Annotated in this window: 55 protein-coding genes, 2 tRNA genes and 1 riboswitch (1 of these 58 running past the window's edge); of the genes, 46 read left to right on the forward strand and 11 right to left on the reverse strand. The window is 63.0% G+C overall.

The genetic code is table 11. The features are described from left to right. Together RA19_RS08795 and RA19_RS08800 are read left to right on the forward strand one after the other, a co-directional pair. Positions 1-1,656, forward strand: a 1,656-nt coding sequence (locus RA19_RS08795) for a Na/Pi cotransporter family protein (RefSeq protein ID WP_039161718.1), incomplete at its 5' end; no start/stop codon positions are given. Positions 1,657-1,697: 41 nt separating this feature from the next. After that, positions 1,698-2,537 (forward strand): DMT family transporter, encoded by an 840-nt coding sequence (locus tag RA19_RS08800; protein WP_039161720.1) that lies wholly within the window; start codon positions 1,698-1,700, stop codon positions 2,535-2,537. A 38-nt stretch (positions 2,538-2,575) separates the two neighbouring features. On the opposite strand, the gene RA19_RS08805 is transcribed toward RA19_RS08800, so the two are convergent. The 3 genes from RA19_RS08805 to RA19_RS08815 all read right to left on the reverse strand — a co-directional run bounded on the left by RA19_RS08805 (position 2,576) and on the right by RA19_RS08815 (position 8,648). Then, positions 2,576-5,527, reverse strand: coding sequence for an ATP-binding protein (locus RA19_RS08805; protein WP_039161723.1), 2,952 nt, complete (start codon positions 5,525-5,527; stop codon positions 2,576-2,578). 210 nt (positions 5,528-5,737) lie between these two features. Next, positions 5,738-8,086, reverse strand: coding sequence for a methyl-accepting chemotaxis protein (locus RA19_RS08810; RefSeq protein WP_082020493.1), 2,349 nt, complete (start codon positions 8,084-8,086; stop codon positions 5,738-5,740). A gap of 487 nt (positions 8,087-8,573) precedes the next feature. Further along, a tRNA-Thr gene (locus RA19_RS08815) sits at positions 8,574-8,648 on the reverse strand. 85 nt (positions 8,649-8,733) lie between these two features. On the opposite strand from RA19_RS08815, the gene RA19_RS26960 reads away from it, so the two are divergent. From RA19_RS26960 to hisD, 5 genes are all read left to right on the forward strand, one after another. Continuing rightward, positions 8,734-8,889, forward strand: a complete 156-nt coding sequence (locus tag RA19_RS26960) for a hypothetical protein (protein WP_193748249.1) — start codon at positions 8,734-8,736, stop codon at positions 8,887-8,889. 6 nt (positions 8,890-8,895) lie between these two features. After that, positions 8,896-10,164, forward strand: a complete 1,269-nt coding sequence (murA, locus tag RA19_RS08820) for a UDP-N-acetylglucosamine 1-carboxyvinyltransferase (protein ID WP_039161726.1) — start codon at positions 8,896-8,898, stop codon at positions 10,162-10,164. Beyond that, on the forward strand, positions 10,164-10,640 hold the full coding sequence (locus tag RA19_RS08825) for a DUF2948 family protein (RefSeq protein ID WP_039161728.1): 477 nt from the start codon (positions 10,164-10,166) through the stop codon (positions 10,638-10,640). Before murA ends, RA19_RS08825 begins: the two co-directional genes overlap by 1 nt. Before the next feature lie 3 nt (positions 10,641-10,643). Further along, positions 10,644-11,159, forward strand: a complete 516-nt coding sequence (locus tag RA19_RS08830; RefSeq protein ID WP_039161730.1) for a GNAT family N-acetyltransferase — start codon at positions 10,644-10,646, stop codon at positions 11,157-11,159. Between the two features lie 163 nt (positions 11,160-11,322). Further along, complete coding sequence (gene hisD, locus RA19_RS08835; protein WP_039161731.1) at positions 11,323-12,624, forward strand: histidinol dehydrogenase; 1,302 nt, start codon at positions 11,323-11,325, stop codon at positions 12,622-12,624. Positions 12,625-12,705: 81 nt separating this feature from the next. On the opposite strand, the gene RA19_RS08840 is transcribed toward hisD, so the two are convergent. Next, entirely contained in the window at positions 12,706-13,464 is a 759-nt protein-coding gene (locus RA19_RS08840) for an SDR family oxidoreductase (RefSeq protein ID WP_039161733.1), read from the reverse strand. 161 nt (positions 13,465-13,625) lie between these two features. Between RA19_RS08840 and RA19_RS08845 the strand changes: the two genes are divergently transcribed. Genes RA19_RS08845 through RA19_RS08860 form a run of 4 tightly spaced genes read left to right on the forward strand, consistent with a single transcriptional unit; the run spans position 13,626 to position 15,546 of the window. Beyond that, a complete protein-coding gene (locus tag RA19_RS08845; RefSeq protein ID WP_039161736.1) occupies positions 13,626-14,105 on the forward strand; it encodes a UPF0262 family protein in 480 nt (159 codons plus the stop codon). A 3-nt stretch (positions 14,106-14,108) separates the two neighbouring features. Continuing rightward, positions 14,109-14,567, forward strand: coding sequence for an arsenate-mycothiol transferase ArsC (locus RA19_RS08850; protein WP_039161738.1), 459 nt, complete (start codon positions 14,109-14,111; stop codon positions 14,565-14,567). After that, complete coding sequence (locus RA19_RS08855) at positions 14,564-14,959, forward strand: ketosteroid isomerase-related protein (protein ID WP_039161741.1); 396 nt, start codon at positions 14,564-14,566, stop codon at positions 14,957-14,959. Before RA19_RS08850 ends, RA19_RS08855 begins: the two co-directional genes overlap by 4 nt. Then, positions 14,959-15,546, forward strand: a complete 588-nt coding sequence (locus tag RA19_RS08860) for a GNAT family N-acetyltransferase (protein WP_039161743.1) — start codon at positions 14,959-14,961, stop codon at positions 15,544-15,546. Before RA19_RS08855 ends, RA19_RS08860 begins: the two co-directional genes overlap by 1 nt. Positions 15,547-15,586: 40 nt before the next feature. Here the strand turns inward: RA19_RS08860 and RA19_RS08865 are convergent, their stop codons facing one another. After that, positions 15,587-16,507 (reverse strand): hypothetical protein, encoded by a 921-nt coding sequence (locus tag RA19_RS08865; protein ID WP_039161745.1) that lies wholly within the window; start codon positions 16,505-16,507, stop codon positions 15,587-15,589. Positions 16,508-16,746: 239 nt separating this feature from the next. Between RA19_RS08865 and RA19_RS08870 the strand changes: the two genes are divergently transcribed. The 16 genes from RA19_RS08870 (at position 16,747) to RA19_RS08940 (ending at position 30,436) form a co-directional block, all read left to right on the forward strand. Beyond that, positions 16,747-17,625, forward strand: coding sequence for a carbon-nitrogen hydrolase family protein (locus RA19_RS08870; protein WP_039161747.1), 879 nt, complete (start codon positions 16,747-16,749; stop codon positions 17,623-17,625). A gap of 83 nt (positions 17,626-17,708) precedes the next feature. Further along, on the forward strand, positions 17,709-17,927 hold the full coding sequence (gene infA / locus RA19_RS08875; RefSeq protein WP_005620785.1) for a translation initiation factor IF-1: 219 nt from the start codon (positions 17,709-17,711) through the stop codon (positions 17,925-17,927). Positions 17,928-18,105: 178 nt separating this feature from the next. Continuing rightward, entirely contained in the window at positions 18,106-18,687 is a 582-nt protein-coding gene (locus RA19_RS08880; RefSeq protein WP_039161749.1) for a Maf family protein, read from the forward strand. Next, positions 18,684-19,706 carry a ribonuclease E/G gene (locus RA19_RS08885; RefSeq protein ID WP_039161753.1) on the forward strand — a complete coding sequence of 341 codons (1,023 nt, stop codon included), beginning with the start codon at positions 18,684-18,686 and terminating at the stop codon, positions 19,704-19,706. The genes RA19_RS08880 and RA19_RS08885 overlap by 4 nt, the downstream gene beginning before the upstream one ends. After that, positions 19,703-19,906, forward strand: coding sequence for a DNA gyrase inhibitor YacG (locus tag RA19_RS08890; protein WP_039161756.1), 204 nt, complete (start codon positions 19,703-19,705; stop codon positions 19,904-19,906). Before RA19_RS08885 ends, RA19_RS08890 begins: the two co-directional genes overlap by 4 nt. An 81-nt stretch (positions 19,907-19,987) precedes the next feature. Continuing rightward, a tRNA-Phe gene (locus tag RA19_RS08895) sits at positions 19,988-20,062 on the forward strand. A gap of 96 nt (positions 20,063-20,158) precedes the next feature. Beyond that, positions 20,159-20,239 (forward strand): DUF6538 domain-containing protein, encoded by an 81-nt coding sequence (locus tag RA19_RS27715; protein WP_342586063.1) that lies wholly within the window; start codon positions 20,159-20,161, stop codon positions 20,237-20,239. 412 nt (positions 20,240-20,651) lie between these two features. Then, positions 20,652-21,050: a hypothetical protein gene (locus RA19_RS25725; RefSeq protein WP_052261713.1), complete on the forward strand. Its 399-nt coding sequence runs from the start codon at positions 20,652-20,654 to the stop codon at positions 21,048-21,050. A 359-nt stretch (positions 21,051-21,409) separates the two neighbouring features. Next, positions 21,410-22,729 carry a serine/threonine protein kinase gene (locus tag RA19_RS08905; RefSeq protein WP_039161758.1) on the forward strand — a complete coding sequence of 440 codons (1,320 nt, stop codon included), beginning with the start codon at positions 21,410-21,412 and terminating at the stop codon, positions 22,727-22,729. An 11-nt stretch (positions 22,730-22,740) separates the two neighbouring features. Further along, entirely contained in the window at positions 22,741-24,009 is a 1,269-nt protein-coding gene (locus tag RA19_RS27365; RefSeq protein ID WP_052261714.1) for an FHA domain-containing protein, read from the forward strand. Continuing rightward, positions 23,993-24,922 (forward strand): PP2C family protein-serine/threonine phosphatase, encoded by a 930-nt coding sequence (locus tag RA19_RS08915; protein WP_052261715.1) that lies wholly within the window; start codon positions 23,993-23,995, stop codon positions 24,920-24,922. Before RA19_RS27365 ends, RA19_RS08915 begins: the two co-directional genes overlap by 17 nt. A 26-nt stretch (positions 24,923-24,948) precedes the next feature. Next, positions 24,949-26,130: a hypothetical protein gene (locus RA19_RS08920; protein ID WP_241479043.1), complete on the forward strand. Its 1,182-nt coding sequence runs from the start codon at positions 24,949-24,951 to the stop codon at positions 26,128-26,130. A gap of 58 nt (positions 26,131-26,188) precedes the next feature. Then, entirely contained in the window at positions 26,189-28,249 is a 2,061-nt protein-coding gene (locus RA19_RS08925) for a dynamin family protein (RefSeq protein ID WP_052261716.1), read from the forward strand. Beyond that, positions 28,246-29,187, forward strand: a complete 942-nt coding sequence (locus tag RA19_RS08930; RefSeq protein ID WP_039161763.1) for a dynamin family protein — start codon at positions 28,246-28,248, stop codon at positions 29,185-29,187. The genes RA19_RS08925 and RA19_RS08930 overlap by 4 nt, the downstream gene beginning before the upstream one ends. 83 nt (positions 29,188-29,270) lie before the next feature. Continuing rightward, positions 29,271-29,639, forward strand: coding sequence for a hypothetical protein (locus RA19_RS08935; protein WP_039161765.1), 369 nt, complete (start codon positions 29,271-29,273; stop codon positions 29,637-29,639). Then, the gene (locus tag RA19_RS08940) at positions 29,639-30,436 is read left to right on the forward strand and encodes a hypothetical protein (RefSeq protein ID WP_152615719.1); all 798 of its coding nucleotides are present in this window, start codon (positions 29,639-29,641) and stop codon (positions 30,434-30,436) included. The genes RA19_RS08935 and RA19_RS08940 overlap by 1 nt, the downstream gene beginning before the upstream one ends. A gap of 38 nt (positions 30,437-30,474) precedes the next feature. Here RA19_RS08940 and RA19_RS08945 read toward each other — a convergent pair whose 3' ends face one another. Continuing rightward, on the reverse strand, positions 30,475-31,389 hold the full coding sequence (locus RA19_RS08945; protein WP_039162040.1) for a LysR family transcriptional regulator: 915 nt from the start codon (positions 31,387-31,389) through the stop codon (positions 30,475-30,477). A gap of 135 nt (positions 31,390-31,524) precedes the next feature. Here RA19_RS08945 and RA19_RS08950 point away from each other — a divergent pair, with 135 nt between their 5' ends. After that, entirely contained in the window at positions 31,525-32,448 is a 924-nt protein-coding gene (locus RA19_RS08950; protein WP_039161769.1) for an SDR family NAD(P)-dependent oxidoreductase, read from the forward strand. A gap of 25 nt (positions 32,449-32,473) precedes the next feature. Continuing rightward, on the forward strand, positions 32,474-32,851 hold the full coding sequence (locus RA19_RS08955; RefSeq protein ID WP_039161771.1) for a DUF4345 family protein: 378 nt from the start codon (positions 32,474-32,476) through the stop codon (positions 32,849-32,851). Positions 32,852-32,922: 71 nt separating this feature from the next. Here RA19_RS08955 and RA19_RS25735 read toward each other — a convergent pair whose 3' ends face one another. After that, the gene (locus tag RA19_RS25735) at positions 32,923-34,299 is read right to left on the reverse strand and encodes an ATP-binding protein (protein WP_052261717.1); all 1,377 of its coding nucleotides are present in this window, start codon (positions 34,297-34,299) and stop codon (positions 32,923-32,925) included. Continuing rightward, positions 34,296-35,024, reverse strand: coding sequence for a response regulator (locus RA19_RS08965; protein WP_039161773.1), 729 nt, complete (start codon positions 35,022-35,024; stop codon positions 34,296-34,298). The genes RA19_RS25735 and RA19_RS08965 overlap by 4 nt, the downstream gene beginning before the upstream one ends. Positions 35,025-35,198: 174 nt before the next feature. Between RA19_RS08965 and RA19_RS08970 the strand changes: the two genes are divergently transcribed. The 4 genes from RA19_RS08970 (at position 35,199) to RA19_RS08985 (ending at position 41,824) form a co-directional block, all read left to right on the forward strand. Further along, positions 35,199-36,605, forward strand: a complete 1,407-nt coding sequence (locus RA19_RS08970; RefSeq protein WP_082020495.1) for a TolC family protein — start codon at positions 35,199-35,201, stop codon at positions 36,603-36,605. 4 nt (positions 36,606-36,609) lie between these two features. Beyond that, entirely contained in the window at positions 36,610-37,761 is a 1,152-nt protein-coding gene (locus RA19_RS08975; RefSeq protein WP_052261718.1) for an efflux RND transporter periplasmic adaptor subunit, read from the forward strand. Further along, complete coding sequence (locus RA19_RS08980; RefSeq protein ID WP_039161779.1) at positions 37,758-40,910, forward strand: efflux RND transporter permease subunit; 3,153 nt, start codon at positions 37,758-37,760, stop codon at positions 40,908-40,910. Before RA19_RS08975 ends, RA19_RS08980 begins: the two co-directional genes overlap by 4 nt. Before the next feature lie 95 nt (positions 40,911-41,005). Next, positions 41,006-41,824: a MipA/OmpV family protein gene (locus RA19_RS08985; protein WP_052261719.1), complete on the forward strand. Its 819-nt coding sequence runs from the start codon at positions 41,006-41,008 to the stop codon at positions 41,822-41,824. Between the two features lie 203 nt (positions 41,825-42,027). Here RA19_RS08985 and RA19_RS08990 read toward each other — a convergent pair whose 3' ends face one another. Then, positions 42,028-42,681: a hypothetical protein gene (locus RA19_RS08990; RefSeq protein WP_206540269.1), complete on the reverse strand. Its 654-nt coding sequence runs from the start codon at positions 42,679-42,681 to the stop codon at positions 42,028-42,030. A gap of 13 nt (positions 42,682-42,694) precedes the next feature. Beyond that, positions 42,695-43,564 carry a hypothetical protein gene (locus tag RA19_RS08995; protein ID WP_039162048.1) on the reverse strand — a complete coding sequence of 290 codons (870 nt, stop codon included), beginning with the start codon at positions 43,562-43,564 and terminating at the stop codon, positions 42,695-42,697. A 128-nt stretch (positions 43,565-43,692) separates the two neighbouring features. On the opposite strand from RA19_RS08995, the gene miaB reads away from it, so the two are divergent. The 12 genes from miaB (at position 43,693) to RA19_RS09055 (ending at position 55,422) form a co-directional block, all read left to right on the forward strand. Beyond that, on the forward strand, positions 43,693-45,015 hold the full coding sequence (gene miaB, locus RA19_RS09000; protein WP_039161785.1) for a tRNA (N6-isopentenyl adenosine(37)-C2)-methylthiotransferase MiaB: 1,323 nt from the start codon (positions 43,693-43,695) through the stop codon (positions 45,013-45,015). Positions 45,016-45,286: 271 nt separating this feature from the next. Continuing rightward, complete coding sequence (locus RA19_RS09005) at positions 45,287-45,871, forward strand: OmpA family protein (protein WP_039162051.1); 585 nt, start codon at positions 45,287-45,289, stop codon at positions 45,869-45,871. Positions 45,872-45,884: 13 nt separating this feature from the next. Beyond that, the gene (locus tag RA19_RS09010) at positions 45,885-46,190 is read left to right on the forward strand and encodes a hypothetical protein (RefSeq protein WP_039161788.1); all 306 of its coding nucleotides are present in this window, start codon (positions 45,885-45,887) and stop codon (positions 46,188-46,190) included. 142 nt (positions 46,191-46,332) lie between these two features. Continuing rightward, positions 46,333-47,343: a PhoH family protein gene (locus RA19_RS09015; protein ID WP_039161790.1), complete on the forward strand. Its 1,011-nt coding sequence runs from the start codon at positions 46,333-46,335 to the stop codon at positions 47,341-47,343. A gap of 82 nt (positions 47,344-47,425) precedes the next feature. Beyond that, positions 47,426-47,938, forward strand: a complete 513-nt coding sequence (ybeY, locus tag RA19_RS09020; RefSeq protein WP_039161793.1) for an rRNA maturation RNase YbeY — start codon at positions 47,426-47,428, stop codon at positions 47,936-47,938. Between the two features lie 22 nt (positions 47,939-47,960). After that, positions 47,961-48,860, forward strand: coding sequence for a hemolysin family protein (locus RA19_RS09025; RefSeq protein WP_039161795.1), 900 nt, complete (start codon positions 47,961-47,963; stop codon positions 48,858-48,860). Further along, positions 48,857-50,356 (forward strand): apolipoprotein N-acyltransferase, encoded by a 1,500-nt coding sequence (gene lnt / locus RA19_RS09030; protein ID WP_039161798.1) that lies wholly within the window; start codon positions 48,857-48,859, stop codon positions 50,354-50,356. The genes RA19_RS09025 and lnt overlap by 4 nt, the downstream gene beginning before the upstream one ends. Before the next feature lie 61 nt (positions 50,357-50,417). Continuing rightward, a riboswitch (SAM-SAH riboswitch) is annotated at positions 50,418-50,468 on the forward strand. An 8-nt stretch (positions 50,469-50,476) separates the two neighbouring features. Then, positions 50,477-51,658, forward strand: a complete 1,182-nt coding sequence (gene metK / locus RA19_RS09035; RefSeq protein ID WP_039161799.1) for a methionine adenosyltransferase — start codon at positions 50,477-50,479, stop codon at positions 51,656-51,658. Between the two features lie 199 nt (positions 51,659-51,857). Beyond that, a complete protein-coding gene (locus tag RA19_RS09040; RefSeq protein WP_052261720.1) occupies positions 51,858-52,514 on the forward strand; it encodes a COG3904 family protein in 657 nt (218 codons plus the stop codon). A gap of 78 nt (positions 52,515-52,592) precedes the next feature. Then, on the forward strand, positions 52,593-53,369 hold the full coding sequence (gene trmB, locus RA19_RS09045; RefSeq protein WP_039161802.1) for a tRNA (guanine(46)-N(7))-methyltransferase TrmB: 777 nt from the start codon (positions 52,593-52,595) through the stop codon (positions 53,367-53,369). An 86-nt stretch (positions 53,370-53,455) separates the two neighbouring features. Beyond that, positions 53,456-54,802 (forward strand): 3-phosphoshikimate 1-carboxyvinyltransferase, encoded by a 1,347-nt coding sequence (aroA, locus tag RA19_RS09050; protein WP_039161804.1) that lies wholly within the window; start codon positions 53,456-53,458, stop codon positions 54,800-54,802. Continuing rightward, entirely contained in the window at positions 54,799-55,422 is a 624-nt protein-coding gene (locus RA19_RS09055; protein WP_039161807.1) for a (d)CMP kinase, read from the forward strand. Before aroA ends, RA19_RS09055 begins: the two co-directional genes overlap by 4 nt. Positions 55,423-55,511: 89 nt before the next feature. On the opposite strand, the gene RA19_RS09060 is transcribed toward RA19_RS09055, so the two are convergent. Further along, a complete protein-coding gene (locus RA19_RS09060; protein ID WP_039161809.1) occupies positions 55,512-55,991 on the reverse strand; it encodes a YHS domain-containing (seleno)protein in 480 nt (159 codons plus the stop codon). Between the two features lie 237 nt (positions 55,992-56,228). On the opposite strand from RA19_RS09060, the gene RA19_RS09065 reads away from it, so the two are divergent. Next, positions 56,229-56,606, forward strand: the 5' portion of a protein-coding gene (locus RA19_RS09065; RefSeq protein ID WP_039161810.1) for a hypothetical protein. 165 nt of this gene lie beyond the right edge of the window; 378 of the gene's 543 nt are visible here — the first part of the coding sequence; it begins with the start codon at positions 56,229-56,231; its stop codon lies off the right edge, out of view.

Here is a 56,606-nt window from a genome sequence, read left to right on the forward strand (position 1 = left end):
ATCAGCCTTGCGGGCGCCACAATGCTGCTGCTGTTTGCGGTGCGGATGGTGCGCACCGGCATCGAGCGCAGCTATGGGGCCTCGTTCCAGCGGCTGATGACCGGCCAGCGCAGCTATGCCTCCTCCGCCGCCACCGGCGTCGCCATGGCCATCGTGCTGCAGTCTTCGGCGGCGGTGGCGCTGCTCACATCCGGCTTTGCCGCCTCCGGCATGCTGGCGTTCCCGGCAGGCCTCGCGATTGTCTTGGGCGGCGACCTGGGCTCGGCGCTGATCATCCAGATCCTGTCGTTCAAGCTCGACTGGCTGGTGCCGGTGCTCTTGGCGATCGGCGGCTACCTGTTTGTGAAGACCGAGGCCAAGAAAGCGCGCCAGCTCGGCCGCATCCTGATGGGGGTGGCTTTCATCCTGATTTCGCTCAGGTTTCTGCGCGAGGCGATGGATCCGATCCGCGACAGCGCCTTTCTGCCCGCCATCGCCGGCTATCTGGCGCGCGACTATATCACTGCATTTCTGGTCGGCGGCGCGCTGGCCTTTGTGATGCATTCCAGCGTTGCGGCGATCCTGATGTGCGTGACCCTGGTGCAAATCGGCGCGATCCCTTTTGCGGCCGGCATGTCCTTGGTCTTGGGGGCGAATTTCGGCTCTGCCTTCATTCCGGTGTGGCTCAGCCGCGGCATGGATCTGCAGGCGCGGCGCATTCCCTACGCCAACCTCGCCCTGCGCGGTGCCTGGGCGGTGGTGGCGCTGTTCGGCGCCAATCTGGCGCTGCGCCAAGGGCTGCTGGGAGACCCCCAGGGCGGCCAGATGCTGGTCAACGCGCATCTGGCGTTCAATGCGTCCCTGCTGGTGCTGGCGCTGCCGTTCTGCGGCCGGCTGCAAGGGCTCTTTGAGCGGCTGTTCCCGGAGCCTGCGACGGCAGAAACCACTCAGCCGGGGAGGCCGGTCAGCGCACTGGAGCAGGGCAGCTATGGTTCTGCTACCCAGGCGGTGTCCAATCTCAAGCGCGAGTTGCTGCGGATGAGCGATCTGGTGCATGCCATGTACCGCCCGGTTCTGGAGCTCTACCAGTCCAGCACCAAGGAGCAGATCAAGGCAGTGCAGGTGATGGATGAGGAGGTCAATGCCTGCCTCTCCGGCATCCGCAAATATGTGGCCGCCATCCCCGAAGAGGAGTTCAGCAAGGCGCAGGTGAAGACTGCGCGCGGCTTAATGGAATATGCCATCAGGCTGGAAACTGCCGGAGATGTGGTGGCCCGCCGCCTGACGGTGCTGGCCGGTGATCTGAACAAGAAGAACCTGCGCTTCTCCAAGGATGGCTGGATGGAGATCACCCGGATGCATGAGGCCACCCTGGCCAACCTGCAGCTGGCCTCGAACGTGCTGATCTCGGATGACCTGGAGAGCGCCCGGCTGCTGAGCCTGGAAAAGACCGAACTGAAACGGATGGAGCATGACAGCCGCAAACGCCACCTGAAGCGGTTGCAGAACGGTGCCCAGGATAGCTTTGAAACCTCGGATATCCATCTGGAGACGCTGCGGGCGCTCCGTGAATTCAACAGCCATATCGCTGCGGTGGCCTATCCGGTTCTGTACCAGAACGGCCAGCTGCTGGAGACCCGGCTGATCAACGAAATGCGGCCGGAGCAAGCCGAGTAAGGCTGAGTCCCGGGCCGTTGCAGTAAAGATCTGTCCCTGAAATGACCCTCTTTGTTATTGCCATCATCCTGTCGGCAGCGCTGCTGCACGCCGTCTGGAACGCAATTGTGAAAACCGCCGCCGACCGCACCACTACGCTGGGACTGGTGGCCTTTGGCCATGTGATCCCCAGTGCGGTGATGGTGGCGCTGCTGCCGCTGCCCAATGCCGAGAGCTTTATCTACATCCTGCTCTCGACCGTGGTGCATTTCGGCTATTACTACATGCTTGGGCGGGCCTATCAGCATGGCGACTTCAGCGTCGTATACCCGATTGCCCGCGGCATTGTTCCGGCGCTTGTGGGCATTTGGGCGATGATCTTTGCAGGCGAGGTGCTGCCGCTGCAGGCCTGGGTTGGGATCGCAGTGATTGCGCTTGGCATCCAGCTCAGCAGCTGGAAGGCGCTGCGCTCCGGTGTGGGGCGGACGGCCTTGGGCTTTGCTGTCGGGACAGGGATCTTCATCTCGATCTATTCCCTGATCGACGGGGTAGGAGTGCGCTTGTCTGGCAATACGCTCAGCTATTGGGCCTGGGGCGCGTTCCTGCATATCTTCATCGCCATCTTCATTGCCATCCGCAAGCGCGAAACCCTGGCCGCCCTGCCCAAGCGGACCTGGGCCCTGGGCCTGGCGGGCGGGCTGGTGTCGATGACGGCCTATGGGCTGGTGCTTTATGCCAAGAACTTTGCGCCGCTGGGGGCGGTCTCGGCGCTGCGCGAGACGTCGGTGATCTTTGCGGCGCTGATCGGATTTGTCTTCCTCAAGGAAGGTTATTGGGTGCGCCGTCTCGGCTCGGCAGTCATGATGGCCGGCGGCGTAGCTTTGATCGGCATGGCGGTCTGACTCTGCAGCATCCGCCAGCGTCTTTCAGGCTTCGGCCCTCAGGCGCTGGCTCTCTGCTCAGGGCGCACAGTATCGGTCTGAATTGCCGTCAGCGTGCTTAGAAGAACCGACTTTTTCACCGGCTTTGCCAGGAAGTGATCCATGCCCGCATCCAGGCAGGCTTGCCGGTCGCTGGAAAAGGCATTTGCGGTCAGCGCGAGAATGACAGGTTGGTCAATCGGCAAACTGCGGATTTCCCGGGTTGCGGCAATACCGTCCAGCTCTGGCATAGACATGTCCATAAGGATGATATCCGGTCGCAGCTCCCGGCACATGTCGACTGCGGCCCGGCCGTTTGGCGCTTCGGCCAGCTCAACCGGCTGGCCGCGCAGGTATTTGCGGATCAGCAAACGGTTGGTCTGATTGTCCTCGGCCAGCAGGATCTTGCACGGTTTCAGCTCTTGTGCGGCTTCCAGCGGCAGAACGGCCAGCTTGTCCAGAGCCGGGCTTGCGGGGGCCATCTGCACTTCCAGCCGGAAGCACGACCCCTGACCCGGCTCTGACCTGACAGAAATGCCGCCGCCCATCCGCTTGGCCAGCATGCTGGAAATCGTAAGCCCCAGCCCGGTGCCGCCAAACGCCTTGGTGGTGGCTGTGTCGGCCTGGGTGAAGCGGTCGAAGATGTAGCGGCTTTGGGCCTCGGAGATCCCGATGCCGCTGTCCTCAACCTCAATCACCAGGCGGCAGGGATCTGCAGCCGTGCTGGAAACCCGCACCGATATTTCCCCTTGGGCCGTGAATTTCACGGCATTGCCGATCAGATTGACGAGGATCTGCCGCAACCGCCCGTCGTCGCCGTGCAGCCGTTCCGGCAAACCCTCGGCAAAGCGGACCTGCAGAGGCAGCCCCTTCTCAAGAGCTTTGGGCCGGAACAGCCCTGCGGCGGCGCTGATGCACTCGCGCAGATCGAAGTCTTCTTCGGAGATAGAAAATTTCCCGGCCTCCAGCCGCGATAGATCCAGGATGTCGTTGATGATCTTCAGAAGCGCCTGCGCGGAATTGCGGATCGTGTCCACATTCTGCTGATCATCCGGAGACAGCTCCGCTTCTGCCAGCAGATCGGCCATGCCGATGATGCCGTTCATCGGTGTGCGGATTTCATGGCTCATGTTGGCCAGGAACTCCGATTTGGCCCGGTCCGCCATCTCCGCCGCCTGCTTGGCCTCGGCCAGCTCGCGTTCGCGCTGCTTGCTGCGGGTGATGTCGCGCTCGATGCCGATGATCAGGTCGACTTTGCCATCCTTGCCGGCAACCGGCACAATATTGGTGTCGAACCAGACCTCATCCCCTGACTTGGTGTAATTGAGCACCTCGTTGTGGTAGCGGGTGCCGCTTTCCTTGTGGCGGTTCATCTCCCTGATCACGCCAAGATCGGTGTTGGGCCCGTCCAAAAGGTCCGAAGGGGTGCGTCCGATTGCTTCGCTTCCGGCATAGCCGGTGGCACGGGTAAAGGCGTCATTGACCCAAAGAATCCGCAGCTCCGCATCAGTCAGGATGATACTGTCGGAGGCATGTTTGGCCACCAGCGACAGGCGGTGAAGCTCCTCCTGCTGCTTTTGCAGTTCGGCATGGGCCTCCTCGAGCGCTTGCTTGCCTCGGTTCAATTCGCTGTTGCGTTCCGACAGTGCCTGGTTTGCACGTATCAGTTCCTCGCGAAGATGGATGTCTTCAGAGACATTCCAATTGACCCCGATCATCCAGTCGCGGCCGAGTGCGTCTTTGAACGGGCTGGCCAAAGCGCGGATGTGCTTGACCGTGCCGCCGTCCAGCACGATCCGGAACTCCGAGGCGAAATTCGACTTGTCCCTCTCCGCTGCGCTTAGGGCTTCTGCGACCCGGTCCCGGTCCTCGGGGTGCAGCATGGCGATCCAGCTGCTGCCCGCCAGCGGGCCGTTTTCCGCCGGCACGCCGTACAGTTCATGCATCCGGCTGTCCCAGCTCACCCGCTGGTTTGCCGAATCGCATTCCCAAATGCCGACCCGTGAAGTCTTGACCGCGATTTCCAGCCGCCGCGACACCGCTTCCAGCTCTGCCTCGCGGCGCCGCAGCTTGCCGATCACGAGCTGCCGGGCCGCCGAGAGTCTGCCGGCCAGGAAGGTTGGAAAGACAATCAGCATCCCGGCGGCCAGCAGCGCCAGGCGCAGCTGCCATTGATTTTCGGGGTACGGCTGCCAGCCGCCCGCAGGCCGCGCAGCCAGCTGCCAGGAGCCAGCCGGCAGGTGGATGTCCAGCAGCACCGGGTCTCCGGCCAGAATGCCTGGGCTGCCGAAGAACTGGCGGCCTGCAGCGCCGGTGCCGTCGTGTCCGGTCAGGGCAAGATCAAGTCCGCTCATACTGCCGTCCAGACCGGTGGCGGCATAAAGGGTTCCGGTTTCCACGACGGCTGACAGGATGCCCCAGAACTGCCGGTTAGGCCCTGATCCAGTGAAGACGGGCAAGCGGTAGATGAATCCGGTGCCGCCTTGAACCAGGTTCACCGGTCCGGCCAGCACCATTTCACCGCTGTCACGCACCCGGAAGGCGGCATCGCGCTGTGCGGCGTTCTCGTTGTAGTCCAGCCCGATCGCGGGTTCGTTGCCTTGCATCGGGTAGATCAGCGAAACCACCAGGCCAGGGGCGGCGGCAATATGGCGGATGGCCGTCTGCCCCTCCAAAACCTGACCCGCAAGCAAGCTGAACCGGTCCTGCGGCATGCCTGGTTCGGTGCTGAGCATCGCCGCCAGGCCGCGCAGCCTTTGGTAATCCCCGTTCAGCTGGCCCTCCAGGCGGGATTTGATCAGGCCCGCGGTTTGCTGAACGGCCGCGCGCTCGGACTGATGGTGGATGGTGGCATTTTGCCTTTCGGCAAAGAAGCCGGCGGTGCAAACAACCGCCAGGGTGAGCAGAGCAGGAAGATAGCCCAGGTTGCCAAGCGCCCGCAGCCAGGATCCGGGAAGTTTGAACACGGCCATGCAGCCACCTTTGAATTCAAGCGAAACACCGCCGTCAGGCCGGAGCGGCCCGCGTGCGAGGCCCGCTCGTCGGCCTCGCAGTCCCTATAAAGTCCGAATGGCGGGATTTCTCAACTCATTCCCGTGCGCCAGCCGGCCCGGCGGCCAGGCGCCAGCCCTGTTTCAAGTGCCAGCACCTTGCCCCGGGCTGAGAACCTGCAAGGCCCGGGATCAGAAGTCCTGCCACTTAGCCAAAGCGGCAGAGCCATCCGCGACCGGCATAGCAGCAGGCTCTTGCGGCAGATCCTCCCATCCCGTGCCATGTGCAGACGGCAGTTCCGGTTCGGCCGCCTGCGGCGGCGGGGCCATCTCCTCGCCGACGTTGAACTGCGCCACCAGCCCTGCCAGTTTGGATGCATCGCCGTTCAGCAGCTGGCCTGCGGCAGTCATCTGTTCCACCATCGCGGCGTTCTGCTGGGTCACCTGATCAAGCTGCATCACCCCGGTGTTAATTTCACCAATGCCGGTGGACTGCTCGGCAGCACCTTCCGCGATGCCCGAAACCAGCCCCGAGATATGCGTGACCTGAGAGACGATGCTGTTCAGCGCGTCGCCGGCCTTGCCGACCAGATCCACGCCCTTGGCGACCTGTTCGCCTGAATTGGAGATCAGCGCTTTGATCTCCATCGCCGCATCCGAAGAACGTTGCGCCAGCGCCCGCACTTCCGAGGCGACCACTGCAAAACCGCGCCCGGCGTCACCCGCACGTGCAGCTTCGACGCCGGCGTTCAGTGCCAGCAGGTTGGTCTGGAAGGCGATGTCGTCGATCACCCCGATGATCTGCGAGATATGAGTGGCAGATTCTTCGATGCCGTTCATTGCGGCCACCGCGTTTTCCACGACTTCGCCGCTGGTCTTTGCCTCGTCGCGGGCTTCGTTCATGGCGGTTTCCACCCGGCGGGCGCCGTCGGCGGCCGCTTTGACGCTGGCAGTCATCTGATCCAGGGCCGCCGCGGTTTCCTCCAGCGTGGCTGCCTGACTTTCGGTGCGCTGCGACAGATCATCCGAAGCCTGGCTGATCTCATGGGTGCCGTTGCGGATACTGGTGGTAGCCTCCACCACTTCGCGCACAGTGGCGTTCAGCGTGTCCACGGTTTGGTTGAAGTCCATGCGCAGGCCCCTGTAGGCATCGGGGAACGGCGTGTCGATGGTGCTGGAGAAATCCCCTTTCGCCAGATGAGTCAGGCCGTTACGCAGCTCATTGACCACAAGGTCCTGCTCGCGCTGAGCTTCTGCCCGCTCCTGTTCGGCAATTTGGGCATTCTGCAGATCGGTTTTGAATCCCTCGAGGATGCCGGCAATATTGCCGAACTCGTCCCCGGTGCCGTTGCCTGCAACGGGATGATCGTAATCCTTGGCGGCAATGTGTTCGACGCTGTCGGACAAGGCCGAAACCTTGCGGGCAATGCTGCGGGCCGCAATCCAGGACAGCAGCGCCACTGCAAGCGCCACACCGACCGCTTGCAGCATGGACGCATTGGTCAGGCTGCGCTGTGCGGCAAGGGCTTCGGCACTGTCTACCTCCAGCACGATGCCCCAGGTCCGGTCTTCCAGGCCGATACCCGCAGCCATTGCTTCAACCGGCTGGCCGGATAGGCCCAGAGTGCCTGAAAAGCTGCTTTCGCCGCCGCTGATGGCCGCGGAGATCTGCTGCAGGTCCGGCAGTTGCGACAGGATCTGATGGCCGCCTTCGCGGTCCGATGCGGTCAGGGCAACACCGTCGCCGCGCACCAGATAGGCCTGGCCGGTCTCCCCCAGCAGGGCGGAGCGGGACAGGATGCCTGCAATATCGCCTACCGGCACCCGCAGAACCAGCGCCCCCATGATGGCACCGCGTTTGTAGATCGGCGAAGCGGCGAACATGGCTGCCGCGCCGCCGTCCGCCTCGTAGGCGGCCATTGGCGACAGGAAGACATTCCCCTGTTCCAGCTCCAGCGCCGCTTGGAAAGCCTGGCCCAGCCCGCTGTCCTTAAAAGGCCCGGTCAGGTAGTTCAGCGCAAAATCTTCGTTCTTGTGCACCGAGTAGACCATGTTGCCCTGCACATCCAAAAGGTAAGCGTCCAGGAACCCCTGTTCTTCCAGGAAAGTGACAAAGCCCGCATGGTTCATCTTATGGCGGATCGACCAAGCGGACTTGTCCTTGGCATCCAGCAACTTGTAGCGCTCGCCCGCAGGATTCGGATTGCCCTCGCCGTATGTGGCGCGCAGATGCGATGCGGGATCGTCGCCCAGCGAATAGAACCCGTTGGAGAAGTCGCGCAGCGCCGTTTCGACCGCCTTGCTTGCAACCAGGGTCCGGGTTTGCGAGCGCAGGGTGGCAACCCAGTTTTCCAGCGCGTCTTTACGCTCTTCCAGAAGCGTCGCATAGGCCGCTTCCCGGTTGGCTTTCAATGCCTGGCCGGCCTCCCAGGCAAAGAAAAAGCCTGAAGCGAGAGTCAGAAGAATCGTTGGCGCGGCGATGGACAGCGGCAGCTTGCGGCCGAGTCGCATATTGCCCCAGAATTTAAACAGTCGAGTCATTGCAGCGTAGTTCCCATCAACATTTCAGTCTGCCCGGCAGCCTGCGAACGGCCGTCGGCGGTGCCAGCTGGGTGGCGCTTGATGGGAGACGACAGTCAGGCGGATTCATTTCAGCCGCGTTAAAATTGATGCCGGACCCGTGGATTCGCGTCATTTGGCGGGCCAGAAAGCCGCATTTTGGCTGTTTCACTTTTTTCTGTGGCGTTACGGCAGGGGGGCGAATCGTCCGGACCCGGTGTGATTCTCCTGCGCCAGGCTGCGGCGGAAGGGGCCAACCGGCCCAGCAGGAGACCCAGGACCATTGCATTCCCGCCGTGCGGGCAGACGCTTTGCCCCTGCGGCTAGGCAGGTGGCTGGCCAGCGACAGTCAAACGCCCCTATTTACCTGAGATTTTGATGTCCCAGGGGCGTGTTTAAGCACGGAAAAGACTTCGGCACTGGCAGCCGTCCCTTTGCAGGCGCTTGAAATCACTCATGTTTTGGAAACTGGTGCTGCTGGAGAGAATTGAACTCTCGACCTCTCCCTTACCAAGGGAGTGCTCTACCTCTGAGCTACAGCAGCGCCGGTGAGGGGGCTTTTAGGCATAAACGCGGAGGGGCGCAAGAGCATTCTGGACGGTTTTTTCGCACTAAGTTACAGAAGTTCTATGGCAGAGAAGAAAACACCGAAAAACGAAGGCTCAGCGGCCTCCCGCGAAGACCGGTTGAAGGCGGCGCTCAAGGCAAATATGGCCCGGCGCAAGGCCCAAGCCAAGGCGCGGGCGGACAAGCAGGACCAGGATACAGGCAAAAGCGGAGAATAACGGCAGATGGATTCGATTCTGGTAACTGGCAACGGCCCGCTGAATGGGCAGATTCCAATCGCAGGGGCCAAAAACGCCTGCCTCACGCTAATGCCGGCCACGCTCCTCAGCGAAGAACCGCTGACGCTGACCAATGCGCCGCGGCTGAGCGACATCAAGACCATGACGCTGCTCTTGCAATCGCTGGGCGCCGAGGTGTCCAGCCTGCAGGATGGCCAGGTACTGGCGATGTCGAGTCACGACCTCACCAGCCATGTTGCCGATTATGACATCGTGCGTAAGATGCGCGCATCCAATCTTGTGCTAGGCCCGATGCTGGCGCGGCTGGGCCAGGCGGTGGTCTCGCTGCCCGGGGGGTGTGCCATTGGCGCGCGGCCGATGGATCTGCATATTCACGGGCTCGAAGCGCTGGGCGCTGAGATCGAGCTGAAAGACGGTTACCTGCATGCCAAGGCGCCGAACGGCCTCAAGGGCGCGGTGATCGAACTCAGCTTTGCCTCCGTGGGCGCCACCGAGAACATTATGATGGCGGCGACGCTGGCCAAGGGCACCACGGTGATTAAGAACGCCGCCCGCGAGCCAGAGATCGTCGACCTGGCGGACTGCCTGCGCAAGATGGGTGCCCAGATCGAGGGCGACGGCTCCCCCGATATCACCATTCAGGGCGTAGACCGGCTGCACGGTGCAACCCACCAGGTGGTGACCGACCGGATCGAACTGGGCACCTACATGCTGGCCCCGGCGATCTGCGGCGGTGAGGTGGAATGCCTCGGCGGCCGCATGTCTCTGGTTGGCTCCTTCTGCGAGAAATTGGATGCGGCGGGCATCCAAGTGACCGAAACCGAAAAGGGCCTGAAAGTGGCCCGCAAGAACGGCCGGGTATCGGCGGTGGACGTGATAACCGAGCCTTTCCCCGGCTTCCCCACCGACCTGCAGGCGCAGATGATGGCGCTGATGTGCACCGCCGAGGGCACCTCAGTGCTGGAAGAGAAAATCTTTGAGAACCGCTTCATGCATGCGCCGGAGCTGACGCGCATGGGCGCCCAGATCGAGGTGCACGGCGGCACCGCCACGGTGACCGGCGTTGAAAAACTCAAAGGCGCTCCGGTGATGGCCACCGATCTGCGCGCCTCGGTCTCGCTGATTCTGGCAGGGCTCGCGGCGGAAGGCGAAACCATGGTGAGCCGGGTCTATCACCTGGACCGCGGCTATGAGCATGTGGTGCGCAAGCTGTCCGGTGTCGGCGCCAAAATCGAACGGATCAGGGAACAGTGATGGCAGATGCAAGCTTTGATGACGGCCGCGAGGTTCCGCTGAATCTGGGCGCACTGGAGGCAAATGACCTCGAGGTGCTGTCTTCTCTTCTGCAAGATGCGGTGTTCCCGGTGACTGAAATGAGCTGGCGCGCCTCCGAGCGCCGCTTTGCCCTGCTGCTGAACCGGTTCCGCTGGGAGGACCGCGACGCTGCCGAGCGCCGCGGCCGCGCTTATGAGCGGGTGCAGTCGCTTCTGGTGGTGAACAATGTGCTGGGCGTCGCCTCGCAGGGGGTGGACCGCAAGGACACTGATCTGATTCTGTCGCTGCTTTCGGTCAGCTTCGAGCCGGGCGAAGACGGCGCCGGCCATGTGCTGCTCACCCTGGCCGGCGATGGCGCCCTGCGGCTGTCGGTCGAGGCGCTGGAGGTTTCGGTGCGTGACGTGACCCGTCCCTACCGCGCGCCCTCGGGCCAGGCCCCGGACCACGGAGCCTGACCGGTGCAGAACAAGCGCGGCATTTCTCAGGCCTTTGCCCCTGTTGCCGTGCCGCAGCTGCAGATCCGTCCAGCCACTGTCTTTGACGTCTTTGACATGAGCCGCGTCCTTATCTCGTCAATCCGTGATCTCTGCAAAGCCGATCATGATGGGGATGCGGCCCGGATCGCCGAATGGACTGCAGATAAGAGCCCGGAGCGGATCCGCACCTGGATCGAAGGCCCTGGGCGCTACTGGCTGGCAGAGCTCGGCGGGGCCGTGGCAGGTGTCGGCGGGCTGAATTCCAAGGGGGCAATCTCCTTGCTGTACGTTGCGCCTGAAGTGGCCGGGCAAGGCGCCGGGACTGCTTTGCTGGCGCATCTCGAATCGGAGCTTCTGAAAAGCGGCTGCAGTGAAGGGCGCCTGAACGCGACCGGCACCGCTTTGGAATTCTACCAGGCCAATGGCTGGCAGCGGGACGGGGCACCCGTGAACTTTTGTGGCACTCCCTGCTTGCCGATGCACAAACACCTCGATTGAAAATCCTGCCTGCCGCTTCTTTCTGGCCGAAATAATCCGGGGTGCATTGGCCGCCAGGCCAAGAGGGGCAGCGTCCCTGCCTTGCGTCCAATTGCACCGCTTGCTGCCATAATTCTTGAGGCTCTGCGCCCATAGGGCTATGCGGAGGCCAAAGGAGATCCCGATGCCGCAGTTTCTGAACACCGCCGATTCTGATTTTGAGCAGGCCTTCACCACGCTCTTGGGCGCCAAGCGCGAGGACAGCCCGGATGTGGATGCCATTGTTGCCGGGATCATCGACGACGTGCGCAGCCGCGGCGATGCAGCGCTGGTGGAGCTGACCGCGAAGTTCGACCGGCTGGAACTGGACGCCACCCAGCTCCGGTTCACCGATGCCGAGGTGGATGCGGCCATCGCCACAGTCTCCGCCGAAGAACGCGCAGCGCTGGAGTTGGCGGCGGAACGCATCCGCGCTTATCACACGCGCCAAATGCCGGAAGATGCGCAATGGACCGACGAGAGCGGCGCCACGCTGGGCTGGCGCTGGTCGGCGGTTTCCGCCGCGGGCCTGTATGTGCCGGGCGGGCTGGCGTCTTATCCCTCTTCGGTGCTGATGAATGCCATTCCGGCAAAGGTGGCAGGTGTCGAACGGCTGGCGATCACCGTGCCAACCCCGGACGGGCAGATCAACCCGCTGGTGCTGCTGGCGGCAAGGCTGTCCGGCGTTGATGAAATCTACCGCGTCGGCGGCGCCCAGGCAGTGGCGGCGCTGGCCTATGGCACCGAAAGCATCGCGCCGGTGGACAAGATCACCGGCCCGGGCAATGCCTTTGTGGCTGCCGCCAAGCGCCGGGTGTTCGGCAAGGTCGGCATCGACATGATTGCAGGCCCTTCGGAAATCCTGGTGATTGCCGGCAAGGACAACAACCCGGACTGGATCGCGCTCGACCTGATGAGCCAGGCCGAGCATGACGAAAGCGCTCAGTCGATCCTGATCACCGATGATGAAGGATTCGGCCGCGCGGTTGCTGAAGCCGTGGACAAGCGGCTGGAAACGCTGGAACGCCGCGCCATTGCCGGTGCCTCCTGGCGCGACTTCGGTGCGGTGATTACCGTGCGCGATCTGGATGAGGCAGCCGCACTGTCCAACCGGGTGGCGCCTGAGCACTTGGAGCTCTGTGTTGCGGACCCGGTTGCTTTGAGCGAAAAGACCGTCCACGCCGGTGCCATCTTCCTGGGCCAGTATACTCCAGAGGCCATTGGCGATTACGTCGGCGGCCCCAACCACGTGCTGCCGACGGCGCGTTCGGCGCGGTTCTCCTCCGGTCTTTCGGTGATGGATTTCCTCAAGCGCACGACGCTGAGCCAGATGACCCCGGCGGCGCTTCAGGCAATTGGCCCGGCGGCGGAGGTGCTGGCAAACAGCGAGAGCCTGGAGGCGCATGGGCTGTCGGTCACGGCCCGGCTGGATGCGCTGAACGGCTGAGGCAGCAAGGGGCGCTGCCCCTCTGCGCGTGCCGCGCATTCACCCCGGGGTATTTGGGACCAGAAAGAAGCAGGGGGCCGTTCAGTAGTGGGCGGTATAGCCGCCATCCACGGCCAAGACTTGCCCGGTGATGTAGGACGCGGCTGGTGAGGCCAGGAATAGGATGGCGGGGGCCAGCTCTTCCGGTTCGCCCCAGCGGCCCAGACAGGTTGCGTTTTGCAGCTTTTCCAAAATGGCCGGGTCTGCCGCCGCGGCCAGGTTGGGGGCGGTCTTGAAGAAGCCGGGCGCGATGGCGTTCACAGTTATGCCCTTGGGACCAAGCTCTGCGGCCAGCGCCTTGGTCATGCCGTTGATGCCAGCCTTGGCGGTTGTATAGGCTGCGTCGCCGGCCTGGGCGATAAGGCCGGCAATGGACGAGATGTTGATTATGCGGCCGCAGCCCTTTGCCTCCATCTGTGCGGCGGCCAGCTGTGACAGGCGGAAGGGGGAGACCAAGTCAACCTCCCACAGTGATTGCAGGTCCGCGCGGGTGAATTCCTGCAGGCTGCGGCGGTCGCGCTGGCCAACGTTGTTGACCAGGATGTTGAGCCCGCCGGCCGCGGCGATGCCTGCAAAGGCAGCGGCAGCGGCCTCTTCGTCAGCCACATCCAGCACCAGCGGATGGGCGGTGCCGGGCATCCGGGCGAGGGCCTGCTCCACCCGGTCCTGGCTGCGCCCGTTGACCCAGACCTCGGCCCCGGCCCCGGCCAGCAGATGGGCGGCGGCGAAGCCGAGCCCGTCGGTTGAACCGGTCACCAGCGCCCGCTGACCTGCGAGGGAAAACTTTTCTAACCCTGTCATCCGTGTGTCTCCTGCTGCGGGCAGGCTGGGCCTGCAGCGGCGGCCTGTCAACCACTGCCGCAAATGGCCTTTGCTTTGACGCCCCTTGCTGCATTGCCCCGGGCGCGGCGGTGCGATACTCATGGCCGGACGCCTTTCGCGCAGATCAGAGACAAAGACCCATGAGCCGCATCAGCCAGATCGAATTGGACGACCGCAACCTGCCGCCGCCGACGCCGGAAATCGAGCAGGAGCGCAAGGTGGCGATTTATGATCTGATCGAAGAGAACAGTTTTACGCTGCCGTCCCGTGATGGGCGCGAGCTGCCTGCTGGCCCGTACCATCTGGGGCTGGCGATCCGCGACAAACGGCTGGTCTTTGATATCAGCACCGAAGGCGGCGAGAAGGCGGCAGAATTCCACCTGTCGCTGTCGCCCTTCCGGCAGGTGGTCAAGGACTACTACCAGATTTGCGAGAGCTATTTTACTGCGGTGAAGACCATGCCGCCCAGCCAGATTGAGACCATAGATATGGCCCGCCGCGGCATCCACAACGAGGGCAGCCGGGTGCTGCAGGAGCGGCTGGAAGGCAAGGCTGAGGTCGACACCGACACAGCCCGCCGTCTGTTCACCCTGATCTGCGTATTGCATTTCGGAGGCTGACGCGTGGAGGAGCTGCCGCAGTCCATCCTGTTCTGTTGCGACCACAATTCGGTCCGTTCGCCCATGGCCGAGGGCATCATGAAAAAATTCTATGGCACCGGCACCTATGTGCAGTCCGCCGGTGTCAAGAACGACATGGAGATCGACGGCTTTTCGATCTCGGTCTGCCAGGAGATCGGGGTGGAGCTGTCACGCCACCGTTCGCGCTCGTTCGACGAGATGGAGCGCTGGGGCGATGACCTGTCGTCCTTTGACTTGGTGGTGGCCCTGTCGCCCGCCAGCCAGCGGCGGGCGCTGGAACTCACCCGGTTTTTCCACCTGGATGTCGAATATTGGCCGATTATGGACCCAACCGGGCTCGGCGAGACGCGCGATGCCAAGCTAGACAGCTACAGGCAAAGCCGTGACCAAATCATCCAGCACCTGATCAAGCGCTGGGGCGAACCGACGGAGAGATCATGACCGAGACCATTCAGCGTTATTTCGCAGCCTTCAATGCAGGCGACACCGATGCCATGCTGGACTGCCTGGACGAGCAGATTGCCCACCACGTGAACGAGGGGCAGATCCGCGTGGGCAAAGAGAATTTTGCCGATTTCTGCGCCCATATGAGCCGCTGCTACAAAGAAGAGCTGACCGATATGGTGATTTTCTCGGCAGAGAACGGCACCCGTGCCGCGGCCGAGTTCATCGTGAACGGCACCTACCTGCAGACCGATGAAGGCCTGCCGGACGCCAATGGCCAGACCTACCGCCTGCCGGGCGGGTCGTTCTTTGAGCTGAAGGACGGCAAGATTTCCCGCGTGACCACCTATTACAACCTGGCGGACTGGATCGCCCAGGTCTCCAAGTAATGGCAATCCGGGTTGAGGCCATGACTGGCGCGGCGCTGGAAGCCGCGCTGGACGATGTGGCGCGCCTGCGCATCGCGGTGTTCCGGTCCTGGCCGTATCTTTATGACGGCGACCTGGAGTATGAGCGGGAATACCTGCAAAGCTACCGTGACAGCGAACGGGCAGTCGTCGTTGGTGCGTTTGACGGCGAGACGCTGGTTGGCGCCTCCACCGGTGCGCCTCTGGCGGATCACGCCGATGACTTCGCGGCTGCGTTCGACGGGACGGGCATTGATCTGACGCAGGTATTCTACTGCGCCGAATCCGTGCTGCTGCCGGAATACCGCGGCCATGGCGTCGGGCACGGCTTCTTCGATGCCCGCGAAGCCCACGCCCGCCAGCACGGGTTTGCAAAAACCGCCTTTTGCGGTGTGCAGCGCCCGGCGGACCATCCGCTGCGGCCGGACACCTACGCGCCGCTGGATCCCTTCTGGCGCAAGCGCGGCTATGAACCGCTGGAAGGCGCCATTGCCCATTTCTCCTGGAAAGATGTGGATCAGGTGGAAGAGACGCAGAAGCCGCTGCAGTTCTGGATCCGCGATCTGTAAGGCAAACAGGCGCTCAAGCAAGCGCCTGTTTCTATGAGCGTCACACGCCTTCGGGGCGGGCGGTCTGCAGCTCTTCCAGCGCGATTTTCTGCTGGGTGGCGTAGAGCTTCACGGAATCCCGGGCATCGTCAAAGGTGCGCTTGGCCGCTGTCACTGCCCGGCCGGCAGCAACATATTCCTTCTTGTTGTAGTCTTCCTGTTTGAACTGCTTGTAGTTCTCGGCCAGCTCCTTGAACAGCTTGGGCAGGGCGGCTTTCACGTTCTTTGCGTGCGCGTCGATCTTGAATGATTTGGTCAGGTCGCGGATGCCCTTGTCGGCCTGCGCTTCGATCTTGGATTGGTCCGAGCCTTCCTTGTTGTAAGCGGTCTTCCAGGCTTTCTGGATTGCCTCCAGCTTGTCCAGCGCGGCGTTCACATCCTTGGAGATGTCGAGGCAGGCGGCCTCGATCTTCCTGGCGCGCACCTCGGCTGCCTTGATCTCCTTGAGGATCAGCTTGCGGGTGGCCTCATGCTCTTTCTTGAGCTTGGCCAGGTGTTTGTCCGTTTCTTCGTTTTCTTTTTCGACCTTCAGCTGCTGTGCCATCTGCTTTTGTTTGATCTTGTCCGCATTGCGGGCCAGTTCGGCGGCGGCATTCTCGCGTTTCTCGATCAGTTTGCCATAGGCGAGGCACAGCTCCTTGCTGTGCGACTGCAGCTTGCCGCATTTGCCGCGTGCCTTCAGCATCGCATTGGCGAGCATGCTGAAGGCCTGGACGATCTCTGGCATCTTGTCCAAATCCGCCTTGGCCGGATCACCGGACGGCGGTACTCCCAGTTTCTCCAGCAGATCCATGTACTTGCCCACGCCGCTGCCCTTGCAAGCGCCGGCCCGGTATTCCCGCCAGAATTTGGTGCGGAAGCCTTTCTTGGGGAGGTCGGCAATAACGCCCTTCAGGTTCTTGTCGTCAAGTTTGGTCGCCAAGGGAGTGGTCCTCTTTGAGAAAATGAACTGAGTGGATGCTTTGGAGAATGGCCAAGGAGCCGGGTTTCACCAAGATGAAACGCGGTGCACAGGAAATTCCGTTGCAAAAATGCGATCCGATGTAGGGGCGGTTAAGCCGGGGGTGAAACTGCCGGCTGATAAAGATCTGCAGCCGTCTTGCGCAGGGGCGCGTTGCAGGGCAAAGCTGCTGCTGCCTGCAGAATTGGAGGAACGCGAACATGAAAATCGCCACCGCTGCATATCCGCTCGACTGGCTTGAAAGCTGGGCGCAGTATGAAGACAAGCTTGCTGCCTGGGTCGGGGAGGCTGCGGGCAACGGGGCAGATCTGCTGGTGTTCCCGGAATACGGCGCGATGGAGCTGTCGACCCTGGATGGCGCCGCGGTTGCCGGCGATCTGGAGCAATCGATCCATTCGGTGTCGGAGAAAATGGAAGATGCTGCCGCCTTGCATCTGAAGCTGGCAGCCGAGTACGGCGTGCATATCCTGGGTGCTTCGGCGCCGGTCAACAGCGGGCTGGCGCGGCCGGTCAACCGGGCGGAGTTCTATACGCCCAGCGGCATCCGGGATCATCAGGACAAACAGATCATGACCCGCTTCGAACGCGAGGAGTGGGATATCGCGGGCGGCGGCCCGCTTAAGATATTTGACACAGCCCTGGGCAGAATCGGGGTGCTGATCTGTTATGACAGCGAGTTCCCGCTTTTGGGCCGGGCATTGGCCGAAGCGGATGTGATTCTTGTCCCTTCCTGCACCGAGGCGCTGGCGGGCTATTGGCGCGTACGCATCGGCGCTATGTCGCGGGCGCTGGAAAACCAGTGCGTCACCGCGATGGCCTCGATCGTGGGGGGCAATGAATGGTCGGAGGCAGTGGACATGAACACCGGCATGGGCGGTATTTTCGGCCCGCCTGACAAGGGGTTCCCAGGAACCGGGGTGCTCGCTGAAGGGCAGTTGAACCAGCGGGGCTGGACCTATGCCGAGGCGGAACTGGACAGAATTGCCCATGTGCGGACTGATGGCGGGGTGCTGAACCGGCTGCATTGGGAGGAGCAAATGCCGCGGGTGAAATCCGTCACAAAAGCCGTGTTATCCTGATTGAGCCCTTGAAATATTGGGAAAATGCCCCCATTTAAGCGCACGTCCCGCAGTTTGCGGGGAAACGTAATGATGGAGACAACATGGCCAAGGAAGATACGCTCGAATTTCCCGGTGTCGTGAAGGAACTCCTGCCTAATGCGACGTTTCGGGTCGAGCTGGAAAACGGCCATGAAATCATCGCACATACGGCAGGCAAGATGCGCAAGAACCGCATCCGTGTTCTGGCTGGCGACCGGGTCCAGGTGGAAATGACCCCCTATGACCTGACCAAGGGCCGGATCAACTACCGCTTTAAGTAAGCCGTTGATCTGACTGAATAAACAAAGCCCGGCAGCGTGCCGGGCTTTTGTTTTTGAAGCGGCCTTGCGGCCGCTGCCTCCGGCGGGGATATTTGGGGCAAGAGGAAAAGCCTTGGGGTGCTTCCGCGCGGGCGGCAGGCACTTTGAGCAAGGCGTAAAAAGGGAAGAGGGCCAAGGCATGGCATTCATTCTGGGATCGGGCAGTCCGCGGCGGCTGCAGCTTCTGGCGCAGCTTGGGGTGCATCCCGACGAGGTGCGCCCGCCGGAAATCGATGAAACACCGCTGAAAGGCGAGCTGCCGCGGGCCTATTGCGCCCGGGTGACGCGGGAAAAAACGCAGGCTGTCCCCGCGGGGACAGAAGATGTTGTTCTCTGCGCTGACACCACTGTTGCTTTGGGGCGCCGCATTCTGGGCAAGCCGCGCGATGCCGCCGAAGCTGCTGAGTTCCTGCTGGCGCTGTCCGGCCGCCGCCACCGGGTGATTACGGCTGTAGCCGTGCGCCGCGGGGACCGGGTTTGGGAGAAGGACGTGGTCAGCCAGGTGAAGATGAAGAACCTCTCGGACCAGGAATTGAATGCCTATCTCGCGTCAGGGGACTGGGAAGGCAAGGCAGGCGCCTATGCCATCCAGGGGCCGGCGGGCGCGTTCATTCCCTGGATCAGCGGCTCGTTTACCGGGATTGTCGGGCTGCCGCTTTCTGAGACCGCCAATCTTTTGCGCGCAGCCGGGCTGCCGCTCTATCAGGAGGCCGCCGCATGAAGGGCCGCACCATTATCCTTGACCATATCCAGAACCGTGAAGCTTCTGCCTTGATGGTGGACGGCAAGCTGGAAGATTTTCTGGTCGAGAGCGACGCGCCCGCGCTGGGCACCATCTACCGCGCCCGCGCCGACCGGCCGGTGAAGGGGCAGGGGGGGATGTTCCTGACCACGCCCGACGGCCCGGCCTTTCTGCGCCAGGTCAAGGGCCTGGCGCCCGGGCAGATGATCCTGGTGCAGGTCTCCGGTTATGCCGAACCGGGCAAGGCCATTCCGGTGACCCAGAAGCTCCTGTTCAAGAGCCGCTATGCCATTGTGACGCCTGAGGCGCCGGGGTTGAATATCTCGCGCAGCATCCGCGACGAGGACGAGCGCGACCGGTTGCTGGAGATCGCCCATGAGGAAATGGGAGAATCTGGCTACGGTCTGATCCTGCGCTCAGCCTGTGCTGGAGCCGACAGCGAGGAGATCGCCGAGGATGTGGCGGCGATGGCATCTCTGGCTGCGCAGGTGATGCAGGATGAGGGGGGGGAAGCCGAGGTGCTGGCGGAGGGCGATGGCCCGCATTTGCTCGCCTGGCGTGACTGGGTGGAACCAGCGGATGTGGAGCGCGAGCCCGGCGGGTTCGAACGGCTGGGGGTGCTGGATGCGCTCGACACGGCGCAAGGCATCCGCGAACCGCTGCCGGGAGGCGGGTTCCTGTTCATTGAGCCGACCCGTGCGCTGGTGGCGGTGGATGTGAATACAGGAGCCGACACATCACTGGCAGCGGGTGTCAAGGCCAATATGGCCGCTGCCAAAATCTTGCCGCGTGCCTTGCGTGTCCGCGGCCTGGGCGGGCAGATCGTGCTGGATCTGGCGCCGATGCCGAAAAAAGACCGCCGCGGGTTTGAAACCGCTTTGCGCGCCGCGTTGCGGACTGATTCTGAAGAAACCGTTCTGGCGGGCTGGACCAACCTCGGCCATTACGAATTGCAGCGCAAACGGGGCCGTATCCCTCTGCGGGAGGTTTTGAAATGAGCTGTCCGATCTGCGGTGGAGAATCGCAACAGAGCTATCGGCCGTTCTGTTCCAAACGCTGCGCCGATATTGATCTTGGGAAATGGCTGAACGGCGCCTATTCGGTGCCCAGCCAGGACCCGGAAGACTTTGAAAACGCTTTGGAAGAAGCCGAGCGTGCTTTGGCAGCGGAAGAAAATCAGCGTCAAACCCGCCATTAGTGATTTTCTTTGAAAAACCCTCTGGACACTGCCGCGCCCACAGCATAGAAGGCCCCCACCCAAGGCAAACAGCCTTCCCGTGCCCGGGTAGCTCAGGGGTAGAGCAGTGGATTGAAAATCCTCGTGTCGGTGGTTCGATTCCGCCCCCGGGCACCACTTCCCAGACCTAAGCCATTGTGCCGCATCAGCTTTTGCAACGTGCAAGGCGAGGCGTAGTACATTTTGGAGTACATTCGTTCCCGGCATGTCTTCGTGAAAGAAGGCATCTACTACTTCATCCGGCGTGTCCCTGCGGATCTTTGGAAACATTATTCTTCCACTAAGATCTCCTAATCGTTGAGGGCCAGATCGCATCCCGTGGCCTTGGCAAGAGCGGCCAGTGCCGCCTTTAAACTGGACGAATATTGGTACCACCTGCGAACCAAGACGCGGACCTTCCCGGCAAGCATCTTCTGCGCCATGGCCTCTCCCGTCCCATGCCGACACCGGACCGTGGGCAGGATGTCACCACTGATGCTCTGATGCTCTCTGAGGCTGTGTTGACATACCTGCGCCTAAAGGTCTTGGCAGGCCGGAGACCTTCCACCGGGCTGCACATCGGTCCTGCGGCTACGTTATTGACGTCTGCGGAGATAAGCCACTGCCGGACTACACCAAGGCAGACGCCAATGCCTTCCGTGATGCGCTGATCAAGAAGGGGCTTGCCGGGAGCAGCATTACCCGGATCTTTGGCACCGTCCGCGCCGTGTTCAACTTTGCTGTGGCGGAGGAAGGAGTTTCCATCTCCTCCCCATTTGCCAATGTCTATTATGATCGGAATGCAGGCGTAGCCGTCCGCAGCCCCATCCCGGTAGAGGTTGTCCGTGCCGTGCAACTGCAGTGCTACCAGATGGACGATGAAATGCGCTGGCTGGTGGCGCTGGTTGCCGATACGGGCATGCGGCTGGCAGGGTCGGAGATGCTTCATCTGTTCGTCAGTCAGCCAGGCCAGATTGCTCATGATACCCCTCTGAAACTCCGGGGCCTGAAACACGCAACCGAGAGAGCAGCAACAAATTCAATGGGTCCAGAACCGAGCAAAAGCGGCCAGTGCCGCCGTTGGGCGGGACGAACTCTGGTGCCGTATCAGGGCGCAGGATGCTGACCTTCACAGGTCACCGCGCCAAGATATTCCATTTCGCCCTTCACACTTTTCTTCGGCCTGCAGAGGGCGGGCTGTCGGGAGCGAAACTCAAGAAATTTCAGGCTGCCCTTGGCCTCGAAGGGAGGCAAAGATGATCTTCCTGGGAAAGAATTCAGTTTAACTAACTTCGACATAAGAAGCAGAGAGCGAATAAACCCAATATTTACTAGCCTATCCGGCAAATTGAGGCGCAATTCGGGCGCAGCTGCCTTAATTGCCGCAATTCAGCCGTGAACAGTTCACATTTCGCTTCCAGCCTTGGAGCTGCACCGCCGCATTAGCGCCGGTTGCGGACTATGCTGCCATGGGGAAATCACGCTGTGCCTCAAGACAACCTTTCTGCAGGCCAGGAGCCGGGCTGTGAGCTGCCCAGCGGCTTCAAGCTGCTGCAGGGGCAGTACCAGATCGAGCGGCCGCTGATTAGCGGCGGCTTCGGGATCACCTATCTGGCCCGCGACAGCCTGGAGCGCCGGGTGGTGATCAAGGAATGCTTTCCGGCCGGCCTGTGCCGCCGCGATGGCACCGATGTGAAACCCGAAGCGATGGGGCAGGCCAAAGCCTACCGCACCATCCTGCGGGCGTTTCTTCGCGAGGCCCAATGGCTGGCCAAGTCGCAGCACCCGGGCATTGCCCAGGTGCATCAGGTCTTCAAGGAAAACCAGACCGCCTATATCGCGATGGAATGCATCGACGGGCTGGATCTGCTGACCGTGCGCGAAGAGCAGCCGGAGCGGCTGACCGGGGCGGTGCTGAAGCAGATCCTGGATCAGGCGCTGGACGTGCTGGGGTGTATTCACAAGCTGGGCATCCTGCACCGCGACATCTCACCGGACAACTTCCTGCTGGACAAGCAGGGCAAGCTGACACTGATCGACTTCGGAGCCGCTTGCGGAAGCCGGGGCAAGGACAGCAGCGGGGCTTCGGCGGTGATGGCGGTGAAGGACGGCTACTCGGCGCATGAGCTGTACCAGCCGGAACTGCCGCACCGGCCGGTCTGCGATCTCTATGCACTGGGGGCCACCTTTTACTACCTGATTACCGGTGAGGCGCCGCCGCACAGCCAGCTGCGGCTGCAGGCGGTGATGGCGGGCGATCCGGACCCCTGCAAGCCGCTCTTGGGTAGGGCCTGGGACGTGGATCCGGCGCTGCTGGCGACGGTGGACGTGGCTTTGTCGGTTCTGCCAGCCGAGCGGTTTCAATCCGCACAGGATTGGGCTGAGGCGCTGGCGGAGTGTGCAGAAACAGAAGATGCGGCCAGTCCGGAGCCGGTGCAGGCCTGCAGCCAGGCAGCCGAACCCGACGGCGGATTGGTTGCGGCGATTGCCGATCTGGTTGCCCGAACTAACGGCAGCCTGACACCGGGGCAGCCGCGGGCAGCCCGAACCGTGCAGGCGCCGCCTGCGTCCTGTCTGGAGCCACAGGCGCAGCCGCTGGTCAATATATTTGGCGAGCCGGTCACAGACCTCGAAGCTTGGCTGCAAGAAGAGGATGCCATTGCCCGGCGCCGGAAAAATGCTCCAGCGGCCGAGCATCCGCCTGCAGCAGCAGACGGCAGCACAGAGCAGCAGCAGAGCTTTGCAGGGCGGCTGCGCAAGATCCTGGGGCGGCGGCCGGGCAGCCTGGCTCCGGTTAGGAATTGAGGGGAACGGATATGAAATTCATCAAGGACATCATCGGCGAAAGGCGTGAACGTGTGCAGCATGGCGGGTTTGCACCGGATCCAGCTGCTGCTCAGCCCGTGCAGCCGCCAGAAGAAGATGCGATGGCGGCCTTCTTTGCCGATAGCGGCGAGGTTGCTGAAGCGCCTGCGCCGCTGCGTTTGGATGCTGGATTCCGCATGACTGGAACCGGGGAAGACCTGCCCGCGGCAGCGGCTGCAGAGGCTGACGGCGACGCTGCGCAGGCGGCGCCGGAGGAGCAGCCGCCGGCGGCATTGGATGAACAGGCAATCGCCGCCTTTTTCGCCCGTGAGCAGGCGCGCTCTGAAGATGCTGCTGAAGCATTCTTTGCCGATGACGCGGAGGCTTCTGGCACGTTGCAGGAGGATGGTCCCGAGGCCAATGAGCCGGAGACAACGCTAGAGCTAAGAGACGGCGCGGATTTCTCGCGCTTGATGCAGCCGGAAGCACAGGAGCAAGGTGGCGCGGAGCGCAGGCCGTACCGTGTCTTTACCCGGCGGCTGAAGCCTGGAGCGGACCATAGCGCGGACCCTGCCGCGGCGGTCTTTGCAGACCCCGCACCGGAAGAGCTGCCAGAGCCGGAGGCGGGCCTGGAAGCAGCACCGGAAGAGAATGCTGTGACCGAACCGGAACGTGCCGCCGCTCTGGCACCTATGCAAAGAGCTGCTGACTTGCCGCAGGCTGCAGCCGAACCGCGCCCGGCCGTAGCGTCTGAGCCGATTGACGTGCCCGCGCCCTCGATGGGCCGGGGTGCAAGCAGGGCGGGGCGGGTCAAGACGCGGCTCTTGGGGTTCAGCCCTGATCAGGGCGCGGATCGCGATCCCTTTGCCCGCAGCGCCAAAGGAAGCGCGCCGGGGTACACTGAATTTCCGGTTGGCTGGCTGGCCGTCGTAAAAGGGCCGGGGCGCGGTGCGGCGTTCACCCTGTTCAGCGGCGTCACCGTGATCGGCCGCGGCGAGGATCAGACGGTGCGGCTGGACTTTGGCGACAACAGCATCTCGCGCGATAACCATGCGGCGATTGCCTATGATCCTGAGCAGAAGTCGTTCTTTATCGGACATGGCGGCAAGGCAAACCTGGTGCGCCGTAATGGCCGCCCGGTGCTGAGCACCGAGGCGCTTTCGGCCGGGGATGAAATCCGGGTCGGTGAAACCACGCTGCGCTTTGTGCCGCTGTGCGGGGAAGACTTTGGCTGGGATCAGCCGCAGCAAGACGGTGCCGGGCATGCTGCGTTCCGCTGAGGTTGCCTATGATGCTGCGACGGCAATCAGCCAGGGCCGCCGCGAACGGCAGGAAGATGCGGTTGCGGCCGATTTCCTTGCCGGAGCCGGGATTGGCTTTGCGGTGCTGGCCGACGGCATGGGCGGACATGCTGCCGGCGACATCGCCAGCAAGATTGCAGTCACCGAGGTCTTCAGCGACCTGAAGCTGCGGGCAGGCGAACCAGCAGCGATGGAAGCGCGGATTGGCAAAGTGCTGCAGGCGGCCGCGGACGGGGCCAATGCCTGCCTGGGCGAATATGCGGGCGGCAGGCCCGAAAGCCGCGGTATGGGCACAACCCTGCTGGCGCCGGTTTTGTTTCAGGACCGGCTGTATTGGATTTCGGTCGGCGACTCACCGCTTTACCTGTTCCGTAATGAGTCACTGCTGAGGCTGAATGCCGATCACTCCATGGCTGCTGAGTTTGCGGATTTGGTGGCACAGGGCCGGATGGCGGCGGCAGAGGCCGCTGGGCATCCGGACCGCCATTGCGTCACGTCGGTGCTGAACGGCGCTGAAATCCGCAGGGTCGACTGCCGCAGTGCGCCGGTGCGGCTGCACCCCGGCGATATCTTGCTGGCCGCCAGCGATGGCCTGCAGTTTCTGGCCGAAGCAGAGATTGCCGGTGTGTTGGCCGCCGAGCGGCACAGCACCAGCGCCCGCATCGGCGCGGTGCTGATGCAGCAGCTGGAGCAGCTGAATGCGCCGGAACAGGACAATGCCGCCATTTGCGTGATCAAGCCGTTCGACCCGCGGCCGGATACGCAGCCGGCCGCTGCGGAATCTGCCCCGGCGGCCCGTCCGGCCGGGCGCCGCAAGATAACGCTGGTTGCGTCTGTCTCACGGCGCGGCGGTGCCTCTTCAACCTGTAATGTGAGAGATGTGCCGGCGTGAATTTGGCTGAAACAGAGATAGACCCGGTGGCGCATCAACTGGAGCAGGCGCTGAGTGCAGGGCGGCTTCCGGTGGAGTACTCCGATTGGGGCAGCCGTTTGCTTCAACGCTTGCATCAACCGGTCCGCGTTGCCGTGACCGGCGGCAGCGGCGCCGGGAAATCGGCTTTGATCGACATGCTGCTGGGCAAGGTTGTGATCGGCAGAAAAGCCGGCGGCCATATGGTCGAGGTTTGCTATGGCCGCAGCGAACAGGTTGTGTTTGAAACGGCCTCTGGCGAGTGCCTGCAGCAGCCGGGCCTGCTCGCAGATGGTGATGTGCCGCAAGGCACGGTGCTGGTGCGCCAGTACCTGCCGGACCCGCAGTTGCGCTGGCACAGCTACACCGAACTGCCGCTGGCCGGGCCTGTAAACCGCCAGCGGGATCTGCTGCAGAAGGCATCGGCTGCAGTGGATGTTATCCTGTGGTGCAGCCAGGAGTTCACAACCGCCGAGCAAGCTCTTTGGGCGGCCGTGCCAGACAGCTCCAAGGATCACAGCTTTCTGGTTCTGACCATGGCTGACCGGCAGATCATGCGGGGTGTTCTGGCGGACAGGATCGCCGCGCTGGAACCGGTGGCCGCGGTCGAATTCCTGGGTGCCTACCCGGTGGCCGCGATCCAGGGGCTGCAAGCCAGGGTCTCAGGCGGAGCTCAAGACGCAAGTCTTTGGCGCTCCAGCGGCGGCAAGCAGTTGTTTGATGACATTCTGCATCAGGTGGAGCTGGGCCGGACCTCGGATCTGGACCAGGCTGAAATGCTGGTGCGGAAGTTCGGCGGTGGCACGGAACGCCCGGCGCCCTCTCCGCGTCAGACCACGGCACCCGGGCAGACGGCAGAGCAGAAAATTGGCGGGGGCAATGGATTCAGCGAAGCGCTTGAACTGCTGCAGGATCGCGCAGAGCAGATGCTGACAGACGCCGAGGCGGGCGGAGGGCCCCGTGCGGATGCGGTGCTGAGCGCTTGTCTGGAGATTATCGGAGAGCTGTCCAGGGAACTGGACAAAGCGCCAGACAGCCCGGCGGCACAGATGGCCAGGGAGGCGGTGCAGGACGGCAGCGAACTTCTGATGCTGTGCCAATTGGAGCAGGGCGAGGATGCGGCCATCGATGCGGTGACGCTGCTGGTGCAGCTGAAAAAGGAGCTTGCCGGGGATATGGGCCCCTCATGACTGCTTTCCGCATACCCGCCGCAAACCTAAGCCACAGCAGACCAAAGCAAGGTTCACAATGAACGTTCAGCCCCAGATCGAGAGTGCCACGGATATCCGGGCTTCGGCGCGCCCGACCAATTTGAATGCCGGCCTGGAGCCGCTGGCGGAGTTCGCCGCCAAGGCGCAGGAACTGGCGGCGGCGCTCGGCGCATTGTCGGGCATTTCCGGCGGGCGGGTGTCGCAAAGCCTGGCCCGGCTCAAGGCGGAACTGGAGGCCTTTGAGCCCAGCGTGACCCTGCTGGGGCAGGTGAAGTCCGGCAAAACCTCTTTGGTCAATGCGATGGCGGGCTGGGCTGATCTGCTGCCATCGGATGTGAACCCCTGGACCTCGGTGGTGACCTCGCTGCATCTGCAGCCTGGCGAGCGGCGGCAGGAGGGCAAGGCCTGCTTCCAGTTCATGACCGAAGAGGAATGGGACCGCTTGCTGACCAAAGGCGGCCGGATCGGCGAGATGGCAGGCCGGGCCGGGGCTGGCAGCGAGCTGCAGAAGATCCGTGCCCAGATCGAGGAGATGCGCGCGCGCTCACGGCAGCGGCTGGGCCGCAAGTTTGAGCTGCTGATGGGGCAGAAGCATGAATACGGATATTTCGACAAGAACCTGATTGAACGCTACATCTGCCTGGGCGACGACTTTGACGAGCCGGAGGAGAGCGGTCTTGATGAGCAGGGCCGGTTTGCCGATATCACCCGGGCGGCGGATCTGTATCTGAACTGCCGGACGGTGCCGCACCGGCTGTGCCTGCGCGACACGCCGGGGGTCAACGACACCTTCATGATGCGCGAGCAGATTACCATTCAGGCGATCCGCGACAGCCGTATCTGCGTGGTGGTGCTGTCAGCGGGGCAGGCGCTGACTTCGGTCGACATGGGGCTGATCCGGATGATCTCGAACCTGCAGTCGCGCGAGGTGGTGATTTTCGTCAACCGGATCGACGAGCTGGCTGAGCCCGCGACCCAGGCCGCCGAGATCGAAGCCAGCATCCGCCAGACGCTGGAAACCCACCACGGTCCCAAAGATGCAACCATCATCTTTGGCAGCGCCTACTGGGCCAACAAGGTGCTGACCGGCGAGCTGGAAGATATGGAGAAGGCCAGCTCCGCAGCACTGCTGGATTGGGCTCAGGCCACGGTCAATGCTTCGAATGCAAAGCACTCTGCCCAGAATATGGTGTGGGAGCTGTCCGGGCTGCCCGCATTGAACCGGGCGATTTCCGAGCGGATCGTTTCCGACCTGGGCGAGCCGCAGCTGGCCCGCATTGCCAGCGCGGCCGTCACCGCAGCCACCGGCCAGGAGGCGGCAAATGCCATCCGGGTCCAGGGCGCTGGCGGTGCGGCTCATGGCAGCCTCCATGATACCCGGGCAGCGTTTGAAGAGATCGCACAGTCCCATTTGCGGGCGCTGGAATCGGAAATCGATGCGGTCTTGGAAGCTTACCGGGCGCGCGCCGACCGGGCGCATGCGACCTTCACAGACCGGGCGACCCATGCGCTGATAGAACATCTCGAGAAATGGGGAGAAGAGGCGCATTGGGAGTATGACCCTGCCGGGCTGCGGATGCTGCTGCGCACCGCCTATTCGGTGATGTCCAAGCGGCTGCAGGCGGCGGCGCACATGCGCTATGAGGCAGCGGTGCAGGATATTGCGGGCGTGCTGTATGACGGCTTTGGCACGGCGGTGGAGGGGATCCAGCTCTCGGTGCCTGATGTGCCGCCGCCGGGCTCTCCGGTGGTGCTGGGGCAGGCAATTGCGCTTGATTTCAACGACAGCTGGTGGGCTGCCTGGTGGCGCCGTACCCGGGGGTACAAGGCCTTTGCCAAGCGCTTCCGAAGCCTGATTGAGGGCGAAACCGAAGATTTCATGACCCAGTTGAAAACCGTGCAGACAGCTGATGCGCGCGCTGCCATTCTGGGACGCCTGCAGGAGTTCTTTGAGGGCCAGCGCGACATCCTTCTGGAGTTAGCGGATTGCAGCCGCGCAGGCGGCGACATGCAGGAATTGTTCACCGATCAGGATGACAGCATCCGCCGCCGGCAGGCGGGCGCCGCCCTGGAAACCCTCAGGAGCTTCATTGTATGACACAGGAAACGCCGATGACCGGGACAGGCACAAACCCCGCGCCCCGCAAACCTCGACTGGCGCTGATGGGGGAATTCAGCGCGGGCAAGAGCACACTGACCAACCTGCTGGTGGGCCGCCAGCCGCTGCCGGTCCGGGTTACGGCCACGCGGCTTCCACCGGTGTGGATCTCCTACGGGGCCGAGGCAGCCAGCATCATTGGTACCGATGGCAGCGAGACACCGGTGCCGCTGGAAGATCTCGCCAGTGTGCCGATGGAGAACACGGCATTGATCCGCTTGAGCCTGCCGGCAGAGGCGCTGGAGCTGTGCGATCTGATTGACATGCCTGGGATTTCGGACCCGAACATGCCTGCCAGCGTCTGGCAGCAGCTCCTGCCGGAGGTGGACGGCGTGATCTGGTGCACCCATGCAACTCAGGCCTGGCGTCAGTCCGAGGCCGCGGCTTGGGAGGAAATCTCGAAACAGGTCAAGGGGCCGGGGACACTGCTGATCACGCATTTCGACAAGCTGCGCAATGACCGGGACCGGGACCGGGTGGTCAAGCGGGTGAGAAAGGAAACCGGGGAGGCCTTTGGTGCCATCTTCCCGCTGTCTCTGAGCCAGGCTTTGGCGGCGGGCGAGGATATGGAGCAGTGGCAGAGCAGCGGCGCCGATGGTTTTGTCGAATATTTGGTGGAGATCCTGCTGAACTGGGGTCAGCCTGAGCGCCGGCCGCAGCCTGAACAGGTGCCGGCTGCGGAACCGGAACCTCGTGTCCGGTCTGCCCGAGAGGCAGGCGGCGAGGTGCTGGAGTTTGGTGCAGTCCGCGAAACCGCGGCAGCATCCGCACCGCAGGAGCCGCCGTCTTGTTCCGCGGGCAGCACCCAGGTGATCCCGCGCCGGGTGGTGGCCAAGAAGCGCAGCCCGCGGCCAGAGAGAGACCGGCCGGAGATCTGAGCCGGTTTGGAAAGAGGTCGTGTCATGAAGAATAACCCCGTTATAAGTACTGTGCGCGCGGTTTGCAGTCAGGAAGCCTGCCGATGACTCTGAGTAGCCATCTTGCGCGCTTGCGCGGGCAAGAGCGGGATTGCCGCCTTGCCGCCTTCGGAGACATTGGCGCGTGCATTGTGCTGCGCAAGAGCAGTGACGCGGATCACCCGCAGGAATATCTGGATGAGCTTTGCCATCAGGCCCGGCGCGGCTTTGGCTTGCTGGACGCAGCGGCTGGGGAAGTGCAGGCCGGAGCCGACGACGTGCTTGTTTTGACACCGGGCGAGGCGCGGGTTTATGTCCGCGCGCCGGATGGCTCCGGTGACGCATTGCTATGCGTCTGCAGCAGCGTTGAAGCAGCGCAGCGGCTGGTAACTCCGGCGCGGGAGTTGCTGGCGGTGCTGGCGGGGGAGGCATGATGGGAGACGCGGCAGCCAGGGAACTGCGGATACCAAACGGAACCGGGCAGGGGTTGCACTCGGCACTTGCCCGTCTGGCAGCTGCGCCTGAGGCGGACTTGCAACGGGCAAACAGCACCGCGGCAGGGCAAGTGCCGCTGACCGCTGCGCTGCTGCAGGAAATTGCCGAAACGGTGCTGCCCCGGGAATTGACAGTTCTTTGCGGCGGGAAACCTGTGGCGGTGCTGTTTGCCGCTCAGCGCAGGCTTGCCGGGATTACCCTCGGCAGCACTGAGAATACCGGGCCGGATCCGGACGATCCGGCGGCGGCTGCACGGATCTTTGCCAGGAGGCTGCAAACGCTGCAGAACGCAGCGGGCGGGGGCGGGTTCCGGATCCGCCGGCGGCCTTGCAAGGCGCCTGAGGGTGCAGGCAGTTGCACAGTGCAGCAATTGAACGCGGCGCTGGCCGGGCTTTCACAACACGGGCCGCTGGAGGCTTTCCGGAATATGGCGGAGGCGAAAGCTTTGGCTTGGAGCTACTGCGGCGCAACAGGCCAGCCGTTGGAAACTTGGGGCCCGGAAGACTTGCTGAGCCAGCTGGACGCGGTCCGGACCGCGGCTGCTGGCGCTGCCGGGCACAAGGCCTCACTCAGGCTGCCCGAGCAGAAACCGGACTGTTTTCTGCTGCCGGTTTCCGGGCAGGTCAGCGTAATCGCCGCGTCTAGCGGCGGGGCGTCATTGATCATTGCTGTGCCGGCGGCCGCGGCGGCCGCGCTTTTGGCAGAATGGCAGAGTCTGTTTCCCGGTACCGGCTGAACAGGCTGAGGCCCGTGCAGGCCTGTTCTGCCGCTAGCTCAGCCGGTGGTGCCGGCCACCCAGAACTCGTTGCGTCTGGATTGCACCCGCCCGGCCAGAAAATCAACGAAAAGGCGGACCCTGGCCGTGTTGCGCAGATCCTTGTGCAGCAGCAGCCACAGACTGCGGTAGGGTTTGGGCTTCTGGAACGGTGCGCGGATCAGGCCGGGATGGCGGTCGCCCAAGCAGCACGCCAGATAGGCCATGCCCAGCCCCGAGGCGGCCAGGGTGATCAGCGGAACGATGTCCGAGACCCGGTGGCGCAGCAGTGCCTTCGGGTAACAGCTTTCCTGCACCCACTTCGCTGTTGTGTCGCCTTCGGGTTCGTGCCAGCCGATCAGTGACAGACCCTCGCCGCCGTTGTCGCGGATGCGCTGGGCATAGTCCTTGGTGCAATAGGCGGCCTGCGAGAGCTGCACCAGTCTGCGCCCGACCACATCTTGGGTGACTTCGTCAGCAATCCGAAGGGACACATCCGCCTCTCTGCGGGTCAGGTCCGCCACTTCGTTGCTGAACCGCATGTTAAGGCTGATGTCGGGGTATTGCTCGGCAAACAACGCCAAGTCGTCCATGAGGGAGGTCATGGCCAACCCGTGCGGCAAGGTTAAGTAGATTGTGCCGCTGGGCAAAGCGTCGCGGCCAACGATGATCCGCGAAGCTGCGGTCATCTCCTCTTCGACCCGCTCTGCATAGGGCATCAGGTCTTCGCCTAGCTGAGTCAGCACCAGTCCCGCCTTGGAGCGGTCGAACAGGCGCGAGCCGACGTTTTCCTCCATTACCGCAAGGCGGCGGGCCAGGGTGGTGTGATTCACCTGGATCCGGTCGGCGCCGCCCCGCAGCGTGCCGCTGCGCGCCACCGCCAGGAAATACTTCAGGTCGTCCCAATTCAGCGAATGACTTTCCTGCAGGTTCATTCCCGCCTCCTCCGGGTGGTTCATTTTTGAAACACGGTGTCCAATTTTACCCCTCTACAGGCCAGATCTAAACCATCCTAGCTGTAGCTGCAAGGGCGCCGGAGATGGTGCCGCAGCCAGAAAGGGAAGACTGCCATGAGCACCATTCAATCCGTTCTCATCACCGGCGCCAATGCCGGCCTGGGCCGCGAAAGCGCCCGCCAGCTGGCCCTGCAGGATAGCATCCGGAAGATCTATCTGGCCTGCCGCAGCAAGGCCAAGGCCAAGGCAGCCAAGGCGCAGCTGGAGGTCGAGACCGGCCGCAAGATCTTTGAGATTGTCCTGATGGACGTGGTGAAACCGGAAACGGTCCGTGCAGCAGTGGCCATGCTGCAAACGCCGGTTGATGCAGTGGTCCTGAACGCCGGCGGCAGCGGCGGTTCCACCCCCTTTGCCAAGACCAAGGACGGGGTCAGCCATATCTTTGCCGTTAACGTGCTGGGGCATGTGGTGCTGGTGGATGAGCTTCTGGAGCGTCAGCTGCTGACCTCCACCGTGCTCTATGCCGGTTCCGAGGCGGCACGGGGTATCCCGAAGATGGGGATGCCGGTGCCGGAGATGAAAACCTCATCGGTGGCCGAATACGCGGCTGTCATTGACGGCAGCAAATTCGGCAGCAAGCCCGACCCGATGGTGGCTTATGGCTATGTCAAGCTGCAGGCGGCGATGTGGATGGCCTCGATGGCGCGCCAGCACCCGCATATCCGCTTTGTCACCATGAGCCCGGGCGGCACCACGGGCACCGCAGGCTTTGACGATCTGCCGTTCCTCAAGCGGCTGTTCTTCAAGCATATCGGCGGGGTGCTGATGCCCAGGCTGGGGATGATGCACAAGATCGAGACCGGCGCCAGGCGCTATGTCGACGGCCTGCTGGACGCGAAATTCAAGACCGGCCGTTTCTATGCCAGCGCAGGCAAGTTTCCGACCGGCCCGGTGGTGGACCAGGAAGGCCAGACCGCTGGCTATGGCAATCCCGAATTCCAGGACAACGCAAACTTGGCGGTGCGCCGGTTCATCTGAGCCAGACGAAAAAAGGAGAACAGAAATGGAATTGGCACTTCAAATCGTGATCGGGCTGGGGACGCTGATGCTGGCCGGGCTGGGGCTCATGTCGATGCTGAACCCCGGCAAGATGGCCGGCAATTTCGGTGTCGAGACCACCGGGGTCGTGGGGCTCAGCACCATCCGCTCGGCGATGGGCGGCATGTTCCTGTCCTGCGTCGCGATGCTGGCAGCGGGCCAGCTGACCGGCGTGACCTTGTGGTTCGTCCCGGTGGCCGTGGTGATGGCTGCCATTGCCTTTGGCCGGCTGATCAGCATGGCTTTTGATGGTTTTGACAGCCAGGTCGTGCCGCCGCTGGTGATCGAACTGGTGCTGGCCGCCGCTTTGACAACGGCGCATATGCAAAGCGCCGCGGCTTAAGGGCTGCGGCAAAGGAACACCCGTTTGCGGTAAAGGCGCCGGAATTTTTGCAGAGTTCCGGCGCTGCCAGCTCAGGCCGGTGCGGCTGCCGGGCTGTTGGGCAGCACCACCCGCATGCCGAACCCGCCGGCTTCCTTGAACGGGATGATGTCGCCGCCATGCTTGCGAACGATGCTGCGGGCAATCGACAGGCCCAGGCCGACGCTGCCGTCGGTCACATCCCGGGAAGTATCCAGCCTGGTGAAGGGCACGAAAACCTCCTCATACATGCCGGCTGGGATGCCGGGACCGTCGTCGAGGAACTCCACCGTGACATGCTCGGGACCCTGCGTCAGCACTATCCGCACCCGGCTGCCGTATTTGATGCCGTTGCCGATCAGGTTGCGGAACACCCGTTTGATCGAGACTTTGCGGCAGAGCGCTACCGAGGGCACGGCCTGCACCAATTCAGCCTCAGCCGACTCTTCAGCCAGATCCCGCAGCATTTCCGCCAGATCGACCGGCTGCGGGTCCTCCTCAACTGCTTCCTGGCGTGAGAAGGCCAGGTAGCTGTCGACCATGGTCCGCATCTCCTCGGCGGTTTCGATCATGTTCTCGCGCAGCTCATCATCCTCGATGAACTCGGCCCGCAGCCTCAGCGAGGTGATCGGGGTGCGCAGGTCGTGGTTGATAGCTGCGAGCATCGCGGTCCGGTCGCGGACAAAGCGGGTCAGCCGCTCTTGCATCCGGTTGAAGGCTTCAGCGGTCCGGGCCACTTCGGCAGGTCCGGATACTGCGATCGGGCGGGCGGTTTCCCCGCGGCCCAGCTGCTCGGCGGCGCTCGAGAGGTCGCGCAGCGGCCGGGTAATCTTGCGGGCCAGGATAGTGACGCTGCCGCCGATTCCCAGAAGCGAAGTCAGCACTGACAGGGCAAAAGGCGCCAGGTAGATGCTGAAATCGGCATTGGCGAAGGTGCGCACGTTCAGCCAGCTGCCGTCTGCCAGCTGTACTGAAATGGTCCAGAACGGGCATTCCGCCGCGGCCGGTGTGTCATACAGCGGCACCACGCACACATCCGCGGCATCGCCAAAGAGGATCCACCACAGGTCGGTGATATTGATTGTCCGGACATCAGTCAGAATATTGTGTTCTCCGAAGTATTCCCGCAGCACATGCGCATCCGGGGAGTCTGCCAAAGACACTTCTCCCTGCGGAGAGTCTGCCACTCTGTAGGTGGTTTCGTCGTTGCTTGCTGTTTCCAGAATGCGGGTATGCGCTGCGGCGGGAGAGCTGTTCAGGTAGTCTGCGGTGCTGACGATCTTCTGGTAGAAAAACTGGTCCTCGTGCTTGTCGAACTTTTCGTCCTGATAGATCAGCAGGGCGCCGGTGATCAGGGTTTGTGTCAGCACGGTTGCAATTACAGTGGCGGCAATCAGATAGCCCGCCAGGCTGCGCGGCAGCAGTCTCATAGCTTCACCACATCGCAGGCAAAGGTGTATCCGCCGCCCCAGACCGTCTTGATGAACTCGGGCTTTTTGGGATCGGCTTCGATCTTCTTACGCAGACGGCTGACCTGGTTGTCAATGCTGCGGTCGAACACCGTGCCGGTGCGGCCGCGCACCTGATCCAGCAGCTGATCGCGCGACAGCACGATGCGCGGGTGCTGCAGGAAGGTGGCCAGTAGTTTAAATTCAACGCTGCTAAGTTCGACCGGCTCACCTTCTTCGCTGGTCCGGGTCAGCTGCCGCTGGCTCATGTTCAGCTGCCAGGGGCCGAACTGCATATAACCGTCGGACAGGCCCGAATACTGCTTGGGCAGGCTATTCACCCGCCGCAGCACGCCGCGGATCCGGGCCAGCAGCTCGCGCGGGTTGAAGGGTTTGGTGACATAGTCGTCCGCACCCAGTTCCAGCCCGACGATGCGGTCGGTTTCATCCGTCACCGCGGTCAGCAGGATCACCGGGATGTCGCGGGTTTCGCGGATGCGGCGGCAGATATCCAAACCGCTTTCGCCAGGCATCAGGATATCCAGCACCACCAGGTCGATCTGCGCCGTCTTCAGCGCCGCATAGGCCTGGGTGCCATTGCCCGCGGTGGTCGCGCGGAAGCCGTTGCGCTTGAGGTAATCAGCCAGCGGCTCGCGGATGTTCTTGTGGTCGTCAACGACCAGAATATGCGGCTCCTGCACGGCCATCTGCCCTAAGTCTTTGCTGTTCGTCCGCGGCAGAGACTAGCGCTAATGGGCAGTAAAAAGAATTGCTCAATTGTCACCAGCTGTGCCAGGCAGGCCGGCTGACATACTTTTTTACAAATTCCCCTGCCGCTGGCACAAAGCCGCGACATTGGCTGCCTACCTGCCGGTCCAACGATGGCGCAGAGCGCCCGGGCAGGCAAAGGACAGACCATGGGCGGCAGCCCCAAGACCAGAAAACCCCGCTCCATTTGTGCCGTGCTGGCCACAGCCAGCCTGACGGCCTGCAGCGCATTGGAGCCGGTTGCGCTCCCGCCTTCCAAGGAGGTGCTGAATGCACCGGCGCAATTCTCTGCCCCGGCGCCTGCGGGCGGGCAGGTCACGGACAGCCTGCTGGATCTTTTCGACGACCCGGTGCTGCGCGCAGCGGTTGCCCAATCGCAAAGCGGCAACCTGGATATCCGGCAATCAGCTAAACGGCTGGAGCTGGCAGGCATCGACCTCACCACTACCGCCGCTGATGCCTGGCCGCAGCTCTCGGCCAATGTGAATGCCAGCCACGGCAGCGGGGCAGGGGAGAGCCTCTCGCCCACGCTGGACGTGCAATGGGAAGTTGACCTCTGGGGGCTCCAGGCGGACCGCCGCCGCGCCTCGCGGGCGGACCGTGCCGCCGAGGCAGCCCGCCATCAGGCGCTGCAGGACTCGGTCGCAGCGCAGCTGATGCAGGCCTGGTTCGATGCGGTGGCGGCTAAACAGCAGCAAGGCCTGGAGGCGCGGCGGCTGAAAGTCTTGCGTGCTAGCGCCGAAAACACCCGCGCCAATTACCGCGCAGGCATCGGCACCCTGGATGACCTCTCTGCGATCGAGCGGGATGTTGCACTGTCCCAGGCTGCCTTGGCCTTGAACGAAGGCCAGACGCACGATGCCGTGCGCACGGTGGAGCTGCTGCTGGGCCAGTATCCGGACAACGATCTGGCTATCCCTTCCCGCCTGCCGCGCCTGAAGGCGGCGCCTGCGCCGGGTGTGCCGCTTGCCGTCCTCGCAGAGCGTCCCGACATGCAGGCCGCCTGGCAGGATGCGGTGGCTGCCAACCGCCGCATCGTCGTTAGCCAGAAGGAGCTGTTGCCGCAGATTTCGCTGACCGGGCAATTCGGAAGCACCAGCGATGACTTCGGAGCGCTCAGCCATGGCGCAACGGTCTGGTCATTGGCGGCGGCCCTGACGGCCCCCATTTTCGAGGCCGGGCGGCGCAAGGCCAATATCGAGGCCTCCAGGAACCGCGCAGATCAGGCTCTAATCACCTATCTGCAAACCGCGCTGACCACGTTTTCGGAGGTTGAGCGGGGGCTGGATCAGGAACGGATCCTGGCTCGCCGCGAGGCCCGACTGGCCGCGGCTGTCACCCATGCCCGCGCCACCGAGGCGACGTTTGAGACCCGCTACCGTTCGGGACTCTCCACCATTCTTGACCTGCTGAGCGCCCAAAACGCGGTGTTCGACATTCAAAGCCAGCTGCTGGCGGTGCGCAATGAACGGCTGAAGAACCGCGTCGCCCTGGGCCTGGCGCTGGGAAAAGGAGTGTAATGCGATGCTCAAGAACTGGATTGGCGCCGCCGTGCTGACCGCTGCAGCTGCCTTTGTGGCCTACCCCGCCGACGAGGCTCCGCCCGCCGAGGAAACTGAGGCCCCGCAGCGGATGCTGGCAGATGTGCACATCCTGAAACCTGAGGCCCGGCACGTCACGGTCACCACTCACGGCCAGGTCCGCCCCCGCTGGCAAAGCCGCCTGTCGGCCGAGGTTGGCGGCAGGGTCGTATCCATCAGTAGCAGACTGCTGACCGGTGCCCGCTTCCAACAGGGCGAGCTGCTGGCCCAAATCGAAGACAGCGCCTACCGCAGCGCCGCCGCTACGGCGCGTTCAGCGCTGGCCACCGCGGAACGGGTGCTGCTGGAAGAGGAGCAGCGCGGCAAGCTGGCGCTGGAGAACTGGAAAGCCTCGGGGCTCGGCGGCGAGGCCTCCGGACTGACATTGCGCCAGCCGCAGCTGGCCGAGGCCCGCGCTGCGATGGACGCCGCCCGCGCCGCGCTGGCCCAGGCCGAATACGAGCTGCAGCAGACCCGCATCACCGCGCCTTTCGATGGCGTGGTAGCCAGCCGCAGCCTGAACCCGGGCGAGGTGGTGCAGGCTGGAACCCAGATTGCCGAAGTCTTTGACACCAGCGTGTTTGAGGTGCCCGCCCCGCTCAGCGCCAGCCAGTTTGTCCAGCTGGGCGTGGCAGCGGGTGCCCAGGCGGTGCTGACCAGCGCAGAAGGCGCCGTCTGGCAGGGCGAGGTGGTCCGGATCGACCCTTCTGTCGATACAGAAAACCGCTGGATCAATGCGGTCATCCAAATGCAGGCGGGCGCCAGTGCGATGCCGGGCCAGTTCCTGACTGTTGAGCTGCAGGGCCGCCGCCATGACGCGCTTTATGCGGTGCCCGAAGCGCTGATTTCGCGCCAGGGGCAGGTCTGGTACCTGGACCCGCAAGACCACCTGCAGACAATCCAAGCCGAGCCCGTCTTTACGGCTGGGGGCATCTCTTACATCGCCCCGCCGGACGGCAGCGCCGAAGACCTGCGCCTGGTCCTTCCCCGCAGCGGCTATTTGCGGGGTGCCAAGGTTCAGCCCCGCATCGTTGCCGAACCGCGGCCCGGTGCTGCCTTGCGCGCTGCCAATGCCGCAGAAGGGGCGGCGCAATGAGCGCGCCTGCCCGCGCCGAGGGCTGGATCGGCTGGTTCGCCCGGAACAGCGTCGCCGCCAACCTCTTGATGCTGATCATTCTGGCGATGGGGCTGGTCACCGGGATTGGCATGCGCACCGAAGGTTTCCCTGCCGATCCCCCGCGCAATGTCACTGTCACGGTAAACTTCAACGGTGCCTCCCCCGAAGACGCCGAGGAAGGTGCCGCAGTCAAAGTGGAGCAGGCACTGAACGGGCTGCAGGGGATCGAAGAGATCACCTCCACCATCACTGCCGACTCCGCTGAGATCGTGGTGAAGGGCCTGCCGGACTACCCGATGGAGCGGCTCAAGTCCGACGTTAAGGACCGGGTTGACGCGATCACCACATTCCCGGCGCAGGTGGACAGCACCACAATCGCGCTGGAGCAGGAAGAGCGCCATGTGATCTATGTGCAGCTGCTGGGCGGCCAGGATCATGTCACGCTGAAAGAGGCCGCCCGCCGCACCCGCGAGATCCTGCTGGACCTGCCCACGGTCAGCAAGGTCACCACCGAAGGCGCCCGCACCTCTGAAATCACTGTTGAACTGCAGGAGGAGAAACTCCGCGCCTACGGCCTCAGCTTCGAGGAAGTCGCGCAGGCGGTGCAGGGGCAGTCGGTCAGCCTGTCGGGCGGAACCTTGGAGGCGGCAAACGGCACCCTCAGCCTGCAAAGCCGCAACCAGGCCTATTTCGGACGCGACCTGCTGCAGACCCGCATCCGGGTGTCGCCGGATGGGGGTGTGGTCCGCCTTGCGGATGTCGCCCGCGTGGTGGACGGTTTTGCAGACGGCCAGGTGCTGTCGGTCTACAACGGGCAGCCTTCGATCCGGCTGGACGTGCAGCTGATCGGCAAGGACTCGATCACCGAGACCTCGGACACGGTGCAGCAGAAACTGGACGAGCTGCGCGCCGCCCCCTGGATGCCGGAGGATATCACACTCGAAAGCTGGCTGGACGAGGCCCAGTCGATCCGCGACCGGCTGGCGCTGATGTCCAAGAACGCGCTGACCGGCATGGCGCTGGTGTTTGTAATGCTGGCGCTGTTCCTCGACATCCGCGTCGCCTTCTGGGTGGCGCTCGGCATCCCGGTCTCCTTTGCCGGTGCGCTCTACATGATGGGGCCGGATTGGTTCGACTACTCGCTCAACGCGCTGTCGACCTTCGGCTTCATCATCACGCTGGGCATTGTGGTCGATGACGCCATCGTCACCGGCGAGAACATCTATGCCCATAAGCGCAAGCATGGCGGCGGCGTGGACACCGCTATCCGCGGCGCGCTGGAAGTGGCCACCCCGGCCACCTTCGGGGTGCTGACCACAGTGGCGGCTTTCTATCCGCTGACGACGATCTCAGGCGACTTTGGCGGCTCGTTCAAGATCATTGCTGTTGTGGTGATCCTCTGCCTGCTGTTCTCGCTGGTGGAATCCAAGTTCATCCTGCCCGCGCATCTGGCCCATATGGATGTGTCACAGAAACCCAAGAAGCACCCGCTGGCCCGAGCCTGGCAGCGGCTGCAAACGGGTGTGGAACACGCCATGGGCTGGACAATCCAGCGCCTTTACCTGCCGCTTCTGCATACCGCCCTGGCGCATCAGCTGCAGGCGGTGATGGTCTTTGCGGCAAGCTTTCTGTTTGCGTTCGGCCTGATGGCGCAGGGCATCGTCGAGACCAATTTCTTCCCCGACCGGGACTCGACCCAGGTGCATATGGACGTAACCCTGGACAGCGGCGCGCCGCCCGCCCGGACCCGCGAGATCGCCCGGCTGTTTGAGGCCAGCCTGCTGGAAACAGTTGCGGATCTCGAAGCGGAGCACGGCCTGCAGGAGCCGCTGGTGACCAGCTACTATGTCTCCTCCAGCCGGGCCGAGAAGCTGGTCATCTCGGTTGGCCTGCTCGACAGCACCAAACGGTCGTTCGGCTCGGACGAACTGGTGGAGCGCTGGCGGGCCGCGGCCGGAATGCCGCCCGGTGTGCGCCAGATGGAGCTGTTTTCGGATGACGACGGTGTCGAGGACCTGCGCTTTGGCCTCAGCTCGGAAGACCCTGCCGAAACCGCGGCCGCGCTGGCCAGCCTGCAGCAGGTCCTGCAGGAGACACCCGGGCTCTATGACATTCTCACCGATCTCGACAATGAAACGCTGGAGATGTCGTTTGAGCTGCTGCCCGAAGGCGAGGCGCTGGGCCTGACCAACCGCGAGGTGATCACCCAGATCCGCAACGCCGTGTTCGGCTACGAGGCGCAGCGGATCCAGCGCGGCAGCGAGGAGGTGCAGGTCCGTGTTCGCTATCCTGAGAACGAGCGCGACAGCCTGAGCGATCTGAACCGCATCCGCCTGCGCACCCCGGCAGGCGGCACCGTGCCTCTGGACACGGTGGTGCGGCTGAACCAGCGCGAAACGCTGCTGGAGCTGAAGCGCATCAACGGTACCCGCACGCTGGAAATCTCCGCCAGGGTCGACAAGGACCTGGCCTCGGTCACCGAGGTTGTCGAACGGCTGGAGGCCACCGCTTTTGCCCGTCTGCGCGCCGAATACAGCGGGCTGTCGGTCACTGTTTCCGGCGAAGCGGCCGAAGAGGAGGAGGCCACCAGCCAGCTCAGCAGCGGTTTTGTGCTGGGGCTGATGCTGATCTATGCGCTGCTGGCGATCCCGCTGAAATCTTACACTCAGCCATTCATCATCATGCTGGCGATCCCCTTTGGCATTGTTGGTGCGGTGCTGGGGCATCTGGCCATTGGAATTCCGGTTTCGCTATTGTCCTTCTTCGGCATCCTGGCGCTGAGCGGTGTGGTGGTGAATGACTCGCTGGTGCTGGTCAGCCGCTACCGCGCGGCCCGGGATGAGGGCCTGCCGGCCTATGAGGCTTTGCTTGATGCCGGCGCCTCCCGCTTCCGCGCGGTGATGCTGACCTCGGTCACCACTTTTGCGGGGCTGATCCCGCTGGTGCTGGAGACCTCGGAGCAGGCTCAGTTCCTGATCCCGATGGCGGTCTCGCTGGCTTTCGGGGTGCTGTTTGCCACCTTGATAACGCTGATCCTTATCCCGGTCCTGCTGAGTCTGAGCACGCGTTTGCCCGCCCTCCTGGGCCGCAGGAGCACCGGGCAGGCTGGGGCGCAAACAGCACCGTGACACTTTTATACACTTTCGCCGCATCCCGGGATCATTGCGGTACACCCGGCTTCTACACCTTCGCAGGAAACCCCCAAAGAGGATCACGCAGAAAAATGAAACCTGTTCAAAAACAGATGATTGGGGCCGGGCTGTCGGCGATCACGATATTGGCCGCAACCCAGGTGCAGGCCGAAGGCGATTGGGAGGGCAGTATCGGCGCCGGCGTCTTCTGGGAGCCGGAATACCTGGGCTCCAGCGAAAGCACGACCTCCGGTTTCCCTATGTTCGAGCTGACCTGGCGCGACCGGCTGTTCATCGGCCCGGGTGGCATTGGCGGCTATGTCTTCAACAGCGACGACTTCAAGCTCTCCGCCGCGATTGGCTATGATGAGGGGCGCAAGGAAAATGACAGCACCTTCCTGCGCGGGCTTGGCGATATCGACGGCGGCATCACCTATAATCTCGGCCTTGAATACGAGTTCGGCCCGGTCACGCCGTATCTGGAGGTGACAAAATACGGCAAGGGCTCCGAAGGGCTGAGCGCAACCATCGGGGTCGAGGGCATGATGCCGCTGCGCGCCCTGACCGGCCGCGCTTCCTTTGCGAGCTTGGACGAAGATAGCTCGCCGCTTGAAATGGGCCCGGTGCTGACAGCAGGCATTTCTGCCGACTGGGGCAATGATGATTTCAACGGCACTTATTACGGCGTCACTGCCGCTCAGTCCGCAGCCTCCGGCCTGGGCCAGTACACCGCCACCAGCGGCTTTCACGCGATCAACTTAGACATTGGTATCCAGGTGCCGGTCACCGAGCGCTTCAGCGTTGGCGGCATGGTCACCTATTCGCAGCTGACCGGCGACGCCAAGGACAGCACCATCGTGCGCGACACCAGTGGCACATCGGTTGGCCTGTTCGGCATCTACCGGTTCTGACGCCGCCGCTCCTTCCACCTCCAGAAAAGGGGATGCTGGCGGTGGCACGCCTCCTTCTTCTCTCCGCCTTGATTGCGCTTGGCTTTGCCTGCAAGAGCTACGCGGCCTTGCCGCAGCGATGCCTGGAAATCCAGGCTGCCGGACTTGTGCTTGAGGCAGCATAGTCCGGCTGGGGAAGGAAGGGGGCGTTGCCGACGCATGTCCTAAGGGGAGAGGCAGTTCCCTTCCTTACCCGGTGAAATGGAGTATGAACTGCTGGGGTAGAAGCGGTTCATTCTGTAGCTCCACTGCAATAGCTGGCCTTCGGCATTTGCATAGGCATGTGTGCCCGCTCCAAATTCCTGCCCGGCAATGCTCAGTGAGGATGCAAAAGAACGAGTTGACAGACAGGTTGCGCCCAGCTCTTGGGCCTGGCGGCGGATCTTGAGTTCTGCGACCGCACTAGCAGCGGTCAGCGCCGCCAACCAAGCGGTGGCCAGAGGAATGAATAGAGTGACCCAAGGCAATACAGCTGAATAGTGCTTGCCGACACGCTGGAGGCATGTTGAGGCAGCGATGAATGCAACACCGGCTGTTGCCAAAGACAGGGCCAACAGGTCCGCGTGGCTGGCGAGCGTCTTTATGCCCCAGGACAAAATATATGGCCACAACGGCGGTGCTATGAAGAGCCCCAGATTGATGGGGAACCAGAAAAACAGGCTGGCGAGTGCACTGGCGGCGCTGATCTGTACCATCATCCGCAGCCAACCAGGCTTGGCGGCTTTCTTCCAGAACGACCACCCGAAACCAAGCAGAACAACGCCCCACCAGACCAGCCCCGTGCAAAGGGCTATGAACATCCAGATAACTTCCCCCACGCTCAACCCCGCTTCAGAACCACTGCCCCGGCTCCATCAGCCCCAGGTCCAGCAGCTGGCGGGAGTGCCACTCGAACGGCGCGGAGTTGTGCCAGCGGAAAGTCTCGATGTCGAAGGTCGAGCCAGGATTGCGTTTCAGCGCCTTGGCGGTGCGGAACGAGCAGACCGCCGCGGTCAGGTTGTGGTGCCAGGGGCAAGCGTAGGTGTTGTATTCCTGGTCATTGAAAGTGTGGTCCGGCTGCAGCTTCAGCCCCGGCTTGGCCTTGAACAGTGAAATCCGGTCGATTTTGCGGCTGGGGGCCGGGATGTGTTCCTCGAAGCGCCAGCGCACGCCGCCAAAGAAGTCCAGCTGCCGCTCGCGCGGGTGGCCAGTTTCCGGATCTTTTCGCGACTGGGCATAATAGCCGGACTTGTCGAGATAGGCATCCTCAAGCGACACCGCAGTGGGGGAGGCCTCCAAATCGCCTGCGTATAGGTCGATCACATAGCTGAGCATGGCATCGCGCCGCTCCTCGGTGTGATAGGCCAGCATCTCGCCGACGCTGCGGGTCTCGCAAAACGGGAAAAACAGATATTCTGCGTTGTAGCAGTAGTAGAGCCAGCATCCGGGCTGCGCAGCGGCAATCACCGCGTTGACCGCGCCGGGCACCGCGCCTTCGGGGCCACAGTCGAACGGCACCCGGTGCACCTTTGCGCGCACGTCCTGCGGCAGGTCGAAGGCATCCGGCATCATTGCAACTACTGCCTTGAAGCCGCTTTGCAGGTGATGGCGCAGGGTGGTGGCGATTTCTGCTTCATCCTCGATAAAGACCAGCGCCACCGGACCTTTGATCAGCAGCGCCTTGCCCTGTTTCAGGAAATCTTCCAACGAAGAATACATCATGCCCGTCTGCCCTTTGCCTTTCTGGCCTTTGGGCTCAAAATCGGGTAAATGCGGCCTCATTGCAAGCGGCGGCGTTTGCCTGTATGGCAGGCCGCTGTTTACCCACCCTGGCTGGAAGGCTGACCCGCATGACCGCGCCCAAGAAGCTGTTTATCAAGACCTATGGCTGTCAGATGAATGTCTATGACAGCGAACGCATGGCCGAGGCGCTGGGCGGCGAGGGCTATGTGGAGACCAAATCGGCGGATGACGCCGACATGATCCTGCTGAACACCTGCCACATCCGGGAAAAGGCGGCCGAGAAGGTCTATTCCGAGCTGGGCCGTTTCAAAGGGCTGAAGGCGGAAAAGCCGGACCTGAAAATCGGCGTTGCGGGCTGCGTCGCCCAGGCCGAGGGCGAAGAGATCATGCGCCGCCAGCCGCTGGTCGACCTGGTGGTCGGCCCGCAAAGCTATCACCGCCTGCCCGAGATGGAGGCCAAGGCGCGGGAAGGGGAGAAGGTGCTCGACACTGATTTCCCCGAGGAAGACAAATTCGAGAAACTGAAAAGCCGCCCCAAGGCCAAGCGCGGCCCGACGGCGTTTCTGACCGTGCAGGAAGGCTGCGACAAGTTCTGCGCCTTCTGCGTGGTGCCCTATACCCGCGGCGCCGAAGTCTCGCGCCCGGCGGATCGCATCCTGCGCGAAGCCCAGGAACTGGTGGAGCGCGGCGTGCGTGAAATCACCCTGCTGGGTCAGAACGTGAATGCCTATCACGGTGCCGGTGCCAATGGCGATCTGACCCTGGCGCAGCTGATCTGGGAGCTCGACAAGATCGACGGGCTGGAGCGTATCCGCTTTACCACCAGCCACCCCAACGACATGCAGGACGACCTGATCGAGGCCCACGGCACCTGTGCCAAGCTGATGCCTTATCTGCACCTGCCGGTGCAGGCGGGCTCCGACAAGATCCTGAAGCGGATGAACCGGTCGCACACCGCCGAAAGCTATATCCGGCTGATCGAGCGCATCCGCGCCGCGCGCCCCGACATCCTGATCTCCGGCGACTTTATTGTCGGCTTCCCGGAAGAGACTGAGGAAGACTTCCAGGCCACAATGGATCTGGTGGAAGAGGTTAAATACGGCACCGCCTATTCCTTTAAATATTCTACGCGTCCAGGCACTCCTGCTGCGGAGCGGCCGCAGGTCGATCCCGCTGCTGCAGACGACCGTTTGCAGCGCCTGCAGGCTCTGTTGACCAAACAGCAGCGCGAAGTGCAGGACAGCATGGTCGGCCGCGAGGTTGGCGTTCTGTTCGAAAAGACCGGCCGCCTGCCGGGTCAGATGGTTGGCAAATCCGACTATCTCCACGCTGTGCATGTGGCTGACTGCAGCCGCGAGGTTGGCGACCTGGCACGGGTCCGCATCGTCTCGTCCGGCGCAAACTCGCTGGCCGGCGAATTGATCGGCTAGCACTTTCGCAGCAATGCGAATCTCTCAGGCCGTTTGGTTCCAAGCGGCCAACGGCCGTTGGTGGGCGTTTGCCAGGTGAGTCTTGATTGCATCGGTTCCGGGGACAATTTTCCCCGGGTGCTTTGAGTGTTCGGCAATTGCGCCTAATCTGCGCGGAATACCGCTCAATTTAGCAGGTATATTGCATCAATTTCAGGTAGTTTTGTCCTTATGGCCTGAGCGGTGGGCACCTATGCGGCAAACACCCTGGGGGAACTTAGGTGAAGGAAATCTGGTTGTGTTGAAACTCGAATTGAATAAGGCGCTTGCGCTGGCCGCCGCGGCCGCGGCCGCGCTCAGCATCGCCGCCGCGCCTGCCAGCGCGCAAACCCAGCAGCGGACCATCAAGGGCGAGCGGTATATTCCGACGATCTGGGTTGACCCGGATGGCTGCGAGCATTGGGTGATGGACGACGGGGCCGAGGGGTTCATGACCCCGCATGTTACTCCCGATGGCAAGCCGGTTTGCCGGCAGGGCAACATCTGCGGGGTGATGCCGACCGACCAGTTCTTCGCCACCGACAAGCATTTCATCAATGCCGCCGGCCGCAAGCGCCTGGGTGAGTTCTTCCAGCAGGCAAAGGCCAACGGAACGCGGTCCTTTGTGATTGCCGGCCACACCGACAGCCGTGCCTCGGACGAATACAACATCCGCCTGTCCGAGCGCCGCGCCAATGCGGTGGCGCAGGTGGCCCGCTCGGTTGGCGCCCGGATCAACGATATCCGTGCCTATGGGGAGCGCGACCCGCGGGTGCCCAACACCAGCGCCGCCAACATGGCGCAGAACCGCCGCGTCGAAATCTACTGCCTGCGCTGAGGGGGAAGCGACCATGATGATGCGTAAAACACTTGTACTTCTCGCCGCGGTTGCCGCAGTTTCCGCTTGTTCCGAGACTTTGGACAAAACCACCGACCAGCACATCGGTGACGGCCGTTCTCTGGACCTGTCGAACCTGACCGCCGGTATCTGGGTTGATCCGCAAGGCTGCGAGCATTGGATCATCGACGATGGCCTGGAAGGCTATGCCGACTTGCGCCGCACTCCGGATGGCAAGCCGGTCTGCAACAGCGACCTGCCGCGCAACGTCGCCACCGGTCCGTTCAAGGAAGGATCCACCTTCGCCGACCCGATTTGACCGGTCCGGATTCATGTGACGCGCAGCCGCCCTCGTGGGCGGCTGTTTTGTTTCAATTGAGTGAATTTCCGCCGCTCCTGCTTGCGCAAACGGTGCTGCCCGGGCAAACTGAAACGGCAACCCAGGACCAGAGGAGATCAGCTTGGCCATCGGTGCCCTGAACGACGCGCAAGACCAGAATGCCACCCATGAAGTGCTGCTGGAATTTCCCGACAACCGCTTGCTGATCGACCTGTGCGGCGAATACGACCGCAACCTGGCTGACATCGAACAGAAACTGGGCGTTCAGATCGTCCGCCGCGGCAACCAGCTGTCGGTGATGGGCGAAGATTCGGCGCGCGAACAGGCGGCAGGGGTGCTTGCGGCACTCTACGACCGGCTGGAGACCGGCCGCAGTGTCGAAAGCGGCGACATTGACCGCGAGCTGCGGATGAGCCCCGAAAACGACGAGGCAGAGCCAGACGGCCAGCTGCAGATGTTCCGCGGCGGCCGGGTGGAAATCAAGACCCGCAAGAAACTGGTGGAGCCGCGCACCGAAGCGCAGAAAGCCTATGTGCATTCGCTTTTCGAAAACGAGCTGGCCTTCGGCATCGGCCCGGCTGGTACCGGCAAGACCTACCTTGCAGTCGCTGTCGGCGTTTCGATGTTCATCACCGGCCATGTCGACCGCATCATCCTGTCGCGGCCCGCGGTGGAGGCGGGCGAAAAGCTCGGTTACCTGCCTGGCGATATGAAGGACAAGGTCGACCCTTACATGCAGCCGCTCTATGACGCGCTGAACGACTTTCTGCCGGGCAAGCAGCTGGCCAAGCTATTGGAGGAAAAGCGCATTGAGATTGCGCCGCTGGCCTTCATGCGCGGCCGCACTCTTTCCAACGCTTTTGTGGTGCTGGACGAGGCGCAGAACGCCACCACCATGCAGATGAAGATGTTCCTGACCCGCCTCGGCGAGGGCTCGCGCATGGTGATCACCGGCGACCGCTCGCAGGTCGACCTGCCGCGCGGGGTGCAGTCTGGCCTGGCGGATGCCGAACGTCTTCTCAAGACGATCCCCAAGATCAGCTTCAACTATTTCACTGCCCGAGACGTGGTCCGCCACCCCCTTGTGGCGGCGATCATCGAGGCTTATGACGCGGACGCCAAACCGGCCTGAGGCCCGAATCCGCCGCGCTCCTTTCATCTTGCCGGAAATACTCCGGAGGTGGGGGGCCGGCCCCCGCTTTGACAGGCGCTCCATGACGCTCGACATCACCATCGAAGACAGCCGCTGGCAGGACGCCGGGCTTGCAGCGCTGGCCGAACAGGCGGCCGCGGCTGTGCTGGCGCATTTTTCGCTTGATCCGGAGGTCTGCGAGATCTCGCTGCTGGCCTGCGATGATGCGCGTATCTCGGAACTCAACGCCGAATTCCGCGAAAAGGATAAGGCGACCAATGTCCTCAGCTGGCCCGCAGAAGAGCTGGCCGCAGAAGACGACGGCGGCATGCCCGAGGCACCAGAGGCTGATTTTACAGGTGAAATCCCGCTGGGCGACATCGCAATTTCCTATGATACCTGCACCCGCGAAGCATCCGAAGCAGGCAAGCCTTTGGCCGATCATACCCGCCATCTGATCGTTCACGGATTGTTGCATCTCTTGGGCTACGATCACATTCGTGACCGCGATGCCGCATTGATGGAAGGGATTGAGGTCCTGGTACTTGGCAAAATGGGTATCGCGAACCCATATATGAATGAGGACGCCCCCTGAGCGGGGCTTTTGGATAGGACCGATGGGCGACATAGAAGGCAGTTCTAACGCGGCGCAGGGCGCGCTGCAGAACGTGAACGGCACAGGTGCAGAAGCGCCGGCCAGTGAGAGATCCGGTTTTTGGGCGCGGCTGTTCGGTGCGTTCACTGCTGAGGCGCAAGCCGAAGAAGAGACCGGCAGCGAACAGCCTGCGGCGGGGTCCCAGCCGCATGGCATGATCAACCTGCGCCGGATGCGGGTTGAGGACGTCGCCATCCCCTCGGCTGAAATTTCTGCAGTACCGGTCACGGTCGCCAAGGAGGACCTTGTCGGTATCTTCCGCAAAAGCGGCTTCACCCGGATTCCGGTCTACGAGGGAACACTGGACACGCCGCTGGGATTTGTCCACCTCAAGGATTTCTCCCTTACCCATGGCTTCAACGGCGATGGCGCTGAGTTTGACCTCTCCCGCATGCTGCGGCCATTGCTGTTTGTGCCGCCGTCCATGCCGATCGGCGTGCTCTTGACCAAGATGCAGGCGGAGCGCCGCCACATGGCTCTGGTGATCGATGAATACGGCGGTGTCGACGGTCTCGTGACCATCGAGGACCTGATCGAGCAGGTGGTGGGTGAGATCGAAGACGAACACGACGCCGACGAGCTGCAGACCTGGTTCGAGGAAAAGCCAGGCTGCTATGTTGCACTGGCCCGTACCTCGCTGCCGGATTTCGAGGCCGAGACCGGCCATTCGCTCACCAGCCACGACGATGTGGATGAGGAGGAAATCGATACCCTCGGCGGCCTGGTTTTCATGCTGTCGGGCCGGGTGCCTGCCCGTGGCGAGGTGATCGAGCACCCCGAGGGTGCCGAGTTTGAAATCATGGACGCCGACCCGCGCCGGATCAAACGGCTGCGGGTACGGCTGCCGGACGCCGCCGCATGATCTCACTGGGGCTGCGGCAGGCCGCGCGCCAGCTCCGGCTGGCCCCGGCAGCGCTGGCCTTTGGCGGCGGCGCGCTCTTGTCACTGGCTCTTGCGCCCTGGCACATCCTCCCCGGCCTGCCCGTTGCGCTTGGTGCCGCAGGCTGGCTAATCCTGCAGGCATCTTCGGCGCGTTCAGCGGCGCTGGCAGGCTGGCTGTTCGGGCTGGGGTATTTTGCCTTTGGCCTGTCCTGGATCATCGAACCGTTTCAGATCGATCCAGAGCGCCACGCCTGGATGGCGCCCTTTGCGCTGATCTTCCTTACGGCGGGGCTGTCCCTGTTCTGGGGGGCTGCCTTTGGCCTGGCAGCGCGTATCAGTACCGGCGCTTGGCGGCTTCCGGCGCTGATCACAGTCTGGTCATTGGCCGAGTTCGCCCGGGCCTATGTGCTCACCGGCTTCCCCTGGGCGGCTTTCGGCCAGTTCTGGATCGGCACGCCTGCTGCAAACCTTTTGCCTTGGACCGGCCCGCACGGGCTGGCGCTGCTGACGCTGACGGCCTTTCTGCCGCTGGCGAGGCTGCGTCAGACTCCGGTGGCTGCGCTGGCGCCGCTGGGGTTGGTCATGGCCACTGTGTTTCTCGTGCCGCCGCCGCAGCAAGCAGAGATGACAGGCAAAACCGTGCGAATCGTTCAGCCGAATGCGCCGCAGGACCTGAAATGGCATCCGGACCACCGATGGGAGTTTGTCCGCCGGGCGGTTGCCTTCTCAGAGCAAACGCCGCCGCCGGACCTGATAGTATGGCCCGAAACGGCGGTGCCTCAGCTGATGAACTATGCCGGGGATACTTTGCAGGCCATTGCGGAGCGAGGCGGCGGGGTGCCGGTGCTGCTCGGCATCCAGCGGGAAGAGGCTGGCGCTTACTATAATTCCGCGGTGCTGTTGGATGGGAACGGGGAGCCGGCCGCAACCTATGACAAGGCGCATCTGGTGCCTTTTGGGGAATACGTGCCCTTTGGCGATGTGATGGCCCGGATTGGAATCCACGGGTTCGCCTCGCAGACAGGGGCGGGGTACGCAGCCGGACCGGGTGCTGAAATCATGGATCTGCCGGTTGGTTCAGCGCTGCCGCTGATCTGCTATGAAGCTGTTTTTCCTCAGGATGTGAACTCGGCCGCCCGGCGGCCGCAGTTGCTGGTGCAGATCACCAACGACGCTTGGTTCGGCACCCGGTCCGGACCGTACCAGCATTTGGTGCAAGCGCAGATGCGGGCGATAGAGCAGGGCCTGCCCATGATCCGGGCGGCCAATACCGGGGTCTCGGCGATGATCGCGCCGGACGGGCGCTTGCTGGACAGCCTGGCCTTGGGCGAGGCGGGTTACATCGACGCCGGCCTGCCTGCGCCGCTGCCGCCGACGCTCTACAGCCGCACCGGTGATTGGCCGGTGTTCCTGCTGTGTCTTTTCACTGCTGCCGTGGCAGCATCCCGCCATTGGACACTTGCACGGCGGTCATAGCTGATAAACTTTATCGGAATAAAGATTGACCGGCGCCGCCGCGCCGCGTAATGCGGCTTGATACCTACCACAACGGCTTCCTGGCGTGGCAAGGCAAACCTGTAATGGAGCACATCTCACATGACCCGTTTGAACTACACTTTCACTTCGGAATCGGTTTCCGAGGGCCACCCGGACAAGGTCTGCGACCGTATTTCCGACGCGGTGCTGGATGCCTTCCTGGCAGAAGAGCCCGAAGCGCGCGTGGCAGCCGAAACTTTTGCCACCACAAACCGTGTCGTCATCGGCGGTGAGGTGGGCCTGTCCGACCAGGACAAGCTGCACAGCTACATGGGCAAGATCGACGAGATCGCCCGCGCCTGCATCAAGGACATCGGCTACGAGCAGGACAAGTTCCACCACGAGACCGTGGAAGTGACCAACCTGCTGCACGAGCAGTCGGCGCATATCGCGCAGGGCGTTGACGCGGCGGCGGACAAGGATGAAGGCGCCGGCGACCAGGGCATTATGTTCGGCTATGCCACCACTGAAACCCCGGCGCTGATGCCGGCGCCGATCCAGTATTCCCACGCAATCCTGCGCCGCCTGGCGGAAGTTCGCAAGAACGGCACCGAGCCGGCGCTTGGCCCGGACGCGAAATCGCAGCTGTCAGTGGTTTATGAAGGCGGCAAGCCGGTGGGTGTGAGCTCGCTGGTGCTGTCGACCCAGCACCTGGACGAAAGCCTGACCTCGGCCGACATCCGCGCCATTGTAGAGCCTTACATTCGCGAAACCCTGCCTGAGGGCTGGCTGACCGATGCCACCGAATGGCACGTGAACCCCACCGGCAAGTTCGTGATCGGCGGCCCGGACGGCGACGCCGGCCTGACCGGCCGCAAGATCATCGTCGACACCTATGGCGGTGCAGCCCCGCATGGCGGCGGCGCGTTCTCGGGCAAGGATCCGACCAAGGTGGACCGCTCGGCGGCCTATGCTGCGCGCTACCTGGCCAAGAACGTGGTGGCCGCAGGCATGGCAGAGAAATGCACCATCCAGCTGTCCTATGCCATCGGCGTTTCCAAGCCGCTGTCGATCTATGCTGACACCCATGGCACTGGCGAAGTTGCGCCGGCAGCTATTGAAAAGGCAATCGACCAGGTGATGGACCTGACCCCGCGCGGCATCCGCCAGCACCTGGGGCTGAACAAGCCGATTTATCAGCGCACTGCCGCCTATGGCCATTTCGGCCGCGACCCGGAAGTCGACGGCGGGTTCAGCTGGGAACGCACCGACCTGGCCGAGGCACTGAAAAACGCGGTCTGAACCGGGCCACGAAGGAAAGAATGAAGGGAGCGGGCTGCAAGCTCCGCTCCTTTTGCTTCTGGGGCGGGCCGGTCAGCAAAACTGCCCGGCTGTTTCGCGCTGGGAGCATGGGGCCAATGTCTTCGGCCTCTTTGCTCTGGAGCGGACAGAAGGGCTGCGTCATAGTACAGGGGTAACGCTGATTTCTGCCGGACCTGTAATGCTGCGATTGATACTTGCCTGCATGTGCCTGACGTTTCCCCTGGCTGCAGCGGCAAAGGATGCGCTGCCGCAAAAGTTCAGTCTGCAGGGGAAGACGCTGGTCTATGACACCGAAACGGATGTGCAGGGCGAAGCCGCCGAAATCTCCAATGACGATATCGCTAAGCTGCGGGAAATTCTGAAGAAGACACCGGGCATTTCGGAGCTGCAGCTCAACAGTACTGGCGGCAGCGTTTACGCCGGGGAAGAGATTGCCGGGCTGGTGCTGGAATACGGGCTCGATACGTCGATTGACGGGGCCTGCATCAGCGCCTGTGTCGATGTGTTTCTGGCGGGCAACCGGCGGCGGATGACAATCGGGTCGCGCATCGGCTTCCACCAGCGCAGCTGGCCTGCGCCCGCGGTGCATAAATACTACCGCAGCGAGCGCAAAGCGCAGCGCTGGGCAACCCCGTTTGAATTCGGCTCCTGGATCTATGTGGATACTCAGCGCGAGATTCATAACCATCTGAGCTACATGGTGGCGCGGGGTGTCGATCCTGGTTTTGCCATTGAAACCCTGCGTACAGAACCGGGCAGCGAGTGGTTCCCAAGCCGCTTGCGGCTGATCGCTGCGGGTGTGCTGCGGGAAACGCTGCAGAACCGGCAGCCCTAGCCGGGTTGACCCGGGCCGCCGCTTGCGGCAGAGGAGCGGCCAGCCTTTCATTATTGCTCTGTACAGGAGGCCAGACGCATGTCCGGCGACCAGAAACCTCGCGAAGACCGCTCCGCGGCGACACAGCCCGAAGCAGCCAATGCGGCTGACAAACACGCCAGCGGAGCGCCGTGGCGCAATTTCTACGGCCGCTTCAAGGGCAAGACGCTGAAGGACAGCCAAAAGCGCTATCTGGACGAAGACCTGGCAGGCCTCAGTCCTGGACCGGTGAGCTGGGAAGACAATCCTGACCGCACGCTGCTGGATCTGCAAGCGCTCTTCGGCGGCAAGGATGTCTGGCTGGAGGTCGGCTTCGGTGGCGGCGAGCATCTGGTGCACCAGGCGGTAAGCAACCCGGAAGTAGGTATCATCGGTGCGGAACCGTTCATCAACGGTGTGGCGATGCTGCTGGGCAAAATCCGCAATGCAGGCACTGACAACATCGCCGTTCATCCAGGGGACGCCCGTGATCTGATGGATGTGCTGCCCGAGGCATCGATCTCGCGTGCCTTTCTGCTCTATCCGGATCCCTGGCCCAAGGCACGCCATCACCGCCGCCGCTTCGTGACGCAGGAACATCTGGAGCCGCTGGCCCGCTGCCTGAAGCCCGGCGCGATCTTCCGTGTTGCGACAGATATTCCCGACTACGTGCGCCAGACCCTGGAAGAGGTGCCGAAGGCCGGTTTCGAATGGCTGGCCGAAGGTCCGGCCGATTGGCGCCAGCCGTGGGATGATTGGATCTCCACCCGCTACGAGCAGAAGGCTCTGCGCGAAGGCCGCACCCCGCATTACCTGACCTTCCGCCGCCTGGGCTGAAGCCGATAGCGCTGGACCGGCCAGACCCAATCCGTTACCGATAGCGCAAACGAACAGACGAACGACCGACAGACGAAGGAAGCCCCATGTCCGGACACGGCACGCCCATCCCGATGACCTCCCACCGTGCTGACCCGCTCAAGGGCGTGGCAGAGGTGCCCGGCGACAAGTCGATCTCGCACCGCTCGCTGATCCTGGGCGCGTTGTCGGTTGGGGAAACCAAGATCTCCGGCCTTCTGGAGGGCGAGGATGTGCTGGACACCGCCAAGGCGATGCAGGCCTTTGGCGCCGAGGTGGTGAACCATGGCGGCGGCAACTGGTCGGTATTCGGCATTGGTGTCGGCGGCTTTGCAGAGCCTGACAATGTCATCGACTGCGGCAACTCCGGCACCGGGGTGCGGCTGATCATGGGGGTGATGGCATCCTCTCCGATCACTGCGACCTTCACCGGCGATGCCTCTCTGAACAAACGCCCGATGGCGCGCGTGACCGACCCGCTGGCGCTGTTCGGCACCCAGTCCGTGGGCCGTTCCGGCGGCCGCCTGCCGATGACCATCGTCGGTGCCGCCGACCCGGTGCCGGTGCGGTATGAGGTGCCGGTGCCGTCTGCGCAGGTGAAATCCGCGGTGCTGTTTGCCGGCCTCAACGCGCCTGGCAAGACCGTGGTGATCGAAAAGGAAGCCACGCGTGACCATACCGAGCGCATGCTGGCCGGATTCGGTGCCGAGATCACCACCGAAGAAACTGAAGAGGGCCGCGTCATCACCCTGACCGGCCGTCCTGAGCTGAAGCCGCAAGTCATCGCCGTGCCGCGCGATCCGTCTTCCGCGGCTTTCCCGGTCTGCGCGGCGCTGATCACCCCCGGCTCCGACGTGCTGGTGCCCAACATCGGTCTGAACCCCACCCGCGCGGGCCTGTACTACACGCTGCAGGACATGGGTGCGGATCTGACGTTCGAGAACATGCGCGAGGAGGGCGGCGAGCCGGTTGCCGATCTGCGAGCCAAGTTCTCGCCCAATATGAAGGGCATCGAAGTACCGCCGGAGCGCGCAGCCTCGATGATCGACGAATACCCGGTGCTGTCGGTGGTGGCTTCCTTCGCGGAAGGCAAGACCATGATGGGGGGCGTCAAGGAACTGCGCGTCAAGGAAAGCGACCGGATCGATGCGATGGCCAAAGGCCTGCGCGCCAATGGCGTCACCGTCGAGGAAGGCGAGGACTGGTGGGAAGTCTCTGGCCTGGGCATTGATGGCGTGCCCGGCGGCGGCACCTGCGAGAGCTTCCTGGATCACCGCATCGCTATGTCCTTCATGGTGATGGGCATGGGGGCGCAGAACCCGGTCTCTGTCGATGACGGCAGCCCGATCGCAACATCCTTTCCGATCTTCGAAAGCCTGATGGGCAACCTGGGCGCCAAGCTGGAGCGCACATGAGCGAGAGCTTTACGATCGCAATCGACGGGCCAGCGGCCGCAGGCAAGGGGACGATCTCGAAGGCCGTCGCGGCGCATTACGGCATTGGCCATTTGGACACCGGCCTTTTGTACCGGGCCGTTGGTGCCAAGATGCTGGAGGGCGTGGCCCCGATTGAAGCGGCGCAGAACCTGACGCCGGAAGATCTGGCACGCGGCGATTTGCGCGGGCCGGAAGTCGCGCAGGCAGCTTCCAAGGTGGCAGTGATTGCCGAAGTGCGTGCGGCGCTGGTGGACTTTCAGCGTGCCTTTGCCCGCCGGGCAGGCGGCGCGGTGCTGGACGGGCGCGACATTGGCACTGTGATCTGCCCCTATGCGCAAGTGAAGCTGTTTGTCACCGCAAGCGCTGAAGTGCGGGCGCGCCGACGGTTCCTGGAGCTGACTGCAGCAGGCAAGGTGATCTCGCTGGAAGAGGTGCTGGCCGACGTAAAGGCCCGCGATGACCGCGATATGAACCGTGCCGAGGCGCCTTTGAAGCCGGCCGAGGATGCGGTGCTGATCGACACCAGCGACCTTAGCATCGAAGACGCGCTGGCGGCCGCCCTTTCGGTAATCGAAGAGCGCTGGGTGGTGGAAAGATAAACACCCGCAGCTGATGCAGCAGCTGCGGGCGGAGGGACTGCAGGACGGAGCAGTGCTGCCGCCCCTCTGGGACACGGAAGCGCTTGGGATCAGAGCTCGCCGACGGCGGTGTGCTTGATCTTGCCCCACTGGCTGTCCGCGGTCTTGGCGGTGCCGGCCACGTCTTCCAGGAAGGCGGCGCGGGTGGCGGCGTTCAGGAACAGGAACAGCTTGCCGTCGTGCACCAGGTACTGGTCCGGGTCGCCGTCGAACTTCTTGCCGACCGACACGCCGTAGGAGCAGAAACCGCCGTGCTGCGGCAGGTATTTCGCCGGGTTGGCTTCAAAGGCGGTCTTGTTTTCCTCAGAGGCGAAGTAATACGACGCGCCGTCCACGGTGGCCGAGTAGTTGGCCACGCCTTCCACCGGGTTGCGGCTGTCGAACAGGGCAACCAGGTCGACGCCATGGGCCGCCAGCGGCGCGCCGCCGGCCGAGATGCCGTTGGAGACGTTGACCTCATCGGCGGCAAAGGCCGGAGCAGCCAGTGCGGCGGAGAGCGAAATCAGAGCGGTTGTCAGAAGCGTTTTCATGTTGATCCTCATCAGGTTCGGTTGCTGTTACGGTTTGTTCAGGGCGGGCTGTGCGGCCCGGTGATCTGAAGCTAAGTCCGCAAGGCTGGACGTTTAATCTCTGATCGTTCGGGTGATTTTGCAGATCGTCCGGAACTCTGGCGTGCCTGTTTTCACGCGTGCTCACCGATCTGTGCATGGAGCCTGGGTCCGCGCGGCAGTAGCCTGAGAGTGCTTTGCCGAAGAGGAGGTGCCGACATGGCCTGGCTGCGGACATTTGTGACTGCCTGTGTATTGGCGGCGCCTGCCTGGGCGCAGGAGGCGCCTGAGGTGCCGGACGCCCCCGAGCCGCCGATGACTTATGAGCGGCTAGGGCGGATCATCTTTGCGCTGGACGAGAACGCGCAGCCGATGGGCACCGGCTTTCAACTAAGCATCTCCGGCGTGCCGATGCTTGTGGTCACCGACCCGGCTGCGGACCGGATGCGGGCGATGGTTCCCTTGCGCCCGGCCGAAGGGCTGACTGCGGAAGAGCTGATGCGGATGATGCAGGCCAATTTCGACACTGCGCTGGATGCGCGCTATGCTGTGGCCCGCGGGCAGCTGTGGGCCGTTTTCATCCACCCGCTGTCGCCG

Origin of the sequence: Leisingera sp. ANG-M1 (assembly GCF_000813745.1) — a bacterium.
Classification (GTDB): Bacteria; Pseudomonadota; Alphaproteobacteria; order Rhodobacterales; family Rhodobacteraceae; genus Leisingera.

Bases quoted from the DNA above. Each gene is read 5' to 3' on its own strand.
- RA19_RS08800 (WP_039161720.1), top strand. From the start codon at position 1,698: ATGACCCTCTTTGTTATTGCCATCATCCTGTCGGCAGCGCTGCTGCAC.
- RA19_RS08805 (WP_039161723.1), bottom strand. From the start codon at position 5,527: ATGGCCGTGTTCAAACTTCCCGGATCCTGGCTGCGGGCGCTTGGCAAC.
- RA19_RS08810 (WP_082020493.1), bottom strand. From the start codon at position 8,086: ATGACTCGACTGTTTAAATTCTGGGGCAATATGCGACTCGGCCGCAAG.
- RA19_RS26960 (WP_193748249.1), top strand. From the start codon at position 8,734: ATGGCAGAGAAGAAAACACCGAAAAACGAAGGCTCAGCGGCCTCCCGC.
- murA (WP_039161726.1), top strand. From the start codon at position 8,896: ATGGATTCGATTCTGGTAACTGGCAACGGCCCGCTGAATGGGCAGATT.
- RA19_RS08825 (WP_039161728.1), top strand. From the start codon at position 10,164: ATGGCAGATGCAAGCTTTGATGACGGCCGCGAGGTTCCGCTGAATCTG.
- hisD (WP_039161731.1), top strand. From the start codon at position 11,323: ATGCCGCAGTTTCTGAACACCGCCGATTCTGATTTTGAGCAGGCCTTC.
- RA19_RS08840 (WP_039161733.1), bottom strand. From the start codon at position 13,464: ATGACAGGGTTAGAAAAGTTTTCCCTCGCAGGTCAGCGGGCGCTGGTG.
- RA19_RS08845 (WP_039161736.1), top strand. From the start codon at position 13,626: ATGAGCCGCATCAGCCAGATCGAATTGGACGACCGCAACCTGCCGCCG.
- RA19_RS08855 (WP_039161741.1), top strand. From the start codon at position 14,564: ATGACCGAGACCATTCAGCGTTATTTCGCAGCCTTCAATGCAGGCGAC.
- RA19_RS08860 (WP_039161743.1), top strand. From the start codon at position 14,959: ATGGCAATCCGGGTTGAGGCCATGACTGGCGCGGCGCTGGAAGCCGCG.
- RA19_RS08870 (WP_039161747.1), top strand. From the start codon at position 16,747: ATGAAAATCGCCACCGCTGCATATCCGCTCGACTGGCTTGAAAGCTGG.
- infA (WP_005620785.1), top strand. From the start codon at position 17,709: ATGGCCAAGGAAGATACGCTCGAATTTCCCGGTGTCGTGAAGGAACTC.
- RA19_RS08880 (WP_039161749.1), top strand. From the start codon at position 18,106: ATGGCATTCATTCTGGGATCGGGCAGTCCGCGGCGGCTGCAGCTTCTG.
- RA19_RS08885 (WP_039161753.1), top strand. From the start codon at position 18,684: ATGAAGGGCCGCACCATTATCCTTGACCATATCCAGAACCGTGAAGCT.
- RA19_RS08890 (WP_039161756.1), top strand. From the start codon at position 19,703: ATGAGCTGTCCGATCTGCGGTGGAGAATCGCAACAGAGCTATCGGCCG.
- RA19_RS27365 (WP_052261714.1), top strand. From the start codon at position 22,741: ATGAAATTCATCAAGGACATCATCGGCGAAAGGCGTGAACGTGTGCAG.
- RA19_RS08915 (WP_052261715.1), top strand. From the start codon at position 23,993: ATGCTGCGTTCCGCTGAGGTTGCCTATGATGCTGCGACGGCAATCAGC.
- RA19_RS08925 (WP_052261716.1), top strand. From the start codon at position 26,189: ATGAACGTTCAGCCCCAGATCGAGAGTGCCACGGATATCCGGGCTTCG.
- RA19_RS08930 (WP_039161763.1), top strand. From the start codon at position 28,246: ATGACACAGGAAACGCCGATGACCGGGACAGGCACAAACCCCGCGCCC.
- RA19_RS08935 (WP_039161765.1), top strand. From the start codon at position 29,271: ATGACTCTGAGTAGCCATCTTGCGCGCTTGCGCGGGCAAGAGCGGGAT.
- RA19_RS08940 (WP_152615719.1), top strand. From the start codon at position 29,639: ATGGGAGACGCGGCAGCCAGGGAACTGCGGATACCAAACGGAACCGGG.
- RA19_RS08945 (WP_039162040.1), bottom strand. From the start codon at position 31,389: ATGAACCTGCAGGAAAGTCATTCGCTGAATTGGGACGACCTGAAGTAT.
- RA19_RS08950 (WP_039161769.1), top strand. From the start codon at position 31,525: ATGAGCACCATTCAATCCGTTCTCATCACCGGCGCCAATGCCGGCCTG.
- RA19_RS08955 (WP_039161771.1), top strand. From the start codon at position 32,474: ATGGAATTGGCACTTCAAATCGTGATCGGGCTGGGGACGCTGATGCTG.
- RA19_RS25735 (WP_052261717.1), bottom strand. From the start codon at position 34,299: ATGAGACTGCTGCCGCGCAGCCTGGCGGGCTATCTGATTGCCGCCACT.
- RA19_RS08965 (WP_039161773.1), bottom strand. From the start codon at position 35,024: ATGGCCGTGCAGGAGCCGCATATTCTGGTCGTTGACGACCACAAGAAC.
- RA19_RS08970 (WP_082020495.1), top strand. From the start codon at position 35,199: ATGGCGCAGAGCGCCCGGGCAGGCAAAGGACAGACCATGGGCGGCAGC.
- RA19_RS08975 (WP_052261718.1), top strand. From the start codon at position 36,610: ATGCTCAAGAACTGGATTGGCGCCGCCGTGCTGACCGCTGCAGCTGCC.
- RA19_RS08980 (WP_039161779.1), top strand. From the start codon at position 37,758: ATGAGCGCGCCTGCCCGCGCCGAGGGCTGGATCGGCTGGTTCGCCCGG.
- RA19_RS08985 (WP_052261719.1), top strand. From the start codon at position 41,006: ATGAAACCTGTTCAAAAACAGATGATTGGGGCCGGGCTGTCGGCGATC.
- RA19_RS08995 (WP_039162048.1), bottom strand. From the start codon at position 43,564: ATGATGTATTCTTCGTTGGAAGATTTCCTGAAACAGGGCAAGGCGCTG.
- miaB (WP_039161785.1), top strand. From the start codon at position 43,693: ATGACCGCGCCCAAGAAGCTGTTTATCAAGACCTATGGCTGTCAGATG.
- RA19_RS09010 (WP_039161788.1), top strand. From the start codon at position 45,885: ATGATGATGCGTAAAACACTTGTACTTCTCGCCGCGGTTGCCGCAGTT.
- ybeY (WP_039161793.1), top strand. From the start codon at position 47,426: ATGACGCTCGACATCACCATCGAAGACAGCCGCTGGCAGGACGCCGGG.
- RA19_RS09025 (WP_039161795.1), top strand. From the start codon at position 47,961: ATGGGCGACATAGAAGGCAGTTCTAACGCGGCGCAGGGCGCGCTGCAG.
- lnt (WP_039161798.1), top strand. From the start codon at position 48,857: ATGATCTCACTGGGGCTGCGGCAGGCCGCGCGCCAGCTCCGGCTGGCC.
- metK (WP_039161799.1), top strand. From the start codon at position 50,477: ATGACCCGTTTGAACTACACTTTCACTTCGGAATCGGTTTCCGAGGGC.
- RA19_RS09040 (WP_052261720.1), top strand. From the start codon at position 51,858: ATGCTGCGATTGATACTTGCCTGCATGTGCCTGACGTTTCCCCTGGCT.
- trmB (WP_039161802.1), top strand. From the start codon at position 52,593: ATGTCCGGCGACCAGAAACCTCGCGAAGACCGCTCCGCGGCGACACAG.
- aroA (WP_039161804.1), top strand. From the start codon at position 53,456: ATGTCCGGACACGGCACGCCCATCCCGATGACCTCCCACCGTGCTGAC.
- RA19_RS09055 (WP_039161807.1), top strand. From the start codon at position 54,799: ATGAGCGAGAGCTTTACGATCGCAATCGACGGGCCAGCGGCCGCAGGC.
- RA19_RS09060 (WP_039161809.1), bottom strand. From the start codon at position 55,991: ATGAAAACGCTTCTGACAACCGCTCTGATTTCGCTCTCCGCCGCACTG.